Raw genomic sequence first — 56,609 nt, forward strand, 5'->3', positions numbered from 1 at the left:
TGCCCAAGCGCCAGGCCGAGGAAATCGCCATGCATTACCTGGAGCGCGTACGCATTCCGGAGCAGGCGAACAAGTACCCGGGCCAGCTCTCCGGCGGTCAGCAGCAGCGCGTGGCAATTGCCCGGGCGCTGTGCATGAAGCCGAAGATCATGCTGTTCGACGAGCCGACGTCGGCCCTCGACCCGGAAATGGTGAAAGAGGTTCTGGACACCATGATCGGCCTGGCCGAAGACGGCATGACCATGCTCTGCGTGACCCACGAAATGGGCTTCGCCCGTACCGTGGCCAATCGGGTGATCTTCATGGACAAGGGTGAAATCGTCGAACAGGCCGCGCCTAACGACTTCTTCGACAACCCGCAGAACGAGCGGACCAAGCTGTTCCTGAGCCAGATCCTGCACTGATCCAGGTACCGTCTTGAAAATGAACCCGGCCTGGCGCCGGGTTTATTTTTGCCTGGGATTTCACGACGTCGCGCCGCGTGCCTGGTGCGGATCGTTGTCGGCCGCGGGGGCTTGTTGTTCGCTGAGTGCCTGCACGTCGGCCATCAGCTGCGGATGACGATCGAGCAGGCGCATCAACATGAACAGCGGCTGGGGCGGGGCGACCTCGCCGCGTTCGTAGCGGGAGAAGGCGTTGTGCCCGCCGCCGGAGAGCAGCTTTACCGCATCCTTCTGCGAGAGGTGCAGCTTGCGGCGGATGCGTTTCATCTCGCTGGCCATGAACTGCCGGCAATCTTCCAGCAATTGGTCGCCGGCGCTGGCGTAGCGTTCGGCGCTGGCCGGGTCGAATTCGACTTCCCCACAGGCCTGGCACTCCCAGCCATCCAGGCCGTCGATTTGCCGCAGCAGGTGCTTGTAATCGATCAGCTCGCTGCGATTGTTGAACGGCTGCATGCCGGCCGGGGCACCGCAGCTGACGCATTGTCTTTGTTTCATGGGTGTTTCTCCTTGAAGGAGATCACTGGGGGACCGCCGCCGGGGCGGTAAGTGACGTTGATGTACAGCTCCACGGAGTCGATGTGCGTGTAATACACGTCCTGCCAGATTCGATGATCGAGATAGCTGGTCATCGACTTGTAGAGCATTTTTCCCTGCAGCCCGGCAATCACCTGCTGCATGTCCCGGCAGGTCAGGCCGAGGTGCCGGCCGCTGACCAGGGCGGTTCGGGTAAAGGCGGCTGCCCCCAGCCGGGCGACATCTGCCTTGATCACCGACAGGTCGTAATGAGGTGTGTGCTTTTCCATAAGACACCTGGAGTCGAGATGAAATTACCCTTAAAGGGTTTTTTAGCAATCGGATTTCCTTTCCGCTTGCTACATGCATGCATCGGCTTTGTTGTTCACCCACGCGAAGCTGACTAATATGCCAAAAAAATTCATCCGATGATTGGATGAAAAGGCGACTGCACATGACAGAAAATTCTCCTTTGATTAAACGTTCCCTGGTCGATCAGGCCCTGGAACAGCTGCGCCAGCGCATCAATGACGGTGTATGGAGCATCGGCCAGCGCCTGCCGACCGAGCCGGAGTTGGCGGTGGAGCTGGGCATCAGCCGCAATACCGTGCGCGAAGCCATGCGAGTCCTGGCGTTTTCCGGCCTGGTGGAGATTCGCCAGGGCGACGGTAGTTACCTGCGTGCGGTGGTCGATCCGCTGGACACCCTCAAGGCCCTGTCCCAGTGCTCCCTGGAGCAGGCGCGCGAAACCCGGCAGATCATCGAGACGGAGGCCATCGGCCTGGCGGCCCTGCGGCGTACCGACCAGGACCTGCTGGCGTTGCGCGAAGCCCTGGCTCTCAGTGGCAATCACTATCACGGCGATCTGGAGAGCTATATCGCCTGCGACCTGGTGTTTCACGGGCGCCTGGTGGACGCCGCGCATAATCCCACCCTTAGCGAGCTGTACCGCTATTTCTCCAGTGTGGTCGGCGCGCAACTGCGCCAGACCCTGAACATCCATCCCCGGCGCCAGGCGGTGTTCGATCTGCACATCGACCTGCTGGACGCCGTCGAGCAGCGCGACCCGGAGCGGGCCAAGGCCATTTCCCGGCAGCTGATCAATGAACCTTGAGACCGAGAGCACCATGTCCAGCCACCAGGCCAATAACCCACCACCTATTGCTGTCCCTCGACGCGAGGCCGAGCTCGAAGAGTTGTTGATCGACGCCGAAGCCGACGATGCCGAGGTCCAGCAGAGCCACCCGGCGCCGAGTCGCCCGTGGCTGTTGCTGCTGGGGCTGATCCTGGTGGCGCTGAACCTGCGCCCGGCGCTGTCGAGCATGGCACCGCTGCTCAGCGAGGTGTCGCACAGCCTCGGGCTGTCGGCGGCCCAGGCCGGCCTGCTGACCACCTTGCCGGTGCTGTGCCTGGGCCTGTTCGCCCCCCTGGCCCCGGTACTGGCGCGGCGCTTCGGCGCCGAGCGCGTGGTGCTTGGCATCCTGCTGACGCTGGCAGGCGGGATCATCCTGCGCAGTTCCCTGGGAGACGTCGGACTGTTCGCCGGCAGCATCCTCGGTGGCGCCAGCATCGGCGTGATCGGGGTGTTGCTGCCGGGCATCGTCAAGCGCGATTTCGCCAAACACGCGGGTACCATGACCGGCGTCTACACCATGGCCCTGTGCCTGGGCGCGGCGATGGCCGCGGGGGCGACCGTGCCCTTGAGCCAGCACTTCGATAACAGCTGGGCGCTGGGCCTCGGCTTCTGGGTGCTGCCGGCGCTGGTAGCGGCGCTGTTCTGGCTGCCCCAAATCGGCAAGCGGCAGGGCGCGCACCATGTGGCCTATCGGGTGCGCGGTTTGCTGCGCGACCCGCTGGCCTGGCAAGTGACGCTGTACATGGGCCTGCAATCCTCGTTGGCCTACATCGTATTCGGCTGGCTGCCGTCGATCCTTATCGGTCGCGGCCTGAGCCCGACCCAGGCGGGGCTGGTGCTGTCCGGCTCGGTGATCGTCCAGCTCGCCAGTTCGCTGGCCGCGCCCTGGCTGGCAACGCGGGGCAAGGATCAGCGCCTGGCGATCGTAGTCGTGATGCTGCTTACCCTCGGCGGCCTGTTCGGCTGCCTGTATGCCCCGCTCGATGGCCTGTGGGGCTGGGCGATCCTGCTGGGCGTGGGGCAGGGCGGTACTTTCAGCCTGGCGCTGACCCTGATCGTTTTGCGTTCGAAGGACGCCCATGTGGCGGCCAATCTGTCGAGCATGGCCCAGGGCTTTGGCTACACCCTGGCCTCCATGGGGCCGTTCGCGGTCGGCCTGGTGCACGACTGGACCGGTGGCTGGACGGCCCTGGGCTGGATTTTCGCGGTGATCGGCCTGGGGGCCATAGTCGCCGGCCTGGGGGCCGGGCGCTCGCTCTATGTGCAGGTCGAAAGCGAAAAAATCTGATCCGTCCCACTGTCGGTATTTGCGCGGCGAATGCCGATAGTGTTTCCCGGGTTTGCAGACTATCGTGCAGGCATCTTTCCCTGAGTCGGAGCCTGTTTCATGAGTGACGCCCACCGCGCCTTGATCACTGAGTTCTATAGCGCCTTCCAGCGCCTGGATGCCGAGGCCATGGCCGCCTGCTACACCGAGGATGTGCTGTTCAGTGATCCGGCGTTCGGCGAACTGCGCGGCCGCGATGCCGCTGACATGTGGCGCATGCTCACCACCCGGGCCAAGGATTTCTCCCTGGTCTTCGACAAGGTCCGCGCTGACCAGCGCAGCGGCGAAGCCCACTGGGTGGCGACTTACCTGTTCAGCCAGACTGGCAATACCGTGGTCAACGATATCCAGGCGCGTTTTGTGTTTCGTGACGGCAAGATCTGCGAGCACCACGATCATTTCAATATGTGGCGCTGGGCCCGCCAGGCCCTGGGGACCAAGGGCCTGATCCTCGGCTGGACCCCGCTGCTGAAAAACGCCGTACGCGCCCAGGCCCGCAAAGGCCTGAAAGCCTTCCAGGCCGGCCGCTGAATCTTCGCCTCTGGTAATATCGCGGCTTGTTATCCACACGCCGCGATCACCGTGACCCGCCCCAGCCCATCCCCCGCCAGCGATTCCGAGCCTGTCTCTGTGGTGAGCAAACCCTGGTTTGTCTACCTGGTGCGCGCCGCCAACGGCGCCCTGTATTGCGGCATCAGCGACGACCCGATCAAGCGTTTCGCCAAGCACCAGAGCGGCAAGGGCGCGCGCTTCTTCCTCTCCAGCCCGGCCGTCGCGCTGGTCTACACCGAAGCCTGCCGCGACAAGAGCGAAGCCCTGCGCCAGGAACGGCTGATCAAGAAACTGCGCAAAAGTGCCAAGGAGTGCCTGGTGGCCAGTTCGGGCCTGGCCATCTGATCCTGCCGGAGCCGGGTTCTCACCCCTGAAGCCAGCGCAGCAGGGCTTTCAGATTGTTCAATACCGGATTGTTGCTTTGCAGCGCCTGGCTCCAGTCGATGACGATAGCGGCCAGGAAAACCTGAAGAAAGGCCAGGCCGCCGACTATCCAGGAGTAGAAACGATTGAACTTGAGGTTCTCGAATTGCACCTGATCGTTGCTGAGGGACTTTCGTTGGGAGATGCGTTTTTTCAGTAACTCGATTTTCTCCACCAGCCTTTTCAGTTCGTCTTCTGCCTCGGTTCGAAAGCTCGGGCAATAGGACTGATCGCTGAACTGTGTCAGGGCCTCTATCTTTTCCTCGATACGTTCAATCCCTATGTTTGTTTCCAACAGGGTTTGCAGGCTCTCGGAAGTGTTCTGGCTTATGGTCGAGAGCACCGGATTCACGTCGTCCCTGCATTGGTTGTACTGATGCCAGAGTTCCTTGATCAACGACAGGTTGAGGTAGTAGGCCAAGCAGTCGTTTATGTCGTGAGGGTCATTGAGGTTATCGATGAAGAATGCATCCAGGTTCAATGAGCTCGATTCGAAGTTGTATAGGTAGCTGAAGTTGCCCGATTCGTTGTGGTAATAGTCGTAATGTCTGCCGGGGTAGCGGCTGATCAGGGAGTAATGGTTATAGTCACTGCTGGCGTAGAGGTTGATGTATGAGGCGCTCAGTTCGCTTTTGAGGCGTCCGGTGGTGATACGGGAGTGGGCTTGTGTACGGATACCCCAAAGTTTGAACAGCTTTTCCGCGACCTGGTGAGCGTCGCCGACAATCCTGTTGACGCCCTGAGTCAATAGTTCCTCTACGTAGTAACTGGAATGAACGATGCGAAAGTTCTTCGAGAAGGGATTTATCGTCTTGAAGGCATGGTAATCGTGGATATGGGAAGTATTCAGGTTGAACAGTTCTGTCTGCGAGCTGTCTTGCAGGGAGAAATCGAGCGCCAGGTAAGTGACACTGTTGGTCAACTCGATGGTGGTGATAGTGCAGGTCCTGAAGGCGTCGGTTTTTACCGATACCCGGCTTGGGTCATAAGGGTTGGTGTCATTGAATGGGATATGGCCAAGCCCCTTGACTGGAAAGATCGCCGCCTCAGTGTGCGGGGTCGAACTTTCAGGGCCGTCTTCGTGGTACGGAGGTTCTTTTCTATGAAACCATCCGCGAAGAGACATCAACTCGGTGGGCGTGATGGGGGTGATGATACTGACCGATCGCCATTGTCCCGGCCCTTCCAGAAGACTTGCCTGCTGATAGACAGCTGTACTTTCCTTTGGGTTATACAGCTGCGCCGAGTAAAAGAAGAAATGGTTCTTGAACTTATAGGTAAAGAGTTTCGGGAACTTGTAAACGCAAAAATATAAAAAACGGGTGTAATAGGCCCGTACGGGGTTCAGGTGCTTAATGGCCAAAGGCTGGATTCCCTATCATGCTCAGGCGGCTGGTCTGGTGAAGCGCGGTGCCCGATCAGTGTCGGTGATGGATGGTGATCGGACAGGGTATATAGGCTGCCCGGTCTTTGCACGCTAAGCTGGTTCTTCCTACTTATCCGGTGGACTCCAGCATGTCAGAGTTGATTCTGCATCATTACCCGACCTCGCCTTTCGCGGAAAAAGCCCGGCTGTTGCTAGGCTTCAAGGGCTTGTCCTGGCGCTCGGTGAAGATCTCGCCGGTGATGCCCAAACCCGATCTCACGGCCCTCACTGGTGGTTATCGCAAGACCCCGGTGTTGCAGGTCGGTGCCGATATCTATTGCGACACGGCGCTGATCGCCCGGCGGCTGGAGCAGGAAAAGGCCTCGCCGGCACTGTTTCCCGAAGGCCGGGAAATGGTCAGCGCGACCTTCGCGGCCTGGGCCGATTCGGTGGTGTTCCAGCATACGGTGAGCCTGGTGTTCCAGCCTGAGTCGGCGGCCGTGCGTTTCGGCCATTTGCCGCCGGAAGCGGTCAAGGCCTTCATGACCGACCGCGCCGGGCTGTTCAGCGGCGGCAGTTCCAGCCGCGTGCCGCTGGAGTTGGCCAAGCACCAATGGCCGACGCTGATGGCGCGCCTGGAGCAGCAGTTGCAACGTGAGGAGGGCGACTTCCTGTTCGGCGAGCCGTCGATTGCCGACTTCGCCATGGCCCACCCTCTGTGGTTCCTCAAGGGCACGCCGGTGACTGCGCCGCTGGTGGACGCCTATCCGGCGGTGTCGGCGTGGCTGGCCCGGGTACTGGGGTTCGGTCATGGTGCTTCGAGTGCCATGACTTCCGAAGAGGCACTTGAAGTGGCGCGCCGGGCTACACCGGCAGCCTTGCCGGATGAAGCCTTCATTGACCCGAACGGCTTCCAGGCTGGCCAGCAGGTGCGGATTGCGGCGACCGACTATGGCGTCGATCCGGTGGAGGGGGAGTTACTGTTTGCCGGGCGCGAGGAGTTGATCCTGCGCCGCGAAGACCCACGTGGCGGATTGGTGCATGTGCACTTCCCGCGTTTCGGGTTCCGTATCGAGGCGCTATAAGGCGGCAGGTCTATCGCAAGCAAGCTCGTTCCGACAGAGGTTGTTCGGCCCTTGTAGGAGCGAGCTTGCTCGCGATGCGTTTAGCGTTGCAACGCCGCCATGATCCCGTCGGGGTCATAGGTACGGATCAAGGTGCCATTGACGTCCAGGATCGGAATTCCGGCGCCGCCCAGCTCGGTATAGGCTTTGCGCGCCTCGGCATCCTTCTCGATATCGAACTCGCGAAAGGCAATGCCCTTCTGATCGAGAAAGCGCCGGGTGGCCTTGCAGTAGCCACACCAGTCGGTGGCGTAGAGCACCACCCGGGCATTGGCCCGGACCTGCTCGGAGGCGGCCTGCGAGGGGTTGAACAGGTGCTCGAGCTTGCCCCAGTTCTGGTACGCCACGACCACCAGCAGGATCAGCAGGAATTTCTTCAGCACGCCCTGCAGCATCAGTTGCGGCGCTTGAGCTGATCGGTCAGTTGGGTCGGTAGGCCCTTGATGATCAGGGTCCCGGCTTCTTCGTCATACTCGATCTTCGAGCCCAGCAGGTGCGCCTCGAAGCTGATGGACAGGCCTTCGGCGCGGCCGGTGAAGCGGCGGAACTGGTTGAGGGTGCGCTTGTCCGCCGGGATTTCCGGCGACAGGCCGTAGTCCTTGTTGCGGATGTGATCGTAGAACGCTTTGGGGCGGTCCTCGTCGATCAGCTCCGAGAGTTCTTCCAGGCCCACGGGTTCGCCGAGCTTGGCCTGGCTGCTGGCGTAGTCCACCAGGGCCTTGGTCTTTTCCCGGGCGGACTCTTCCGGCAGGTCTTCGCTTTCGACGAAGTCGCTGAACGCCTTGAGCAGGGTACGGGTCTCGCCCGGGCCATCGACGCCTTCCTGGCAGCCGATGAAGTCGCGGAAGTACTCCGAGACTTTCTTGCCGTTCTTGCCCTTGATGAACGAGATGTATTGTTTCGACTGTTTGTTGTTCTGCCATTCGGAGACGTTGATCCGCGCAGCCAGGTGCAGCTGGCCCAGGTCCAGGTGGCGCGACGGGGTCACGTCCAGCTCGTCGGTCACCGCCACGCCTTCGCTGTGGTGCAGCAGGGCGATGGCCAGGTAGTCGGTCATGCCTTGCTGGTAGTGGGCGAACAGCACGTGGCCGCCGACCGACAGATTGGATTCTTCCATCAGCTTTTGCAGGTGCTCGACCGCGACGCGGCTGAAGGCGGTGAAGTCCTGGCCGCCATCGAGGTATTCCTTCAGCCAGCCGCTGAAGGGGAATGCGCCGGACTCCGGGTGGAACAGACCCCAGGCTTTGCCCTGTTTGGCGTTATAGCTTTCGTTGAGATCGGCGAGCATGTTCTCGATGGCCGCGGATTCAGCCAGTTCGGAATCGCGGGCGTGCAGAACTGCGGGTGTGCCGTCGGGTTTTTTGTCGATCAGGTGGACGATGCAATGGCGGATCGGCATGGGCTTCTCGGCTGGTTGGCGGGAGAGGGCGTGACTCCCCGAAAAAGTGCCCAGTGTACCGCACCCGCTGGTTTTGGCGCTGTTTGAAGGGGGGGGAAGGCGGCCTGGGTCAAGCTTATGCATTTTTTTACGGATTTAGAGCAATAAAGCTGACCAAATGGCTAGGTAGAGGCGGATATTTCCCCGTCTCTGTGCTAGTTTTGCCCCGTCTTACGCGATGTCTCGGCGTTAAGCGTGCATTCAGCATTTGTCAGGTCGAACCAAACCCTGATTTCGGTATCTATAACCCCGATCTTTCGTGGTTGTGACCGGGGTGCCAGATCCACAAGATCTGGCTCGATGGCTGACACTGCACTCTGCAATCCAAATGAATTTGATAGGGAAGGAACACCACAATGGCTATTACTAAAGACCAACTGATCGCTGATATCGCTGAAGCTATCGACGCGCCGAAAACCACCGCGCGTAACGCTCTGGACCAACTGGCCCAGATCGTTGCTGATCAATTGGAAAATGGCGGCGAAATCACTCTGCCAGGTATCGGCAAACTGAAAGTGACCGAGCGTCCTGCCCGTACTGGCCGTAACCCATCGACTGGTGCTGCCATCGAAATCGCTGCCAAGAAAGTTATCAAGCTGGTTGTGGCTAAAGGCCTGACTGACTCGATCAACAAGTAAGACTGCAGTAAGACCGTGCCTCGGAACGCTTCCGGGCACGGTTTTCAGGCTCTAAGGCCGCAACGATTTACGCAAGGTAAATCGCCGTTTTGCCCCTCGTATCTATCCCATCCGAACCCAGCGCTCCTGGCGCCAGGCCTGTTGCTGTGCCTTGTCCTTGAAGGTCCAGGCGACGAAGCGGCTCTGTTTCTGTCCCTGTGACATCTCCACCACCTGGCTCTCCAGGGCTCCGGCCTTTTTCAGCGCGGCCTGAATCGCCGGCAGGTTCGAGGCTTTCGACACCAGGGTGCTGAACCACAACACCTGTTGCGCCACCTGGGCGCTTTCGCCGATCAGCTGGGTCACGAAGCGCGCTTCGCCACCTTCGCACCACAACTCCGCCGCCTGGCCGCCAAAGTTCAGCACCGGCAGCTTGCGCTTGGGATCGGCCTTGCCCAGCGCTCGCCATTTGCGCTGGCTGCCGCGCGTGGCTTCCTCCAGGGAGGCATGGAAGGGCGGGTTGCACAGGGTCAGGTCGAAGCGTTCGTCGCTTTCCAGCAGCCCCAGCAGGATCTGCTTGCGGTTGCTCTGCTGGCGCAGGCCGATGGCCTTGTTCAGGCCGTTGGCCTGGACGATCGCCTTGGCGGCGGCGAGAGCGGTGGTGTCGATGTCGGAACCGAGGAACTGCCAGCGGTAATCGCAGTGGCCGATCAGCGGGTAGATGCAGTTGGCGCCGACCCCGATGTCCAGCACCCGCACCGCCGCGCCGCGGGGAATTACGCCTTCGTTACGCTCGGCCAGCAGGTCGGCCAGGAAATGCACATAGTCGGCACGACCGGGGACCGGAGGGCAGAGGAAGTCGGCCGGAATATCCCAATGGGCGATGCCGTAGAACGCCTTGAGCAATGCCCGGTTGAACACCCGCACTGCCGCCGGGTTGGCGAAGTCGATGCTCTCCTTGCCATAGGGATTGATGATCACGAAAGCCCCCAGCTCCGGGGTGCTCTTGATCAACTGGGGAAAGTCATAGCGGCCTTGATGGCGATTGCGCGGGTGCAGGCTGGCCTTTTCCCGTGGCGCGACGGCCTTGGCCGGAGCTGCAGGTTGAGGCTTGGTGCGCGAAGCTTTGGGAGGGCGGGGGGCAGTCATGGGCGAAATCGGTTCGGGTATGGCTCAAAGTGGCGCGCATTGTCCCATATCTGCCCGGGCGACGTAGCCTCTGTAGGAGCTGCCGAGGATAACGCGGTGTGCCAGGAATAACGCTTCGCGGGCAAGCCTCGCTCCTACAGAGGCATAAGCTTTTCGGTCGGGCACAAAAAAGGGAGCCCTTTGCAGGGCTCCCTTTTTTACCGCTCGGGTCGCCGTTACAGGCTGGAAATCCGTGCGTGCTGCTCGGCCAGCTTGCCCAGGGCCTGTTCGGCCTCGGCCAGTTTGGCGCGTTCCTTGTCGATGACTTCGGCCGGGGCCTTGTCGACGAAGGCGGCGTTGGACAGCTTGCCGCCGACCCGCTGGACTTCGCCCTGCAGACGCTGGATTTCCTTGTCCAGGCGCGCCAGTTCGGCACCCTTGTCGATCAGCCCGGCCATCGGCACCAGCACTTCCATCTCGCCGACCAGGGCGGTGGCGGACAGCGGTGCTTCGTCGCCGGCCTTCAGCACGGTGATCGATTCGAGTTTGGCCAGCTTCTTCAGCAGGGTCTCGTTTTCGCTCAGGCGACGCTGGTCTTCGGCGTTGACGTTCTTCAGGAACAACGCCAGTGGCTTGCCCGGGCCGATGTTCATTTCGGCACGGATGTTACGGGTGCCGAGCATCAGGCCCTTGAGCCATTCGATGTCGTCTTCGGCGGCCTGGTCGATGCGTGCTTCATTGGCCACCGGCCAAGGCTGCAGCATGATGGTCTTGCCTTCGGCCCCGGCCAGCGGCGCCAGGCGCTGCCAGATTTCTTCGGTGATGAACGGCATGAACGGGTGGGCCAGGCGCAGCGCCACTTCCAGTACGCGCACCAGGGTGCGGCGGGTGCCGCGCTGGCGCTCGACCGGCGCGTTTTCGTCCCACAGTACCGGCTTGGACAATTCCAGGTACCAGTCGCAGTATTGGTTCCAGATGAACTCGTACAGCGCCTGGGCCGCCAGGTCGAAGCGGAACTGGTCCAGCTGGCGGGTCACTTCGGCTTCGGTGCGCTGCAACTGGGAGATGATCCAGCGGTCGGCCAGCGACAGCTCGTAGGCTTCGCCGTTCTGACCGCAGTCTTCGCCCTTGTCCAGCACGTAGCGCGCGGCGTTCCAGATCTTGTTGCAGAAGTTGCGATAGCCTTCGACGCGGCCCATGTCGAACTTGATGTCGCGGCCGGTGGACGCCAGCGAACAGAAGGTGAAGCGCAGGGCGTCGGTGCCGTAGCTGGCGATGCCGTCGGCGAACTCCTGGCGGGTCTGCTTCTCGATCTTCTTCGCCAGTTGCGGCTGCATCATGCCGGTGGTGCGTTTCTGCACCAGGGCTTCGAGCTCGATGCCGTCGATGATGTCCAGCGGGTCAAGGACGTTGCCCTTGGACTTGGACATCTTCTGGCCCTGGCCGTCGCGTACCAGGCCGTGTACGTACACGGTCTTGAACGGAACCTGCGGCGTGCCGTCTTCGTTCTTCACCAGGTGCATGGTGAGCATGATCATCCGGGCGACCCAGAAGAAAATGATGTCGAAACCGGTCACCAGCACGTCGGTCGGGTGGAAGGTCTTGAGGAACTCGGTCTGCTCCGGCCAGCCCAGGGTGGAGAAGGTCCACAGGCCCGAACTGAACCAGGTGTCGAGGACGTCGTTATCCTGTTGCAGTGCAACCTCAGGCCCGAGGTTGTGCTTGGCGCGCACCTCGGCTTCGTCGCGGCCTACATAGACCTTGCCCGACTCGTCGTACCAGGCCGGGATGCGGTGGCCCCACCACAGCTGGCGGCTGATGCACCAGTCCTGGATGTCGCGCATCCAGGAGAAGTACATGTTTTCGTATTGTTTTGGCACGAAGGCGATGCGGCCGTCTTCCACGGCGGCAATGGCCGGCTCGGCCAGCGGCTTGGTGGAGACGTACCACTGGTCGGTCAGCCACGGCTCGATGATGGTGCCGGAGCGGTCGCCTTTCGGCACTTTCAGGGCGTGGTCGTCGACGCTGACCAGCAGGCCGGCGGCGTCGAACGCAGCGACGATTTCCTTGCGCGCCTGGAAGCGGTTGAGGCCGGCGAACTCGGCCGGGATCTTGCCGTCGATGCTTTCGTTCAGCGTGCCGTCCAGGTTGAACACCTGGGCGGCTGGCAGTACTTCGGCGTTCTTGTCGAAGATGTTCAGCAGCGGCAGGTTGTGGCGCTTGCCGACTTCATAGTCGTTGAAATCGTGGGCCGGGGTGATCTTCACGCAGCCGGTGCCGAATTCAGGGTCGCAGTAATCGTCGCCGATGATCGGGATGCGACGACCCACCAGCGGCAGCTCGACGAACTTGCCGATCAGCGCCTTGTAGCGTTCATCGTTCGGGTTAACGGCCACGGCGGAGTCGCCGAGCATGGTTTCCGGACGGGTGGTGGCAACGATCAGGTAGTCCAGGCCTTCAGCGGTCTTGGCGCCGTCGGCCAGCGGGTAGCGCAGGTTCCACAGCGAGCCTTTCTCGTCGTGGTTTTCCACTTCGAGGTCGGAGATCGCGGTGTGCAGCTTGGTGTCCCAGTTGACCAGACGCTTGCCGCGGTAGATCAGGCCATCTTCGTGCAGGCGCACGAAGGCTTCCTTGACGGCTTCGGAAAGACCGTCGTCCATGGTGAAGCGCTCGCGGCTCCAGTCGACGGACGAGCCCAGGCGGCGGATCTGACGGCTGATATTGCCGCCGGACTGATCCTTCCACTCCCAGACTTTCTCGAGGAATTTTTCCCGACCCAGATCGTGACGATTCTGGCCCTGGGCTTCGATCTGACGCTCCACCAGCATCTGGGTGGCGATACCGGCGTGGTCGGTACCCGGCTGCCACAGGGTGTTGCGGCCCTGCATGCGGCGGAAGCGGATCAAGGCATCCATGATCGCGTTGTTGAAGCCATGGCCCATGTGCAGGCTGCCAGTGACGTTCGGTGGCGGAATCATGATGGTGTACGAGTCGCCCGCGCCTTGCGGGGCGAAGTAATTCTCTGACTCCCAGGTCTGGTACCAGGAAGTTTCAATGGCGTGCGGCTGGTAGGTCTTATCCATGCGCGGCGGGACCCTATTGGCATTTATTCAGGAAAAGCCGGGAAGTATAGCGGAGGGGGGCAGTTGCAAGCTACAAGCCGCAAGCTGCAAGAGGTGGGCGTCCTTCCTGGCTTTTACTTGCTGCTTATAGCTTGCCGCTTGAAGCTGCGGCGAGCAGCCGTTCCAGCCGCGCATCGAGGCGGCGCTTGATCTCGGTTTCGATGTGCGGGGCGAAGTCGTCGATCACGTCTTGCATGATCAGTTGCGCGGCGGCGCGCAGTTCGCTGTCCAGGTGCAGCAGGGCATCCTGGCTCTTGGGTGCTGGTGCTGGTGCGGGTTTTGGTGTCGGTGCCAGTGTAGGGGCTGGCGCGGCAACTACGGGGGCGGGTTGTGGTTCGACCACCGGAGCGGGAGCCGGTTGTGGTTCTGCCGGCGCCTGTTCGTGGGTTTCGACGGCAGGCTTGCCGCCGACCATGTCGAACAGCAGCGGAATCTGCACTTCGCCGTCGACGGTCTCGGTCAGCAGCGGAGGTTGCAGGTCGTCATCGCCGAGCAGTTGGCGGATGGACTCGAGGTCATCCAGCAGGTGCGCGGACTTTTGCAGCGGTTTGGGAGTGTCCATCGATGGCTCAGAGTCGCTGTAAACGGTGATCTTGCAGAGGATAGCCCTGTTCGCGGTAGAAACGGAAACTCTCGCGAGCGGCCTGGCGGATAGTCGGGTCTTCCACCACCACTTCGGCGATGCGGGCGAAACGCTGGGCAAATGCCGGGACTTTCAGGTCCAGGTTGACCAGCAGGTCATGGTGCTCGCCGGGGTCATCGCCCAGGCCGAGAACGATCAGGCCATCCGGTTCGCTTTCGGCGGGGCCGTGGGGCACGAAGGTTTCGCCCTTGAAGCGCCACAATCGGGCATCGAGCTCATCGCGCTGGGCCGCGTCGCTGCAATGCAGGTAGATGCGGTGCCCCATGCGCCAGGCTTTGTCGGTGAGCTTGCAGGCGAAATCCAGGCGCGCCGAAGGATCCGCGCTGGGAAGGATATAGAAGTCGACTTTGGTCATTGCGGTTCCTGAACCCGGGAGTGCGCCGTGTGTGGGCGCACCCCGAGGTCATAGGTTTCAGGCTTTGGCGCGGTCCAGCAGGTACTGGGTCAGCAGGGGAACCGGACGGCCAGTGGCGCCCTTGTCCTTGCCGCCGCTGGTCCAGGCGGTACCGGCGATATCCAGGTGCGCCCAGTTGTACTGCTTGGTGAAACGCGACAGGAAGCAGGCAGCGGTAATGGTGCCGGCTTTCGGCCCGCCGATGTTGGCGATGTCGGCGAACGGGCTGTCCAGCTGTTCCTGGTACTCGTCGAACAGAGGCAGTTGCCAGGCACGGTCGTCAGCCTGGACGCCGGCGCTCAGCAACTGGCCGATCAATTCGTCGTTGTTGCCCAGGAGGCCCGAGGTGTGGGAACCGAGGGCGACCACGCAGGCGCCGGTCAGGGTGGCGATATCGATCACCGCCTGCGGCTTGAAGCGCTCGGCGTAGGTCAGGGCATCGCACAGCACCAGGCGGCCTTCGGCGTCGGTGTTGAGGATTTCCACGGTCTGGCCGCTCATGGTGGTGACGATGTCGCCCGGACGCGAAGCGGTGCCGCTCGGCATGTTCTCGGCGCAGGCCAGGATGCACACCAGGTTGATCGGCAGCTTGAGCTCCAGTACGGCGCGCAGGGTGCCGAACACGCTGGCGGCGCCACCCATGTCGTACTTCATTTCATCCATGCCGGCGCCAGGCTTGAGGCTGATGCCGCCGGTGTCGAAGGTGATGCCCTTGCCGACCAGGGTGTACGGCTTCTCGGATTTCTTGCCGCCGTTGTATTGCATGACGATCAGGCGCGGCGGCTGGGCGCTGCCCTGGCCCACGGCATAGAACGAGCCCATGCCCAGTTCCTTGATCTTCTTCTCGTCGAGGACTTCGACTTTCAGGGCCTTGAATTCCTTGCCCAGGGCCTTGGCCTGTTCGCCGAGGAAGGTCGGGTGGCAGATATTCGGCGGCAGGTTGCCCAGGTTGCGGGTGAATGCCATGCCGTTGGCGATCGCCTTGGCGTGGGCCACGGCGCGCTCGACTTCGGCCTGCGCGGCCTTGATGGTCAGCAGGGTGATTTTCTTCAGGGCGCGCGGTTCGGCTTTCTGGCTCTTGAACTGGTCGAAGCTGTATTCGCCGTCCACCAGGGTTTCCGCCAGCAGGCGGGTCTTGCCGTAGCTGTCGCGGCCCTTGACCACCACTTCGTCCAGCGCCAGTACGGCATCGCTGCCACCCAGGCCTTTGAGGGTATTGAGGATGCCACTGACGATCTTGCGGAACGGGCGGTCGCCCAGTTCGGCGTCCTTGCCGGTGCCGACCAGCAGGACGCGTTCGGCCTTCAGGTTCGGCAGGGCGTGCAGCAGCAGGCTCTGGCCGATCTTGCCGTCCAGGTCGCCGCGCTTGAGTACCGCGCCGATGGCGCCGCCACTGAGCTCGTCGAGTTGTTTGGCAACGCTGCCGAGCTTGCGGCCTTCGCCGACGGCGACCACCAGGGTGGCGGTCTTCAACGTTTCCGGGCTAACGCTTTTTACAACCAGTTCCATGTCCGGGTCCCTGAATTAATGGTCAAAGAGCGCAGGGCCAATGCCGTGCGCCAGGCTTGTCATGTCTGTAGCTTTTATTAAGGAGAGGCGTCGGCAGCGGCCAACGACAGGGCCGCCAGTTTGAACCCGGGCGGTCGAGGCTGACAACCCTCCCATGAGTGAACTTCGCCGCTTTAGAGGCCGGCGTGAGCGTGCGCAGTGACAGGCGCATGCAATCACAGGATAATGCGCCATCTTTTTCGGCGGCTCGGCTTCACGGGCCGTGTTTGCTTGTTTGGCCGCCTTAGCCTGACAACCCTGGAGTGTCTGGTTTGATCGTCTTCCGTTATCTATCCCGCGAAGTGTTGCTGACCCTGAGCGCCGTGAGCGCTGTACTGCTGGTCATCATCATGAGCGGACGTTTCGTCAAATACCTCGCGCAAGCGGCCTCGGGCGCACTGGACCCGGGCTCGCTGTTCCTGATCATGGGGGTCCGCATGCCGGGCTTCCTGCAATTGATCCTGCCCCTGGGGCTGTTCCTCGGCATTCTGCTGGCCTATGGCCGGCTGTACCTCGAAAGCGAAATGACTGTGCTTTCGGCCACCGGCATGAGCCAGCAGCGCCTGCTGGGCATGACCATGATTCCGGCGACCCTGGTTGCCTTGATCGTGGCCTGGCTGAGCCTGAGCCTGGCGCCTCAGGGCGCCAACCAGTTCCAGCTGATCCTCAACAAGCAGGATGCTCTGACCGAATTCGATACCCTGGTGCCAGGCCGTTTCCAGGCCCTCAACGACGGCACGCGGGTGACCTACACCGAACAGTTGTCCGATGACCGGACCAACCTCGGCGGCGTGTTCATCTCGGAAAAGCGCCTGAGCCAGGACAAGAAGGACCAAGGCATCTCGGTGCTGGTGGCGGAGAAGGGGCACCAGGACATTCGTCCGGACGGCAACCGCTACCTGATCCTCGAAAATGGCTATCGCTACGACGGTAACCCGGGCCAGGCCGATTACCGGATCATCAAGTACGACACCTATGGCGTATTGCTGGCCAAGCCGGATGTCAGTGAAGAAGTTACCGACCGTGACGCCATGCCGACCCGCGATCTGATCGGCAACCCGGACCTGCGCGCCCATGCCGAGCTGCAATGGCGTATTTCCCTGCCGCTTCTGGTGTTTGTCGTGACCTTGATGGCGGTGCCGCTGTCCCGGGTCAACCCGCGCCAGGGCCGCTTCCTCAAACTGTTGCCGGCGATTCTTCTTTATATGGCTTACCTGACCATCCTGATCGCGGCCCGTGGCTCGCTGGAAAAAGGCAAGCTGCCGCAGGCGCTGGGCCTGTGGTGGGTACACGGACTGTTTCTATTGATTGGCCTCGGGTTGCTGTACTGGGAACCCTTGCGCCTGAAACTGGCGAGCCGCCGCAGCATGAAGGAGGTGGCTCGTGGTTAAACTCGATCGCTACATCGGTAGCAGTGTCCTGCTGGCCATCCTGGCGGTACTGGGGATCATTCTCGGCCTGGCGTCGCTGTTCGCCTTCATCGACGAGATGGGCAGCGTCAGTGACAACTACACCGTGATGGATGTGTTGAGTTTCGTGGTCATGACGGCGCCTCGCCGGCTCTACGAAATGCTGCCGATGGCGGCCCTGATCGGCTGCCTGATTGGCCTGGGCAGCCTGGCCAGCAACAGTGAGCTGACCATCATGCGGGCCGCTGGGGTGTCCATCGGGCGGATCGTCTGGGCGGTGATGAAGCCGATGCTGTTCCTGATGGTGGCGGGTGTGCTGATCGGCGAGTACGTCGCTCCTGCCACGGAAAGCCAGGCGCAGGCCAGTCGTGCGCTGGCCCAGGGTTCGGGCGATGCGCAAAGTTCCAAGCGCGGCCTGTGGCACCGCCAGGGTGAGGAGTTCATCCACATCAACGCCGTGCAACCCAACGGCCTGCTGTATGGCGTGACCCGTTATCACTTCGACGATCAGCGGCACATGCTGTCCTCGAGCTTCGCTCGCCAGGCCCGTTTCGAAGAAAACTACTGGCAACTGAGCGACGTCACCACCACCTATTTCCGCGAGGGCAGCACCGAAGTCATCAACGTCCCGCAGGAACGTTGGGACGTGGCCTTGAGCCCGCAATTGCTGAGTACTGTGGTGATGGCGCCGGAGTCGCTGTCGATCAGCGGTCTGTGGGGGTATATCCATTACCTGGCCGACCAGGGCCTGAACAACGGTCGCTACTGGCTGGCGTTCTGGGTCAAGGTGCTGCAACCGCTGGTCACCGCGGCCCTGGTATTGATGGCGATCTCGTTCATTTTCGGTCCGTTGCGTTCCGTGACGCTCGGCCAGCGGGTGTTCACCGGCGTGCTGGTGGGGTTCACCTTCCGCATCGCCCAGGACCTGCTGGGGCCGTCGAGCCTGGTATTCGGTTTCTCGCCGCTGTTCGCGGTGCTGGTTCCCGCCGGGATCTGTGCCCTGGCCGGGGTCTGGCTGTTGCGCCGGGCCGGCTGACCGGCGCCAATGCCGCCAGTCTTACGCAAAACGCCCCTGTCGAAAGACCGGGGCGTTTTGCGTTTGCGCGCCCCTGACAGGCGAACGTGACGCTTGCGTCGTCTATCAGGTACAATTCCCGGCTATTTTTCGGCGGGCTATGCCTGCAGCCTTTTTGAGTGTTGATCCGTGAGTGATTTGAGTCATATCCGCAATTTCTCCATCATCGCCCACATTGACCATGGCAAGTCGACTCTGGCCGATCGCTTCATCCAGATGTGCGGCGGCCTGGCCGAACGTGAAATGGAAGCCCAGGTCCTGGACTCCATGGACCTTGAGCGGGAACGCGGGATCACCATCAAGGCCCACAGCGTTACCCTCTATTACAAAGCCCGCGACGGCATCACCTACCAGCTGAACTTCATCGACACCCCTGGCCACGTGGACTTCACCTATGAAGTCAGCCGGTCGCTGGCCGCCTGTGAAGGCGCCTTGCTGGTGGTCGACGCCGGCCAGGGCGTGGAAGCGCAGTCGGTCGCCAACTGCTACACCGCCATCGAGCAGGGCCTGGAGGTCATGCCGGTGCTGAACAAGATCGACCTGCCACAGGCCGATCCGGACCGGGTCAAGGAAGAGATCGAGAAGATCATCGGTATCGATGCCACCGACGCCGTGACCTGCAGCGCCAAGACCGGCCTGGGTGTCGACGAGGTGCTGGAGCGCCTGGTCACCACGATTCCCGCGCCGACCGGCAACATCGAGGACCCGCTGCAAGCGTTGATCATCGACTCCTGGTTCGACAACTACCTGGGCGTCGTGTCCCTGGTTCGCGTGCGCCATGGCCGCGTGAAGAAGGGCGACAAGATCCTGGTGAAATCCACCGGCAAGATCCACCTGGTGGACAGCGTCGGTGTGTTCAACCCGAAACACACCGCCACCACCGACCTGAAGGCTGGTGAAGTAGGCTTCATCATCGCCGGTATCAAGGACATTCACGGTGCGCCGGTAGGTGACACCCTGACCCTGAGCTCGACCCCCGACGTCGAAGTGCTGCCTGGCTTCAAGCGCATTCAGCCGCAGGTCTACGCCGGCCTGTTCCCGGTCAGCTCCGACGACTTCGAAGACTTCCGCGAAGCCCTGCAAAAGCTCACGCTGAACGACTCGTCGCTGCAATACACCCCGGAAAGCTCCGACGCACTGGGCTTTGGCTTCCGTTGCGGCTTCCTCGGCATGCTGCACATGGAAATCATCCAGGAGCGCCTGGAGCGCGAATACGACCTGGACCTGATCACCACGGCGCCGACGGTGATTTTCGAACTGCAACTGAAGAATGGTGAGACGATCTACGTCGATAACCCATCGAAGTTGCCGGATCTATCGTCCATCGAAGACATGCGCGAGCCGATCGTGCGGGCCAATATCCTGGTGCCGCAAGAGCACTTGGGTAACGTCATTACCCTGTGTATCGAGAAGCGCGGCATACAGCACGACATGCTGTTCCTCGGCAGCCAGGTCCAGGTGACCTACGACCTGCCGATGAACGAAGTGGTCCTGGACTTCTTCGACCGCCTCAAATCCACCAGTCGTGGCTATGCTTCGCTGGATTATCATTTCGATCGCTACCAATCGGCTAATCTGGTCAAGCTGGATGTGCTGATCAACGGTGAGAAAGTCGACGCCCTGGCATTGATCGTGCACCGTGACAACGCGCACTACAAAGGGCGTGCGTTGACCGAAAAGATGAAGGAACTGATTCCTCGGCAGATGTTCGACGTGGCAATCCAGGCCGCCATTGGTGGGCAGATTGTGGCGCGGACAACCGTCAAGGCGCTCAGAAAGAACGTGCTGGCCAAATGCTACGGTGGTGACGTTAGCCGTAAGCGCAAGCTGTTGGAAAAGCAGAAGGCCGGTAAGAAACGCATGAAGCAAGTGGGTAACGTGGAGATTCCACAAGAAGCCTTCCTTGCTGTGCTCAGGTTGGATAGTTAGGTCCTATGTCGCTAAATTTCCCGCTGTTGCTGGTCATCGCCGTCGCCGTCTGCGGTCTGTTGGCGTTGCTCGATCTGGTCTTTCTGGCGCCGCGTCGGCGTGCCGCCATTACCAACTATCAGGGCAGCGTCAGCCAGCCGGATGGACTGGTCATCGAGAAACTGAACAAGGAGCCGATGCTGGTCGAGTACGGTAAATCGTTCTTTCCGGTGCTGTTCATCGTGCTGGTGCTGCGTTCGTTCCTGGTGGAACCGTTTCAGATTCCTTCGGGATCGATGAAACCGACCCTGGATGTGGGCGACTTCATCCTGGTGAACAAGTTTTCTTACGGGATCCGCCTGCCGGTGATCGACAAGAAAATCATCGAGGTCGGTGATCCGCAGCGCGGCGATGTGATGGTGTTCCGCTACCCGAGCGATCCGAACGTCAACTACATCAAGCGTGTGGTCGGCCTGCCGGGCGACGAAGTGCGCTACACCAGCGACAAGCGCCTGCTGGTCAACGGCCAGTCGGTCGCCGAGCAACTGGTCGGCTCCGAGCCGGGTACCCTGGGCAGCGCGGAGCTCTACAAGGAAAAACTCGGCGCCGCCGAGCACCTGATCCGCAAGGAAATGAGCCGCTACCGGGCCACCCCGGATCGTCAATGGACCGTGCCTGCCGGGCACTACTTCATGATGGGCGACAACCGCGACAACTCGAACGACAGCCGCTACTGGGATGACCCAAGCATTCCCAAGGACCTGCTGGGCATGGTTCCCGACAAGAATATCGTCGGCAAGGCCTTCGCAGTCTGGATGAGCTGGCCCGAACCGAAACTCAGCCACCTGCCGAATTTCTCGCGGGTTGGCCTGATCAAGTAATCAAACACGGCGCTGTTGAACACAGCGCCGAATGCTTTTCTGGATCTTGTAGAACACCGGCCCGCCAGGCTCGGCAGCCTCCCAGGCGTCACCAGAAGCAGCAGTCAACGATATTCAGGATGTGGATTTGAACACAGCGTTAATTGCCACAGGCACCTCGTGCCTTGTCTCCAAGGTGGTGAAATTCAACCACGAACTCAGCGTGGGTAAACCGTGAGCGTTTCTTTGAGCCGTCTCGAGCGTCAGCTCGGTTACACCTTCAAGGACCAGGAACTGATGGTCCTGGCCCTCACTCACCGCAGTTTTGCCGGGCGCAACAACGAACGCCTGGAGTTCCTCGGTGATGCCATTCTCAACTTCGTCGCCGGCGAAGCGCTGTTCGAGCGTTTTCCCCAGGCTCGCGAAGGCCAGCTGTCGCGTCTGCGCGCGCGCCTGGTGAAGGGTGAAACCCTGGCCGTACTGGCCCGTGGTTTCGATCTGGGTGAATACCTGCGCCTGGGCTCCGGTGAGTTGAAAAGCGGCGGCTTTCGTCGTGAGTCGATCCTCGCCGATGCCCTGGAAGCGCTGATTGGTGCGATCTACCTGGATGCCGGCATGGAGGTCGCGCGTGAGCGCGTGCTGTCCTGGCTGACGTCCGAGTTCGACAGCCTGACGCTGGTCGACACCAACAAGGACCCCAAGACCCGCCTGCAGGAATTCCTGCAGTCGCGTGCCTGTGAACTGCCCCGCTACGAAGTGGTGGATATCCAGGGTGAGCCCCATTGCCGGACGTTCTTCGTCGAATGTGAAATCACCCTACTGAACGAAAAAAGCCGAGGTCAGGGTGTAAGCCGTCGCATTGCCGAACAGGTAGCGGCCGCCGCAGCACTGATTGCCCTGGGCGTGGAGAATGGCCATGACTGATACAACCGCAACACGCTGTGGCTATGTCGCCATCGTCGGCCGTCCGAACGTGGGCAAGTCCACGCTGCTGAACCATATCCTGGGGCAGAAGCTGGCCATTACCTCGCGAAAGCCGCAGACCACTCGGCACAACATGCTCGGCATCAAGACCGAAGGCGCCATCCAGGCGATCTACGTCGACACCCCGGGCATGCACAAGAGCAACGAGAAGGCGCTGAACCGCTACATGAACAAGACCGCCTCGGCGGCCTTGAAAGACGTCGACGTGGTGATCTTCGTCGTTGACCGCACCAAGTGGACCGACGAAGACCAGCTGGTGCTGGAGCGTGTGCAGTACGTGCAGGGCCCGGTGATCCTGGCGATCAACAAGACCGACCGTATCGAGGACAAGGCCGAGCTGATGCCGCACCTGACCTGGTTGCAGGAGCAGTTGCCGAATGCCGAGATCGTCCCGGTATCGGCCCAGCAAGGCCACAACCTGGAAGCCCTGGAAGGCCTGATCGCCAAGCACCTGCCGGAAAACGATCACTTCTTCCCGGAAGACCAGATCACCGACCGCAGCAGCCGTTTCCTCGCCGCCGAACTGGTGCGCGAGAAGATCATGCGCCAGCTGGGTGCCGAGCTGCCGTACCAGATCACCGTGGAAATCGAAGAGTTCAAGCAGCAGGGCAAGACCCTGCACATTCATGCCTTGATCCTCGTCGAACGCGACGGCCAGAAGAAAATCATCATTGGCGACAAGGGTGAGCGCATCAAGCGCATCGGCATGGAAGCGCGCAAGGACATGGAGCTGCTGTTCGACTCCAAGGTCATGCTCAACCTGTGGGTCAAGGTCAAAGGCGGTTGGTCCGACGACGAGCGTGCCCTGCGTTCGCTGGGCTACGGCGACCTGTAATCCTGCCCCGTCGCCGGCGCCTCGTTCCTGCAACGTGCAGGGGGCGAGCCGCTGGCGATAAAGGTTCAACGAACCTCCCCGTGGACCTGTCACTTTCTCAAGCCTTGAGATCCCCTCGACACCTATGTCCAGTAACGCTCCCATCGGCCAGCCCGCTTATGTCCTGCACAGTCGCGCCTATCGCGAGAGCAGTGCATTGGTGGACTTCCTCACGCCCCAGGGGCGGCTGCGCGCGGTGTTGCGTGGCGCGCGGGGCAGGGCCGGGACCCTGGCGCGGCCGTTCGTGCCGCTGGAAGTCGAATTTCGTGGGCGCGGCGAGCTGAAAAACGTCGGGCGCATGGAAAGCGCGGGAACCTCCACCTGGCTCAACGGCGAGGCACTGTTCAGCGGCCTCTACCTCAATGAGCTGCTGATCCGCCTGCTGCCCGCCGAAGACCCGCATCCGGCGATCTTCGAGCACTATGCGGCAACCTTGCTGGCTTTGGCCGAGGGCAGGGCCCTCGAACCCTTGCTGCGTGCGTTCGAATGGCGCCTGCTGGACGACCTGGGCTATGGCTTCGCCCTGGACATGGATATCCACGGCGCGCCGATTGAGGCACAGGGCATGTACCGCCTGCAGGTGGATGCCGGTCTGGAGCAGGTTCACCTGTTGCAACCAGGTCTGTTCAACGGCACCGAGCTGCTGGCCATGGCGCAAGCCGACTGGAGCGCCCCTGGCGCGCTGGCGGCGGCCAAGCGCCTGATGCGCCAGGCACTGGCGGTGCACCTGGGCGGTCGGCCCTTGGTCAGTCGCGAATTGTTTCGCAAGCCCTAGTCGTCCCATTACGCCAATACGCTCGAATCCTGCCTGGCTTGCTCGTGCGACCGAAAGCCGGCAGTTATTTTCGCCAGCGGACACTATATGCTGTGCACCGAATCTCTAACTCCTCAGGAGCGCTTCCGTGACCACCAGCAATCGCATTCTTCTTGGCGTGAACATCGACCACGTAGCCACCCTGCGTCAGGCCCGGGGCACCCGTTACCCTGACCCGGTCAAGGCGGCGCTGGACGCGGAAGAGGCGGGGGCCGACGGCATCACCGTGCACCTGCGCGAGGACCGCCGGCATATCCAGGAGCGCGACGTGCTGCTGCTCAAGGACGTGCTGCAAACCCGCATGAACTTCGAGATGGGCGTCACCGAGGAAATGATGGCGTTCGCCGAGCGCATCCGTCCGGCGCACATCTGCCTGGTTCCGGAAACCCGCCAGGAGCTGACCACCGAGGGCGGCCTGGATGTCGCCGGGCAGGAAGCGCGGATCAAGGCGGCGGTAGAGCGGCTGTCGAAGATCGGCGCCGAAGTGTCGCTGTTCATCGACGCCGATGAGCGGCAGATCGCTGCCTCTCGTCGCGTGGGCGCGCCCGCCATCGAGCTGCACACCGGGCGTTATGCCGATGCCGAAACGCCGAGCGAGGTGGCTGAGGAACTGCGGCGCGTGGCCGACGGCGTGGCTTTCGGCCTGGGCCAGGGCCTGATCGTCAATGCCGGCCACGGCCTGCATTACCACAATGTCGAGGCGGTCGCGGCGATCAAGGGCATCAACGAGTTGAACATTGGCCATGCGCTGGTGGCCCATGCGCTGTTCGTCGGTTTCAAAGGTGCAGTGGCGGAGATGAAGGCGCTGATCCTGGCGGCGGCCAAGGCCTGACGGAAACTCTGTAGCCGCTGCCGCAGGCTGCGATCGACCGGAACGGTCGTAGCGATTTTACGGTTGTCCAGGCCCTGTGGGCCTATCGCAGCCTTCGGTAGCGGTTACGACAGAGGGTTTAAAGCGGCGGGGTTTCCTGGGTCGGCTTGGTCTTGTCCACGCCCGGCACGTGCAGGTTGCCCTCGGCCACCTGGTCGCCTTCCAGCTGCGGCTGCGTGACCCAGGTCAGGATGTCGTAGTAGCGACGGATGTTGGCGACGAAATGCACCGGCTCGCCGCCCCGGGCGTAGCCATAGCGGGTCTTGCTGTACCACTGCTTCTGCGAGAGACGCGGCAGCATCTTCTTCACGTCCAGCCACTTGTTCGGGTTCAGCCCTTCCTTTTGCGCCAGCTTGCGGGCGTCGTCCAGATGGCCGCTGCCGACGTTATAGGCGGCGAGGGCGAACCAGGTGCGGTCCGGCTCTTCGATCTTGTCGTCCAGCTGATCCTTCATGTACGCCAGGTACTTGGCGCCGCCCTGGATGCTTTGCTTGGCGTCCAGGCGGTTGGACACGCCCATGGCCTGGGCGGTGTTCTGGGTCAGCATCATCAGGCCGCGCACGCCGGTCTTGGAGGTGACGCTCGGTTGCCACAAGGATTCCTGGTAGCCGATGGCCGCCAGCAGGCGCCAGTCGACCTTTTCTTCCTTGGCCGAGGCCTTGAAGTGCTTCTCGTATTTGGGCAGGCGCTGCTGCAGGTGCTGGGCAAAGGTGTAAGCGCCGACATAACCCAGGACGTCCACATGCCCGTAATAACGATCCTTCAGGCGCTGCAGGGTGCCGTTCTTCTGCACCTTGTCGAGGAAGGCGTTGATTTCGTTGAGCAGGCTGTTGTCTTCGCCGGCGGCCACGGCCCAGCTCTGGTTGCTGGCATCGCCAAGGTCGAAGGCCACGCGGATATTGGCGAAATACACCTGGTTCATCGCCACTTCGTTGGAATCCACCAGGGTCAGGTCGATCTGCCCCTCGTCGACCATGCGCAGCAGGTCGACCACTTCGACCTCGTCGGACTCTTCGTATTGAATGCCGGGGTATTTCAGCTTGAGTGCGGCCAGTTGCTCGGCGTGGGTGCTGCCCTTGAGCACCATGATCTTCTTGCCGACCAGGTCGCCCGCATCGGTAGGGCGGGACTGGCCGTTGCGGTAGATGATCTGCGGGGTGACTTCCAGATAGGTGTGGGAAAACCGGACTTGCTGCTTGCGTTTCTCGCTGCTGACCAGACCGGCAGCAGCCAGCACCGGGCCGTTAGGTTTACCCAGCTGGTCGAAGAGGTCGTCGAGGTTGTCCGCGGTTTCGATCTTCAGCGTCACCCCCAGGTCGTCGGCGAAACGTTTCACCAGCTCGTATTCGAAGCCGGTTTCACCGTTGCGATCCTGAAAGTAGGTGGCCGGGCTGTTACGGGTGACCACCCGCAGCACGCCATCCTCCTTTACTCGCTCGAGCGTGCTGGGTTTCTCAACGCAGGCACTGAGCATCAGGAAGAGTCCGGTTGCGATGAGCCATCGGGCACAGCGCGGACGTAAAGCCATAGGGGAAAACATCTGCGCAGTATACGCAAAGGACAACAACCGCCATATCTCGACAGCGAAGGGCTTGTCTGCTAGAGGTTCCAGCCCCCGGCCAGAGCCCTAGGGAATGGGCCTTCGGGGCCCGTGGAGAGGGGTGAAATAACCCTGCTGAATGGTCCTGACGAGCCTTTGTCACAGGGTGCTACGCGCAGGCCGACGTCTGGCCGCGCTCGGGCGTGCCGTTTCGGGTGCCGTCGCGGGCGGTTTAGGCTAGAATGCACGGCCTCAAAGCACACCCCCTTCCCGAGGCTGTCCCGAAGATGTTGATCCTGCGCGGCGCTCCTGCCCTTTCTGCCTTTCGCCACAGCAAACTCCTTGAGCAACTGAGCCAGAAGGTTCCAGCTGTCAGTGGCCTGTATGCTGAATTCGCTCACTTCGCCGAAGTTACCGGCGTCCTGACCGGCGACGAACAGCAGGTGCTTGCGCGCCTTCTGAAGTACGGCCCAAGCGTACCGGTGCAAGAACCTACCGGTCGTCTGTTCCTGGTGCTGCCGCGTTTCGGCACCATCTCGCCATGGTCGAGCAAGGCCAGCGATATCGCCCGCAACTGTGGCCTGAGCAAGATCCAGCGCCTGGAGCGCGGCATTGCCTTCTATGTGGCCGGTGAATTCAGCGACGCGCAAGCGCAGTTGATCGCCGACACTCTGCACGACCGCATGACCCAGATCGTGCTGGGCAACCTGGAGCAGGCTGCCGGCCTGTTCAGCCATGCCACGCCGAAGCCGCTGACCGCCATCGATATCCTCGGTGGTGGCCGCGCCGCGCTGGAACAGGCCAACACCGAACTGGGCCTGGCCCTGGCCGAAGACGAAATCGATTACCTGGTCAACGCCTTCCAGGGCCTCAAGCGCAACCCGCATGACATCGAACTGATGATGTTCGCCCAGGCCAACTCCGAGCACTGCCGTCACAAGATCTTCAACGCCAGTTGGGACATCGACGGCCAGAGCCAGGAAAAAAGCCTGTTCGGCATGATCAAGAACACCTATCAGATGCACAACGAAGGTGTGCTGTCGGCTTACAAGGACAACGCCTCGGTGATCGTCGGCAATGTCGCCGGCCGTTTCTTCCCGAACCCTGAAACCCGCCAGTACGGCGCGGTGCAGGAGCCGGTGCACATCCTGATGAAGGTCGAGACTCACAACCACCCGACCGCCATCGCCCCGTTCCCGGGCGCATCCACCGGTTCCGGTGGCGAGATCCGCGATGAAGGTGCAACCGGGCGTGGCGCCAAGCCAAAGGCCGGCCTGACCGGTTTCACCGTATCCAACCTGCAGATCCCGGGCTTCGAACAGCCGTGGGAAGTGCCGTACGGCAAGCCTGAGCGCATTGTCACCGCGCTGGACATCATGATCGAAGGCCCGCTGGGCGGCGCCGCGTTCAACAACGAATTCGGTCGTCCGGCCCTGACCGGCTACTTCCGTACCTTCGAACAGTCGATCGCCACCCCGCACGGTGATGAAGTGCGTGGTTACCACAAGCCGATCATGCTGGCCGGCGGCATGGGCAACATTCGCGAAGAGCACGTCAAGAAAGGCGAGATCGTCGTCGGCTCCAAGCTGATCGTCCTCGGCGGCCCGGCGATGCTCATCGGCCTGGGTGGCGGCGCCGCTTCCTCCATGGCCACCGGCACCAGCTCGGCGGATCTGGACTTCGCTTCCGTTCAGCGTGAAAACCCGGAAATGGAGCGCCGTTGCCAGGAAGTCATCGACCGTTGCTGGCAGCTGGGCGACAAGAACCCGATCAGCTTCATCCACGACGTCGGCGCGGGCGGTCTGTCCAACGCCTTCCCGGAACTGGTCAACGACGGCGACCGCGGTGGCCGTTTCGAACTGCGCAACATTCCAAACGACGAGCCGGGCATGGCCCCGCACGAAATCTGGAGCAACGAATCCCAGGAACGCTACGTTCTGGCCGTCGGCCCGGCCGACTTCGAGCGCTTCCAGGCCATCTGCGAACGTGAGCGTTGCCCGTTTGCCGTCGTCGGTGAAGCCACCGCCGAACCGCATCTGACGGTCACGGACAGCCACTTCGGCAACAGCCCGGTGGACATGCCACTGGAAGTGCTGCTGGGCAAGGCGCCGCGCATGCACCGTTCGGTGGTTCGTGAAGCCGAGCTGGGCGACGATTTCGACCCGTCGAACCTCGACATCGGCGAAAGCATCGAGCGCGTCCTGCATCACCCGGCCGTCGCGAGCAAAAGCTTCCTGATCACCATCGGCGACCGCACCATCACCGGCCTGGTGGCCCGTGACCAAATGGTCGGCCCATGGCAGGTTCCGGTGGCCGACGTGGCCGTCACCGCTACCAGTTTCGACGTCTACACCGGTGAAGCCATGGCCATGGGCGAGCGTACTCCGCTGGCGCTGCTGGACGCCCCGGCGTCGGGCCGCATGGCCATCGGCGAAACCCTGACCAACATTGCCGCGTCGCGCATCAACAAGATCTCCGACATCAAGCTGTCGGCGAACTGGATGTCCGCCGCCGGCCACCCGGGCGAAGACGCACGGCTGTACGACACAGTGAAAGCGGTCGGCATGGAACTGTGCCCTGAGCTGGGCATCACCATTCCAGTGGGCAAGGACTCGATGTCCATGGCCACGCGCTGGAACGACAACGGTGAAGAAAAAACCGTGACCTCGCCGATGTCGCTGATCGTGACCGGTTTCGCGCCTGTGGCGGACATCCGCCAGACCCTGACCCCGCAACTGCGCATGGACAAGGGCACCACCGATCTGGTCCTGATCGACCTCGGTCGTGGCCAGAACCGCATGGGCGCCTCGATCCTCGCCCAGGTGCACGGCAAGCTCGGCAAGCAGGCCCCGGACGTCGATGACGCCGAAGACCTGAAAGCCTTCTTCGCGGTGATCCAGGGCCTCAACGCCGACGGTCACCTGCTGGCTTACCACGACCGTTCCGACGGTGGCCTGCTGACCAGCGTGGTGGAAATGGCCTTCGCCGGTCACTGCGGCCTGAACCTGAACCTCGACGCCCTGGCCGAGAGCTCGGCCGAGATCGCCGCCATCCTGTTCAACGAAGAACTGGGTGCGGTGATCCAGGTGCGCCAGGACGCAACCCCGGATGTGCTGGCGCAGTTCAGCGCCGCCGGCCTGGGCGACTGCGTGGCGGTGATCGGCCAGCCGGTCAACAACGGCCATATCAACATCACCTTCAACGGCGAGAATATCTTCGCCGGCGAGCGTCGCCTGTTGCAGCGCCAGTGGGCTGAAACCAGCTACCAGATCCAGCGCCTGCGGGACAACGCCGACTGCGCCGAGCAGGAATTCGACGTCCTGCTGGAAGAAGACAACCCGGGCCTGAGCGTCAAGCTGAGCTTCGACGTCAACCAGGACATCGCCGCGCCTTACATCAAGAAAGGTGTGCGTCCCCAGGTTGCCGTGCTGCGCGAGCAGGGCGTCAACGGCCAGGTGGAAATGGCCGCGGCGTTCGACCGTGCCGGCTTCAACGCGATCGATGTGCACATGAGCGACATCCTCGCCGGTCGCGTCGACCTGAACGACTTCAAGGGCATGGTCGCCTGCGGCGGCTTCTCCTACGGCGACGTACTCGGCGCCGGCGAAGGCTGGGCCAAGTCGGCACTGTTCAACAGCCGTGCCCGCGACGCCTTCCAGGGCTTCTTCGAGCGCAGCGACACCTTCACCCTCGGCGTGTGCAACGGTTGCCAGATGATGTCCAACCTGCACGAGCTGATCCCGGGCAGCGAGTTCTGGCCGCACTTCGTGCGCAACCGGTCCGAGCAGTTCGAGGCCCGTGTGGCGATGGTCCAGGTCCAGGAGTCGAACTCGATCTTCCTGCAGGGCATGGCCGGTTCGCGTATGCCGATCGCCATCGCCCACGGCGAAGGCCATGCGGAATTCGAAAGCGCAGAAGCGCTGCTTGAAGCCGACCTGTCCGGTTGCGTGGCCCTGCGTTTCGTCGACAACCACGGCAAGGTCACCGAAAGCTACCCGGCCAACCCGAACGGCTCGCCGCGCGGGATTACCGGCCTGACCAGCCGCGACGGCCGCGTCACCATCATGATGCCGCACCCTGAGCGGGTATTCCGCGCCGTGCAGAACTCCTGGCGTCCGGAAGAGTGGAACGAAGATGCGGCGTGGATGCGCATGTTCCGTAACGCTCGCGTGTGGGTGAACTAAGGCCCGTGTACAAGCTCAGCTTTTTCGTCCCGCCCAGCCACGTGGAAGTGGTCAAGAACGCCGTATTCGCCGCCGGTGGCGGACGGATCGGCGCTTACGACCAGTGTGCGTGGCAGGTGCTGGGCCAGGGCCAGTTTCGCCCGTTGGACGGCAGCCAGCCGTTTCTCGGGCAGACCGGCCTGGTCGAGCAGGTGCAGGAATGGAAAGTCGAGCTGGTGGTGGCCGACGAGTTGATCCGCAGCGTGGTGATGGCCCTCAAGCAGAGCCATCCCTACGAGACACCGGCTTATGAAGTCTGGCGTCTGGAAGACTTCTAAGGCCCCGCCCATGAAAAAGCCCGCTGAACCGGTAACGGTCAGCGGGCTTTTTTGTGCCTGCTCTCCGGCAGGAGAGGGTCAGACCTTGGCGCTGACCTCGCTGCGGTTGATCAGGCTATCCAGGGCTTGGCTCAGGCTCGCGGCCTTTTCCCCGATCAGCAGGTGCCAGACACCATCGTCGAGCTGGCTGGAACCCTGGCAGCCGAGGTTCTTCAGCTGGCATTCCGACAGCGCCTTGTTGTCGCCCAGTTGCACCCGCAGGCGGGTCATGGCCACGCAGTCCAGTTGCAGCACATTGTCGCTGCCACCGAAGGCGTCCAGCCATTTCACGGCTTCCTGGGGCGCAATGCTCACCGCTGGCGGTGTTTCGAAGGCCGCGGCGGCAGGGCCAGGCTGTTCCAGTGGCTTGCCGCCGCTGGGCATGGCCAGGCGGATTTCATCGGCGATGCTGTCGGCCAGCGGGCCGACCACCACCTGCAGGCTGCCGCCCTTGCCGGGACGCACCACGGCCATGGCGCCCAGGGCCTTGAGGTCGTTGTCCGATGCCTTGCTGCGGTCGGCCAGTTCCAGGCGCAGGCGGGTGGTGCAGGCGCCGACGGTTATCAGGTTGTCCGCGCCGCCCAGGGCCTGGATATAGGCACCGGCGCGCTGATTGTTGGTCATGGCGGCTTTTTCGCTGCCTGGAGTGTCTTCGCGGCCCGGGGTTTTCAGGTTGAAGCGTTTGATGCAGAAGTCGAACACCAGGTAGTAGATCACCGCGTACAGCAGGCCCACCGGGAACACCAGCCAGCCGTTGGTGGAGCGACCCCAGCCGAGGGCCATGTCGATGGCGCCGCCGGAAAAGGTGAAGCCCAGGTGGATGTTCAACAGGTTGGTCAGGGCCATGGACAGGCCGGTCAGCAGGGCATGCACCAGGTACAGCATGGGGGCGAGGAACATGAAGGCGAATTCGATCGGCTCGGTGACGCCGGTGAGGAACGAGGTCAGGGCCATCGACAGGAAAATCCCGCCCATCACCTTGCGCCGCTCCGGCAGCGCATTGCGGTACATGGCCAGGCACGCTGCCGGCAGGCCGAACAGCATCATCGGGAACATGCCGGTCATGAACTGGCCGCCCTTGGGGTCGCCGGCGAAGTAGCGGGTCAGGTCGCCGGTGACCACGGCGCCGGTGGCCGGGTCGGTGAAACTGCCGAAAATGAACCACGCCATGTTGTTCAGGATGTGATGCAGGCCGGTGATGATCAGCAGGCGGTTGAACACACCGAACACGAAGGCGCCGAGGCTGCCGCTTTCCATCAGCAACTGGCCGAAGCTGTTGATGCCGTGCTGGATCGGCGGCCAGATCAGGCCGAACACCACCCCCAGGCCGACGGCGCTGAAACCGGTGACGATCGGCACGAAGCGCCGCCCGCCAAAGAACGCCAGGTATTCCGGCAGCTTGATGTCCTTGAAGCGGTTGTACAGGGCACCGGCCAGCAGGCCGCTGATGATCCCGGCGAGCATGCCCATGTTGATGCTGGCATCGAGCACCTTGAGGGTCGCCACCATCACCAGGTAGCCGATGGCCCCGGCCAGGCCGGCGGTGCCGTTGTTGTCCTTGGCGAAGCCCACGGCGATGCCAATGGCGAAGATCAGCGCCAGGTTGGCGAAGATGGTCTGGCCGGCATCGTGGATGATCGCGATGTTCAGCAGGTCGGTGTCGCCCAGGCGCAGCAGCAGGCCGGCGATCGGCAGGATCGCGATCGGCAGCATCAGGGCACGGCCCAGGCGCTGCAGGCCTTCGATGAATAATTGGTACATGGCGTGTCTCCCGGTGTTCTTGTTATTCAGCTCAGGGGCCAGTGTTGGTGGCAGGCATGACGCACCGCCGAGGCACTGCTCAGGTTCAGCAGCTCATGGCTGAGGCGTCGGCATTGCGCAGCGTCCAGTTGGCGGACCCGCTCCTTGATTTCGCCCACTTGCGGTGGGCTCACCGACAGCTCGCTGACCCCCAGGCCGATCAGCACCGGCGTCGCCAGCGGGTCGGAGGCCAGTGCACCGCACACGCCGACCCAGCGCCCATACCTGGCCGCGCCGGTGCAGGTCTGGGCGATCAGCCGCAGCAGCGCCGGGTGCAACGCATCGACCCGCGCGGCCAGGCCGGCATGGTCACGGTCCATGGCCAGGGTGTATTGCGACAGATCGTTGGTGCCGATGGAGAGGAAGTCGGCGTATTCGGCCAGTTGCTCGGCGAGCAGGGCGGCGGCCGGGACTTCGATCATCACCCCCAGCTCCGGGCGCTGGCTGATCCCCAGCTCGGCGCACAGGCAATCGATGCGTTCGCGGATATGCAGCAGTTCGTCGAGCTCGCTGACCATCGGCAGCAGGATGCGGCAGCGTTGCAGCGGGCTGACCTGCAGCAGGGCCCGCAGTTGCTGGTCGAGCAGTTCCGGGCGGGCCTGTGCCAGGCGAATGCCGCGCAGGCCCAGCACCGGGTTGGCTTCCACCGGCAGCGGCAGGTAGTCCAGTTGCTTGTCGCCGCCGACGTCTATGGTGCGGATGATCACCGACTTGTCGCCCATGGCGTCGAGCACGGCCTGATAAGCCAGACGCTGCTCCTGTTCGTCGGGGGCGGTATGCCGGTCGACAAACAGAAACTCGGTACGCAGCAGGCCGACGCCATCGGCACCGTTGGCATGGGCGGCCTGGGCTTCCTGGCTGGAGGCGACATTGGCGGCGACCTCGATCGCCTGGCCGTCGAGGGTCCTGGCCGGCAGCTGGGCCTGTTGCTGTTGTTGCTCGCGCCGCTGCTGGCGGAGCAGATGGCTCTGCCGGACCTGTTCGATACGCGCGCTGTCCGGCGTCAGTTCCAGGCGACCGTGGTCGGCATTCAGTACCACTTGCTGGCCTTGCGGCACATCGAGAAGCTCCGAGCCCAGGGCCACCAGGCAGGGCAGGCCCTTGCCGCGTGCCAGGATCGCCACGTGGGAGGTGGCGCCGCCGGCCGCCATGCACAGGCCGGCAGCGCCTTGCTCGCTCAGTTGCAGCAGGTCGGACGGGGTCAGTTCGTGGGCCGCGACTATGGCGCCGGCCGGCAACTGGTAATGCCAGGCCTCGCCGAGCAGGGCGCGCAGGACCCGCTGTTGCAGGTCGCGCAGGTCGTTGGCGCGTTCGGCGAGCAGGGCATTGCCCAGTTGCAGCAGGATCTCGCACTGTTCGCCGATGGCGTCGCTCCAGGCGTGGGTGGCGGCGCGTCCCTGGCCGATGCTCTGGCGGGCGGCGTCCAGCAGCGCCGGGTCTTCGAGCAGGGCCAGATGGGCGGCGAAGATCGCTTCTTCCTGGTTGTCCTTGCGTTGCCGGGCGTGCTCCAGGGTGCCGCGAATGTCGCTGCGAACCTTGTCCAGCGCCAGGTCCAGCGCCTGCAGTTGCTCCTGTGGCGGGTGATCGCCGCTGTCTTCGGGCAGGGTCATGGCGGTCAGGTGAAACAGCGGCCCGCAGACCAGCCCGGGGGCGGCGCAGACGCCCTGGATCACCCCGGCTTCGGCGGGGCGCTGGGGCGCGACGGCCTTCACCGCTGGCGCCGCGGCATGGGCGTCTTCGGCCAGCGGGGTGGCGAGGGCGTCCAGCAGCGCCAGCAGGGCGGCCTTGCAGTCCTTGCCCTGGCAACTGACCCGCACCTCGTCCTGCTCGCCGACCCCCAGCCCCATCAGGCTGACCAGGCTGTCGCAGGACGCCGACTTGCCGTTGAAATGCAGGTGCGCCTTGCTGCTGAAGCCCTGGGCGGTCTGGCGGATCAGCGCGGCCGGCCGGGCATGCAGGCCGCCACGATGATTGACCCGGGTCTGGCCTTCCACCTCGTCGGTCGAGGTGTCACCCGCTTCCGCCTGAGCCGTGTTGGCCGCGCGTGGAACGATGTGCAGCAGCGGTTCGCCGACTTTCACCGATTTCAGGGTGATGGGCAGGGTCTGGAAGTGTTCGCCGTTGGTCAGGATCATCAGGCTGATCAGGCTTTTGCTGTTGCGCGCGACCTGGTCGAGATCGAAGCGCAGCAGGGCCTGGCCGCTGCTGACCCGGGCGCCTTCCTGCACCAGCATGGAGAAACCCTCGCCTTGCAGCTGGACCGTGTCCAGGCCCAGGTGCAGCAGCAGTTCCGCGCCATTGTCGGCGCGCAGGGTCACCGCGTGGCCGGTGCGGGCGGCATGCACCACCACGCCGGCGCAGGGGGCGTGCAGGGTGTTGTTCAGCGGGTCAATGGCGATCCCGTCGCCCATGGCGCCGCTGGAAAACACCAGGTCGGGCACTCTGGCGAGGGTGAGCACCGGGCCGCTCAAGGGGGCGCCGAGCGTCAGGTCTTTATTGTTGTTGTGCATGGCGCAGTACTCATCCGTTGAAGGAAAGGCTCAGTGGGTGCGGGTCACTTTGCTCAGGTGCCGTGGCTGATCCGGGTCCATGCCCCGGGCCTCGGCAAGGCTTGCGGCCATGCCGTAGAAACTCTGGATCGCCAGGATCGGATCGAGGGCCGGGTGTTCGGCCCGGCCCAGGGTCAGGTCGCGTTCGACGATGTCGTCCGGCGCCGCCAGCAGCACCCGGGCGCCACGCTGGCGCATGTCGGCGGCAAGGCTGATCAGGCCGGCCTGCTCCGCTCCCCGTGGGGCGAACACCAGCAGCGGGTAGTTGTCGCCGATCAGCGCCATCGGGCCGTGGCGAACTTCCGCGCTGCTGAAGGCTTCGGCCTGGATCGCCGAGGTTTCCTTGAGTTTCAGCGCCGCTTCCTGGGCGATGGCGAAACCGGCGCCACGGCCGATCACCATCAACCGTTGGCTATCGCGCAAGGCCTCGACGGCCGGGCTCCAGTCCTGGGTCGCGGCTTCGCGCAGCCCCTGGGGCAGGGCGAGGCCGGCTTCCAGCAACTGCGCGTCCAGTTTCCAGTGGGCGATCAGGCGGGCGCTGGCGCTGAGGGTAGCGATAAAGCTCTTGGTCGCGGCCACGCTGCGTTCGGCGCCGGCGTGCAGCGGCAGGCAGAACTCGCTGGCGGCTTCCAGCGGGGTGTCCTGGGCGTTGACCATGGCCACGCTCAAGGCCCCGCGTTTGCGCAGCAGGCGCATGCTGTTGACCAGGTCGGGGCTCTGCCCGGACTGGGAAAAGGCGAATGCCGCCTGGCCGCTGACCCGCAGCGGCGCCTGTTGCATGGTCACCACCGACATCGGCAGGGATGCGACCGGGAAGCCCAGCTGCTGCATGGTCAGGTAGGCGAAATAGCTGGCGGCATGGTCGGAGCTGCCGCGAGCGACGGTCATCACCACTTGTGGCGGCTGGCGGTTCAGGCGCCCGGCCACCTCGATCAGTTGCGGGTCCAGGTGCTGCAACTGGCCTTCGACGGCCGCGGCGGCGGACAGCGCCTCTTCAAGCATTTTTGAAGTCAATGTCTTCTCCTTCGACCATCACGGCGGTCAGTGTGAGTGAGCGGTCCAGGCACACGCAGTCGGCCCAGCTGCCGACCTGCAAGCGCCCGCGTTCGGCCAGGCCGAGATAATCGGCGGGAAACTGTGACAAGCGTTGCGAAGCCTCGGCCAGGGGCAGGCCGATCTTCACCAGGTTGCGCAAGGCCTGGTCCATGGTCAGGGTGCTGCCGGCCAGGGTGCCGTCCGGCAGGCGCACGCCACCCAGGCATTTGGTCACGGTGTGGCTGCCGAGCTTGTATTCGCCGTCCGGCATGCCGGCTGCCGCGGTGGAGTCGGTGACGCAGTACAGGCAGGGGATCGAGCGCAAGGCCACGCGCATGGCGCCGGGGTGCACGTGCAGCAGGTCGGGGATCAGTTCCGCGTACTGGGCGTGGGCCAGGGCGGCGCCGACTATGCCGGGCTCGCGGTGATGCAGTGGGCTCATGGCGTTGTACAGGTGGGTGAAGCTGGTGGCCCCGGCGTCGAGTGCGGCCACGCCTTCCTCATAGCTGCCCAGGGTGTGGCCGATCTGCATGCGGATACCGCGGGCGCTGAGGGCGCGGATCAAGGCGTCATGGCCGGCGATTTCCGGGGCGATGGTGATCACCCGGATCGGCGCCAGGCGCAGGTATGCCTCGACTTCGGCCATCAGTGCGGTGTGGGCGAAATTGGGCTGGGCACCGAGCTTGCCCGGGTTGATGTACGGGCCTTCCAGGTGCACACCGAGTACCCGGGCGCTGCCGCTGGGGCGCTGTTCGCAGTATTCGCCCATGGCGCCCAGGACCCGGGTGATCTCCTCGGTCGGCGCGGTCATGGTGGTGGCCAGCAGCGAGGTGGTGCCAAAACGCACGTGGGTGCGGGTGATGGTCTCGAACGCCGGGGCGCCTTCCATGATGTCCTTGCCGCCGCCGCCGTGCACATGCAGGTCGATGAAGCCCGGCAGCAGGTAGGGCAGGTCGTTGTCCGCCGGGTCGCAGGGGCTGCCTTCGATGCCGGTGACCTTGCCGTCCCGGTGGTTCAGGCGGCCGCGAATCCAGCCTTGTGGGGTGAGGATGTTGTGTTCGGACATGGGCAGCTCTCTGGGACGGATTCTTGGCGACTCGGCGGCCAGGCTCAGCGACGCAGCTCGGCGACGAAGTCGTAATAGTCGTTGCGGCAATAGGTGTCGGTGACTTCGATCGGGGTGTTGTCCTCGAGGTAGCCGACACGGGTCATCAGCAGCATCGCGGTGCCGGGGGCGATGCCCACCAGGGCGGCGAACTCGGCGCTGGCGTTGATCGCCTGGATGTGCTGCAGGGCACGGACCACCGGGCGGCCGATGCCATCGAGGTAGGCGTAGAGCGAGTCGCCCACGGCATCCGGCTGAGCAATGATCGTGGCCGGCAGGGTGCTCATTTCGATCGCCATCACCGTGTCGTCGGCTTTGCGCAGGCGCTTGAGGCGCGCCACCTTGTCGTTCGGCGACAGGCCGAGGCGGATCAGTTCTTCGTGGGTCGGCGTGGTGATTTCCCGCTCCAGCCATTGGGAGCCGGGCACGAAGCCCTTGAGGCGGAGCATTTCGCTGAAGCCCGACAGCCGCGACAGCGGTTGTTCCAGGCGCGGGGTAATGAAGGTGCCGGAGCCCTGGCTGCGGCGGATCAGGCCTTGTTCGAACAGCACTTCCAGGGCCTTGCGCGCGGTGACGCGGGAGATATTGAGCATCTCGCTCAGGTTGCGTTCCGAGGGCAAGGCCTGTTCGGCTTTCCACTGTCCGGCATGGATCGCGGCTTCAAGGTTGCGCGCCAGTTGCAGGTACAGCGGGGTCGGCTGGGTATCGTCAGGGCGCAGGGCCAGGATGTGGTTCATCTGTCGAGATTCCGATGCGTTATTGGTTTGTTGTCGCCCGGTAATGTGGCAAAAACTAATACCACTTAAATACCATGTCAACGCCAGTAGTGTGACGATGATGCACGAAAACAGGCGCTTTATGGGCGTTGGCGGGGATGGTTTGGGAAAGTGGTATTAGGGCGGTCTGGCCGCGAATGCGAAAATCGCAGGGGCGGCGGTTTTTCGAACGGGAATTGGTATTCACCTTTCGAAGCCGGCGCGGCCTGCGATTTTTTTTGTAACGGAGGTGTTTTAGCGGCGTTTCAGCGAGGAATCAGGGGCGGATTTCGATCATCGTGCCGTCCGGGACCAGGCCCCAGACTTCGCGCATGTCGACGTTGCGCATGGCGATGCAGCCGTCGGTCCAGTCCAGGGTATGGAAGTACTGCTCGGGGTAGTCTTCGCTGTCCGGAGTGCCGTGGATCATGATCATGCCGCCGGGCTCCACGCCCTCGCGGCGCGAGCGGGCGGAATCGCTGATGTTCGGGTAGGAGATATGCATGGCCAGGTTGAAGCGGTCGCTGGTCTTGCGCCAGTCCAGCCAGTAGAAGCCTTCCGGAGTGCGCTTGTCGCCTTCCATGAGCTTTGGCCCCTTGGGTCGTTTACCCAGGGAAATGCGGTAGGTCTTGATGGGTTTGCCGTCGTTGATCAGTTGCAACTGATGGGCCGACTTGAGGACCAGGACTTTTTCGATGACCTTGCCGTTCAGGGTATCCGTCGCGGAGGCGTGGGAGACCGCGATAACCGAGTAGCAGAAAAGAGCGAGCAACCAGCGCATGAAACGATATCCCTAAGAGTACACAGGTGCCGCGTACGTTTTGTTGTTTAAGTGAGGGCAGGCTGAGCCAGGGGCGGAATGGACTCGGAACGCACGGGGTAGTCCTCGTTCCGCCGGTCAGCGAAGAAACATTCTAAGGTACGCCCGACCGTGCGAAAAGCCAGCTCGGACCAGGGAATGTCGGCTTCTTCGAAAAGCCGAACTTCCAGGCTCTCTGCGCCAGCGGCGAAATCCAGGTCCGCCAGCTCGGCGCGGAAGAAGACATGCACCTGGCTGATGTGCGGGACGTCGATCAGGGTATAGATGCTCAGGTTGCGGACCCGGGCGCAGGCCTCCTCGAACGTCTCGCGAATCGCCGCCTGTTCGACGGTCTCGCCGTTCTCCATGAAACCGGCCGGCAGCGTCCAGTAGCCACGACGCGGCTCGATCGCGCGTCGGCACAGCAGCACCTGGGTACCCCAGGTAGGCAGGCAGCCGGCGACTATGTTCGGGTTCTGGTAATGGATGGTCTGGCAGTTGTCGCAGACAAAACGCAGGCGTGAATCGCCTTCGGGAATGCGCTGGGTGACCGGGTGACCGCACTGGCTGCAGAATTTCATGCTGGGTATCCGAAAAGGCTGCGCCTATCTTGGCGTGCACGGGGCTTTGTCGGCAAGTTGTCGTTACGCGACATGGCGTGGATCGGGGCTTGGGCGGTCGGTTTGTTTGGTGCATGATGCAAGGTAGTCGACAGATCGAGAAGACTCATGCTGGACGAGCTACTGCACCGGGTAAGCAACCATACGCCGCGACCGCTGGAGACGGATCGACGTTTCCCCGAGGCCGCCGTGCTGGTGCCCATTACCCGCAGTGACGAGCCCGAGCTGGTGCTGACCCTGCGCGCCAAAGGATTGTCCACCCACGGCGGCGAAGTGGCGTTCCCCGGCGGCCGCCGCGACCCGGAAGACCCCGACCTGGTTTTTACCGCCCTGCGCGAAGCCGAAGAGGAAATCGGCCTGCCCCCGGGGCTGGTGGAAGTGATCGGCCCCCTGAGCCCGCTGATTTCCCTGCACGGGATCAAGGTCACGCCCTATGTCGGGGTGATTCCCGATTACGTCGAATACCTGGCCAATGACGCCGAGATCGCCGCGGTGTTCAGCGTGCCGTTGGAGTTTTTCCGCCAGGACCCGCGCGAGCACACCCACCGCATCGATTATCAGGGCCGCAGCTGGTACGTACCGAGCTACCGCTTCGGCGAGTACAAGATCTGGGGCCTGACGGCGATCATGATCGTCGAGCTGATCAACCTGCTGTATGACGCCCAGATCAGCCTGCACCAGCCGCCCAAAAGCTTTATCAATATTTGAAGCCATCGCTCGTATGGCCTGAACCCCACTGTGTATATGAACCTGCCTGGCCTTGAGGACAACAATATGAAATACCGCCTGGGCGACGCCCGTGTCGAAACCCACCCGCAAAGCTGGGTCGCACCCAATGCCACGCTGGTGGGCAAGGTCAAGCTGGAGGAGGGGGCCAACGTCTGGTTCAACGCGGTGCTGCGTGGCGACAACGAGCTGATCCTGATCGGCAGGAACAGCAACGTGCAGGATGGCACGGTGATGCATACCGACATGGGCTTTCCGCTGACCATCGGCACCGGCGTGACCATTGGCCACAACGCCATGCTGCATGGCTGCACCGTCGGCGACTACAGCCTGATCGGCATCAATGCGGTGATTCTCAACGGCGCGAAGATCGGCAAGAACTGCATCATCGGCGCCAACTCGCTGATCGGTGAAGGCAAAGAGATCCCCGACGGTTCGCTGGTGATGGGCTCGCCGGGCAAGGTGGTCCGTGAACTGACCGAGCAGCAGAAGAAGATGCTCGAAGCCAGCGCCGCGCACTATGTGCATAATTCCCAGCGTTACGCCCGCGATCTGGCCGAGCAAGAACAATGACCGAACCCGAAAAACCCGTCCGTTCGCCCTGCGTGAGCATTTGCGCGCTGGACGATGACGATATCTGCACCGGTTGCCAGCGCACGGTGAGCGAGATCACCCGTTGGAGCCGCATGGACAACGCCGAGCGCCGTGAGGTGCTGGCGCTGTGTCATGAGCGCGCCAAGTCCAGCGGGGTGCTGTGGATGATCGGCACCCAGTCCGGCTAGACGGCTATCTCGGGCCAGCCCCCGTCTGGCCCATCCCATCCGCCTGAAGTACCCTGTGCGCCTTACTGACAGGTACTTTTCGCCCCATGCTCTTCCTGATCGCCTATATCGGCAGTGTCGTACTGATCAACTACGCTTTTTCTACCGCTCCGCACCTGGACATCATCTGGTCGGCCTGGGGCGGGCTGGTGTTCGTCCTGCGGGACATGGTGCAAACCCGCTTCGGTCATGGCGCGCTCGTCGCCATGCTGGTGGCGCTGGTACTGTCCTACGTGACCTCCGAGCCGGCCATTGCCCTGGCCAGCGCCACGGCGTTCGCGGTCTCCGAGTGCATCGACTGGCTGGTGTTCAGTATCACCAAGCGCCCACTGCACGACCGCCTGTGGATAAGTTCGGCGTTGAGCATTCCCCTGGACACCTTTATCTTTTTCGGCCTGATCGATGCGTTGACCCCGGGCGTGATCCTCACCGCGCTGGGGTCGAAGTTCGCCGGCGTGACCGTGGTCTGGCTGGCCATGGCCTGGCGTTTGCGCAAGGCGGCGTGCGCCAGCTGAGGCCAAAGCGCGCGGTTCATGTAAAATGCCGCGCTTTCTTCCCCATGGGCCGCCCGCCTGGTGCGCGACCCTCGATGATCCGCTCCTTTTTGAGGACTTTCAGATGACCCGTATCGGAACTCCATTGTCGCCAACCGCGACCCGCGTTTTGCTGTGTGGCTGTGGTGAGTTGGGCAAGGAAGTGGTGATCGAGCTGCAACGCCTGGGCGTTGAGGTGATTGCCGTGGATCGCTACGCCAATGCGCCGGCGATGCAGGTCGCCCATCGCAGCCATGTGATCAACATGCTCGACGGTGCCGCGCTGCGTGCAGTGATCGAGGCGGAGAAGCCGCACTTCATCGTGCCGGAGATCGAAGCCATCGCCACCGCCACCCTGGTGGAGCTGGAGTCCGAAGGGTTCACCGTGATCCCGACCGCCCGGGCCGCCCAGTTGACCATGAACCGTGAAGGCATCCGTCGCCTGGCCGCCGAAGAACTGGACCTGCCGACCTCGCCTTACCACTTCGCCGACACCTTCGAAGACTACCGCAAGGCGGTGGACGACCTGGGCTTCCCTTGCGTGGTCAAGCCGGTGATGAGTTCCTCGGGCAAGGGCCAGAGCCTGCTGCGCAGCGTCGACGACGTGCAGAAAGCCTGGGACTACGCCCAGGAAGGCGGGCGTGCCGGCAAGGGCCGGGTGATCATCGAAGGTTTCATCGATTTCGATTACGAAATCACTCTGCTGACCGTGCGCCACGTTGGCGGCACCACCTTCTGCGCGCCGGTCGGCCACCGTCAGGAGAAGGGCGATTATCAGGAGTCCTGGCAGCCCCAGGCCATGAGCCCGAAAGCCCTGGCCGAGTCCGAGCGCGTGGCCAAGGCCGTGACCGAGGCCCTGGGTGGCCGTGGCCTGTTCGGCGTCGAGCTGTTCATCAAGGGCGACCAGGTCTGGTTCAGCGAAGTGTCGCCGCGTCCCCATGACACCGGCCTGGTGACCCTGATTTCCCAGGACCTGTCGCAGTTCGCCCTGCATGCGCGGGCGATTCTCGGCCTGCCGATCCCGTTGATCCGTCAGTTCGGCCCGTCGGCTTCGGCGGTGATCCTGGTGGAAGGCCAGTCGACCCAGACCGCTTTCGCCAACCTGGGCGCGGCCCTGAGCGAGCCGGATACGGCCCTGCGCCTGTTCGGCAAGCCCGAAGTCAACGGCCAGCGCCGCATGGGCGTGGCCCTGGCGCGCGACGAGTCGATCGAGGCCGCGCGGGCCAAGGCGACCCGCGCTTCCCAGGCGGTCGTTGTAGAGCTGTAAAAAACATCGCGGGCAAGTCGGATCGCCGCCCGCTCGCTCCTACAAGGGTTGCGCTGAACCTGTAGGAGCGAGCTTGCTCGCGAAGCACTCTTTTCAGGCGACCTGGTTCAGGTCGTTATTGCGCGTTTCCTTCAGGCACAGCACAGCGATCAGGCTGAGTACCGCTGCCGCCGACACATAGCCGCCAACCCAACTCAATCCCCCCATCGCCACCAGCTTCTGGGCGAAGAACGGTGCCGCCGAGGCGCCGACAATGCCGCCCAGGTTATAGGCCGCCGATGCGCCGGTATAACGCACGTGGGTCGGGAACAGCTCGGGCAGCAGGGCGCCCATCGGGGCGAAGGTCACGCCCATCAGGAACAGCTCGATGCACAGGAACAGCGCCACGCCCCAGGTCGAGCCCTGGGTCAGCAGCGGTTCCATGGTGAAGCCGGAGAGAATCGCCAGCAGGCCGCCGATGATCAGCACCGGCTTGCGTCCATAGCGGTCGCTGGCCCAGGCCGACAGCGGCGTGGCCGCGGCCATGAACAGCACCGCGAAGCACAGCAGGCCGAGGAAGGTTTCGCGGCTGTAGCCGAGGGTCGCGACGCCGTAGCTCAACGAGAACACCGTCGAGATGTAAAACAGCGCATAGCACACCACCATTGCCGCGGCGCCCAGCAGCACTGGCAGCCAGTACTGGCTGAACAGCTCGACCAGCGGCATCTTGACCCGTTCCTGGCGGGCGATGGCGTTGGCGAAGACCGGGGTTTCATGTAGTTTCAGGCGCACATACAGGCCGACCAGCACCAGCGCGGCGCTGAGCAGGAACGGAATCCGCCAGCCCCAGGAGCGGAACTGTTCGTCGCTCAGGCTCATGGCCAGGGTCAGGAACAGACCGTTGGCCGCGAGAAAACCGATTGATGGTCCCAACTGCGGGAACATGCCGAACCAGGCGCGTTTGCCTTTGGGCGCATTTTCCGTGGCGAGCAGCGCGGCGCCGCCCCATTCGCCGCCCAGCCCCAGGCCCTGGCCGAAGCGCAGCAGGCACAGCAGGATCGGGGCCCAGGCGCCAATGCTGTCATAGCCGGGCAGCACGCCGATCAGCGTGGTGCACACACCCATCAGCAGCAGCGATGCCACCAGGGTCGACTTACGGCCGATCCGGTCGCCGAAGTGGCCGAACAGCGCCGAGCCCAGGGGGCGGGCGAGAAAAGCGATACCGAAGGTCAGGAAGGCCGAGAGCATCTGGGCGGTGCCGGACGTCTGCGGAAAGAATACCGGGCCGATCACCAGCGCGGCGGCGGTGGCATACACGTAGAAGTCGTAGAACTCGATGGCGGTGCCGATAAAGCTGGCGGTGGCCACGCGGCTGGCGGAGTTGGTCGGCTGGGCAGGCACGGAGGCGCTGTAAGTGGTGCTGGTCGTCATGCGGTTATCCCTGACAGTCATGTGCTCCATGGGAGCGAATTATTATGGTCGAACACCCAGGGATGTGGGTTTGGCGCGGGCGCGGCTCGGGGTGGGAGCGAAGCCTGCCAGAAGCGGGCGGAGCAGGGCAGAAGCCGCTGGGTGCGGGTAGCACGCGGGTGCTGCGGGGCTTGGGTAAGCGGATCGATTATAGGAAGGCCCCTAACGATCAAACAAGCGGGACTTGCCGTAGCCCTGTAGCCGCTGGCGCAGCCTGCGTTCGACGGCGTAGCCGGCGTAAGCGGTGCATCAGGCGGAATACGGATACAGGGTTTGCGACCGCGTTGCGGTCGATCGCAGCCTCGCGGGCTCGGCAGCGGCTACAGGGTCACGATTACAGGGCGGGAGCGGTGAGCGGCTTGGTGTGCCAGATCAGCACGCGACTGACCCGGTTGTCCTCGGTTTCGAGGATTTCCAGGCGGTAGCGGCCGATCTTCAGGCAAACGGCGCTGTCGGGGATAGTCTCCAACGCTTCGGTGACCAGGCCGTTGAGGGTTTTCGGGCCGTCGCAGGGCAGGTGCCAGCCCAGGCTCTTGTTCAACTCGCGAATCGAGGCCGCGCCTTCGATCACGAAACGTCCGTCGGCCTGGGGATGGATATGCGGGTTGTCGAGGCTGTGCTCGCTTTCGAATTCGCCGACGATTTCTTCGAGGATGTCTTCCAGGGTGACGATGCCCAGCACTTCGCCGTACTCGTCCACCACCATGCCCAGGCGGCGCTGCTGCTTGTGGAAGTTCAGCAGTTGCAACTGCAGCGGGGTGCTTTCCGGCACGAAGTAAGGTTCGTGGCAGGCCGCCAGCAGCGCCTCCTGGGTCAGGCTGGCATCCGGCAGCAGGTGACGGATCTGGCGGGTGTTGAGGACCGCCTCGACCTGGTTGATATCGCTGTGGAACACCGGCAGGCGGGTGCGCTTGGACAGGCGCAGCTGTTCGATGATGTCGGCGATGGGGTCGTCGAGGTTGATCCCGTCGATCTCGCTGCGCGGCACCAGGATGTCATTGACGGTGATGTTGTCCAAGGCATGGATGCCCGACACCGGGTGCGGCCGGCCGTTGGCATGTTCTTCGGCGTCGTCCGGGTCGACAGCCTGCTCGTCTTCGCTCTGCTTGACGGCGCCGGCCTTGCGGGTGAAGGGGCGCAGCAACAGCTGGCTGATGCTGTGGAGCAGCCAGGCCGCCGGGTAGATGATCTTCAGCGGCACGCCCAGCAGGGTATTGCCCAGGCTGAGGATCGCATCCGGATAACGGGTGGCCAGGGTGCGCGGGAGGTAGTCGGCGAGTACCAGCAACACGCTGGTGGCGATCAGGCAGGCCAGCCAGGGGCCGTTTTCCGCCCACTGCAGGAGCGCCAGCAAGGTACTGATGATGACCGCCAGCACCCGGCACAGGGTGTTGCAGAGAATCAGGCTGTCGCGCGGGAAGCTCAGGCGCGCCAGCGGTTTGTCGCCGGAGCGCGAAGCGGTGCGCAGGGTCAGCAGGTGTTGCTGGGCGGCTTCGATGGCGGTGAACAGCCCCGACCACAGCACCAGCAAGGCCAGGACCACGAGCATTGGCTCTATGGGCAGGTTGTCCATTATCGCCGCTCGTCAGATATGCAGGATGTATTCACGGACCAGCTTGCTGCCGAAGTACGCCAGCATCAGCAGGCAGAAGCCGGCCAGGGTCCAGCGAATCGCCTTGTGTCCGCGCCAGCCGAGGCGGTTGCGGCCCCACAGCAGCACGCTGAACACCACCCAGGCCAGGCAGGCCAGCAGGGTCTTGTGCACCAGGTGCTGGGCGAACAGGTTCTCGACGAACAGCCAGCCGGAGATCAGCGACAGCGAAAGCAGGGTCCAGCCGGCCCAGAGGAAGCCGAACAGCAGGCTTTCCATGGTCTGCAGCGGCGGAAAGTTCTTGATCAGCCCGGACGGGTGCTTGTGCTTGAGCTGGTGGTCCTGCACCAGCAGCAACAGGGCCTGGAACACGGCGATGGTGAACATGCCGTAGGCGAGGATCGACAGCAGGATATGGGCGAGGATGCCTGGCTCTTCGTCGATCACCGGCACCGTGCCGGTGGGCACGAACTGCGCCAGCAGCACGGTCAGCGCCCCCAGCGGAAACAGCAGGACCAGCAGGTTCTCCACCGGAATGCGCGAACAGGCCAGCAGGGTCAGGGCAATCACCGCGGCGGCGATCAGGCTGGCGGCGCTGAAGAAGTCTAGGCCCAGGCCCACGGGCGTCATCAGGTGGGTCAGGAGGCTGGCGCTGTGGGCGAGCAGGGCAAGGATGCCGAGCGAGACCAGCAGGCGCTTGTTCGTCTTGGCGGCTTGAGCCAGACGAGTGCCTTGATAGAGGGTCGCAGCGGCATAGAGGCAGGCGGCGGCGAGGGTGGTTAGCAAGCTGGGTGACAAGGGGAGCATAAATCCTGTTAGGCAAGCCCGAAAGTCGTTGAGTTTGGCATAGAACCGCCATCACACGAAAGACCGTGCAACCAGACGGCGGCTGTGCGTCGCACGCAGTCTTCGCTATAATCCGCGACCTGCCCACGGAGCACCTCTTTATATAGGGGCCCCGAGCCGCCATTACCTCGGTCTACTTAGGGCCTGAAAGGATCGCGCATGTTTGAAAACCTAACCGACCGTCTCTCGCAGACGCTGCGCCATGTCACCGGCAAGGCCAAGCTGACCGAGGACAACATTAAAGACACCCTGCGCGAAGTGCGCATGGCGTTGCTCGAAGCCGACGTCGCCCTGCCGGTGGTCAAGGACTTCGTCAACTCGGTGAAGGAACGTGCGGTCGGCACTGAAGTGTCGCGCAGCCTGACCCCGGGCCAGGCATTCGTGAAGATCGTCCAGGCCGAACTCGAAAGCCTGATGGGCGCGGCCAACGAAGATTTGAACCTGAGCGCCGTGCCGCCTGCCGTCGTGCTGATGGCCGGTTTGCAGGGCGCCGGTAAGACCACCACCGCCGGCAAGCTCGCGCGCTTCCTTAAAGAGCGCAAGAAGAAGAGCGTGATGGTGGTATCCGCCGACGTTTACCGTCCGGCGGCGATCAAGCAGCTCGAAACCCTGGCCAACGACATTGGCGTGACCTTCTTCCCGTCCGACCTGAGCCAGAAGCCGGTCGCGATTGCCGAAGCGGCTATTAAAGAAGCCAAGCTCAAGTTCATTGACGTGGTCATCGTAGACACCGCCGGTCGTCTGCACATCGACGCCGACATGATGGACGAGATCCAGGCGTTGCACGCGGCGGTCAAGCCGGTGGAAACCCTGTTCGTGGTCGACGCCATGACCGGCCAGGACGCTGCCAACACGGCCAAGGCCTTTGGCGACGCACTGCCGCTGACCGGCGTGATCCTGACCAAGGTCGACGGCGATGCCCGTGGCGGTGCCGCGCTGTCGGTGCGTGCGATCACCGGCAAGCCGATCAAGTTCATCGGTATGGGCGAGAAGAGCGAAGCGCTCGAACCGTTCCACCCTGAGCGTATCGCTTCGCGCATCCTCGGCATGGGCGACGTGCTCAGCCTGATCGAGCAGGCCGAACAGACCCTCGACAAGGAAAAAGCCGACAAGCTGGCGAAAAAGCTGAAAAAAGGCAAAGGCTTCGACCTCGAAGACTTCCGCGACCAGCTGCAACAGATGAAGAACATGGGCGGCCTCGGTGGCCTGATGGACAAGTTGCCGAATATCGGTGGCGTGAACCTGGCGCAAATGGGCAATGCCCAGGGCGCGGCCGAGAAGCAGTTCAAGCAGATGGAAGCCATCATCAACTCCATGACCCCGGCCGAGCGCCGCGACCCCGAGCTGATCAGCGGTTCGCGCAAGCGTCGGATCGCCATGGGCTCCGGCACCCAGGTGCAGGACATCGGTCGCTTGATCAAGCAGCACAAGCAGATGCAGAAGATGATGAAGAAATTCTCCGCCAAGGGCGGAATGGCGAAAATGATGCGCGGCATGGGCGGAATGTTGCCCGGCGGCGGCATGCCGAAGATCTGAAGAATCCGCGCCGGCAGCCATGCCGGCGTTTCCCGCGGGGACGCGGGACCTCCAGCAAACCCGCGTTTGGCGGGAGCTGACTCGCCGTTGTTGCCAACGGCCCTATAGCAAATCTGGATGGCAGCCGGTAGGCGCCGGAAAAAGTCATTTGCAAAAGTCCGGATATTCCTTAGAATATGCGGCCTTTCGGGCACCCATGCCCGCTGTGCATTTAGATTTGCAGCACCGACTACAGGAACGATGTTCACATGCTAACAATCCGTCTTGCCCTTGGCGGCTCCAAAAAGCGCCCGTTTTACCACTTGACCGTGACCGACAGCCGCAACCCACGCGACGGTTCGCACAAAGAACAAGTTGGCTTCTTCAACCCGATCGCTCGTGGTCAAGAAGTCCGCCTGTCCGTGAACCAAGAGCGCGTAGCCTACTGGCTGAGCGTTGGTGCACAACCGTCTGAGCGCGTTGCTCAGCTGTTGAAGGAATCGGCTAAGGCTGCAGCCTGAACCCTATGAACGCGACGCCTGCTCCTGCTGATGATTTGATCGTTATCGGCAAAATCTACTCTGTTCACGGCGTTCGCGGCGAAGTGAAGGTTTATTCCTTTACTGATCCGATTAAAAACCTGTTGGATTACAAAACCTGGACGCTCAAGCGCGAAGGTAGCGTGAAACAGGTTGAGCTGGTCAGCGGACGTGGGAATGAAAAATTCCTGGTCGCAAAGCTCAAGGGTCTCGATGATCGTGAAGAAGCGCGTCTTCTGGCCGGTTATGAGATCTGCGTGCCGCGCAACCTGTTCCCTGAACTGACCGACGGCGAGTACTACTGGTACCAGCTGCAAGGTCTCAAGGTCATCGACACTCACGGACAACTGTTCGGGAAGATCGATCACCTGCTGGAGACCGGCTCGAACGATGTAATGGTGGTCAAGCCTTGCGCTGGCAGCCTGGATGATCGCGAACGCCTGTTGCCCTATACCGAGCAATGCGTGTTGGCCGTCGACCTGGCAGCGGGCGAGATGAAGGTGGATTGGGACGCGGACTTCTGAACGTGGCTAGCCTGCGCGTAGAAGTGATCAGTTTGTTTCCCGAGATGTTTTCCGCCATCAGCGACTACGGCATAACCAGCCGCGCGGTGAAACAGGGGCTCTTGCAGCTGACCTGTTGGAATCCGCGAGACTACACCACGGATCGACATCACACTGTGGACGATCGCCCATTTGGCGGTGGCCCGGGCATGGTGATGAAGATCAAGCCCCTGGAAGATGCTCTGGTTCAGGCCAGGCAGGCAGCCGGGGAGGGCGCGAAGGTGATTTACCTGTCGCCCCAAGGCCGCAAACTGACTCAGTCGGCGGTACGCGAGTTGGCGAATGAGGATGCATTGATCCTGATTGCCGGTCGTTATGAAGGCATTGACGAGCGTTTTATTGAAGCTCATGTCGATGAAGAGTGGTCGATTGGCGACTATGTACTCTCCGGTGGCGAGCTGCCGGCGATGGTCCTGATTGATGCGGTTACGCGACTGCTGCCCGGAGCTTTAGGGCATGCGGATTCCGCGGAGGAGGATTCCTTCACGGATGGTCTGCTGGATTGCCCGCACTATACCCGACCGGAGGTGTATGCGGATCAGCGTGTTCCCGACGTGTTGCTAAGTGGCAACCACGCACACATCCGGCGTTGGCGTTTACAGCAGTCCCTTGGTCGGACCTATGAACGACGCGCCGATCTTCTGGAAAGCCGCTCGCTTTCTGGAGAAGAGAAGAAGCTGCTCGAGGAATACATCCGCGAGCGGGACGATAGTTAACAACGTATCGATGGTAGATCCGACGATTTACCTTAGGAGCACAGCATGACCAACAAAATCATCCTTGCACTCGAAGCAGAGCAGATGACCAAAGAGATCCCAGCCTTTGCCCCGGGCGACACCATTGTCGTTCAGGTGAAAGTGAAGGAAGGCGATCGTTCCCGTCTGCAAGCGTTCGAAGGCGTTGTAATCGCCAAGCGTAACCGCGGCGTGAACAGTGCATTCACCGTTCGTAAAATCTCCAACGGTGTTGGCGTAGAGCGTACTTTCCAGACCTACAGCCCGCAAATCGACAGCATGGCTGTCAAGCGTCGCGGTGACGTACGTAAAGCCAAGCTGTACTACCTGCGCGACCTGTCGGGTAAAGCAGCTCGCATCAAGGAAAAACTGGTTTAAGTCCAGCTTCCGATGCAGAAAAAAGCAGCCTACGGGCTGCTTTTTTGTTGCCCGTCATTTATCCCCGAATTGTGTTTCAGGCAGTAGAACCATGAGCCCCCGCGAGCAAGAAATCCAACGCCGGACCGAGCTGTCGGTGACCCGCGTGACCAAGGCGGTATTCCCGTCGACCACCAACCACCACAACACCCTGTTCGGCGGCACGGCGCTGGCCTGGATGGACGAAGTGTCGTTCATCGCCGCGACCCGTTTCTGCCGGCTGCCGCTGGTGACCGTGTCCACCGACCGTATCGACTTCAATCACCCGATTGCCGCCGGATCCATCGTCGAGCTGGTGGGACGGGTGGTGAAGGTCGGCAATACCAGCCTCAAGGTCGAGGTTGAGGTGTTCGTCGAGAGCATGAGCTGCGATGGGCGAGAGAAGGCCATCCACGGCCTGTTCAGCTTTGTCGCCATCGATGACGACAAGCGCCCGGTACCGGTGCTGCCGGGGTTTGTCGACTGATCGCGAGCAAGCCTCGCTCTTGCGGGATTTCACCGTTCTGTAGGAGCGAGGCTTGCCCGCGATGGGCTATCAGGCCGCCGTATCCTTCTGAATCAACGCCACCAGGGTCCAGCCCGCGGAGGGCTTGAGGGCGCTGCCTGGCGTCAGCACATGCACCCAGCCGCTGTTGTCGCGAGCGAACAGCAGGGTCGCCCGCTCACCATGCAGCGCCTGGTAATCCTCCCAGCCAAAACCTTCGGTCAGGTTGGTGCTGTACAGCTCCGCACCCTGTCCCAGCAGACTGGCCAGTTTGCTGTAGGACAGCGTCTCGTTACCCAGCAGGTGCCCGCGATGTTCATGGCTGGCCCGGTGCTTGTCGGTGCGCCGGCTTTCCTGGCTGTTGGCCAGGCCGAACAGGCGCTGATGGCCGAAGTCGTGGCGAAAACGCATGGAGGCCAGGGTGTTCAATTCGCCGGAGGGCGACAGCGCCAGCAGATGGCCAAGCCCCACCAGGTCCAGATGGGCATCGGCGTGTTGCGATGCCGGGTTGCCGAAGTAGGTCGGCAGGCCGTCCATGCGCGCGGCCCGGATGTTCTCCCAGCTCGAATCGGTCAGCAGCACGCGGCTGCCCAGTTGTTGCAGAGCCTTGCCGATGGCTCGCGCCGGGGCGTTCGCACCGACGATCAGGAAGCCGCTCGGTGCCGGTTCCGCGACCTTCAGCAGACGTGCCAGCGGCCGCGCGGTGGCACTTTGCAGCACCACGGTGCCGATGATCACGGCAAAGGTCAGCGGCACCAGCAGCAGCGCCCCTTCATGACCAGCCTGGTCCAGGCGAATGGCGAAGATCGCCGAGACCGCCGCGGCAACGATGCCTCGGGGCGCGATCCAGGCCAGCAGGGCCCGCTCGCGCCAGCTCAGGTTCGAACCAGCGGTGGACAGCAGCACGTTCAAGGGCCGGGCGATGAACTGGATCACCAGCAGCAGAATCAACACCAGCGGCCCCAGGGCGATCAGGGCGTTGAGGTCCAGGCGCGCCGCCAGCAGGATGAACAGCCCGGAAATCAGCAGCACGCTGAGGTTTTCCTTGAAATGCAGGATGTGCCGGACGTCGACGTCCTTCATGTTGGCCATCCACATGCCCATCAGGGTCACGGCCAGCAGGCCGGACTCATGCATCACCTGGTTGGCGCCGATGAAGATGCCCAGCACCGCCGCCAGCGTGGCCAGGTTGTGCAGGTATTCCGGCAGCCACTGGCGGCGCATGATGGTCCCCAGCACCCAGCCGCCGACGATGCCGAACAGGCTGCCGCAGAGGATTACCCCGCCGAAGGTCATCAGGCTGTGCTGCAGGCCCTGGCCCTCGGCGCTGGCGATGATGAAGCTGTAGACCACCACCGCCAGCAGGGCACCGATCGGGTCGATGACGATGCCTTCCCAGCGCAGGATGTTGGCGATTGACGCCTTGGGCCGCACCACCCGCAGCATGGGCACGATCACGGTGGGCCCGGTGACCAGGGTCAGGGTGCCGAACAGCAGCGCCAGCAGCCAGTCGAAGCCCAGCAGCCAGTGGGTGGCCAGGGTGATCACCGCCCAGGTCGAAAGGGCGCCGATGGTCACCAGCCGGTGCACCACCTTGCCGATCTCGCGCCACTCCGACAGGTGCAGGGTCAGGCTGCCTTCAAACAGGATCAAGGCCACCGCCAGCGACACCAGTGGCATCAGCAGCGGTCCGAACAGTTCCTGCGGGTCGAGCCAGCCCAGGACCGGGCCGGCGAGAATGCCGCTCAACAGCAGGAACAGAATGGCCGGCAGTTTCAGGCGCCAGGCCAGCCATTGGCAGCCCACTGCCGCCACGCCTATGCCGCCAAAGGCCAACAGAATCTGTTGTTCGTTCATTGAAGCTCCCTGTTCCTTGAAATAGCGGGCTATGAAAGACTAGCGACCCTCTGCACAGTTCACTATTTATTTGCGCCCGGCCTCAAGGCCGCGCCTTTCGAGTATTTATGCCTGCCATCGACCATCCCCTGATAGACCGTTTCCTCGATGCGCTATGGCTGGAAAAGGGTCTTTCGGACAACACCCGCGAGGCTTATCGCAGTGACCTGGCGTTGTTCAACGGCTGGCTACAGGAAAAGGGACTGGAGCTGGTAAATGCCGGTCGCGAGCTGATTCTCGACCACCTCGCCTGGCGGGTGGAGCAGGCCTACAAGCCACGCTCGACCGCGCGTTTTCTCTCCGGGGTGCGCGGCTTCTATCGTTACCTGCTGCGGGAAAAGCTGATTGCCGTGGATCCCACGCTGCAAGTTGACATGCCGCAGTTGGGGCGGCCGTTGCCCAAGTCTTTGTCGGAGGCCGATGTCGAGGCCCTGCTGGCCGCTCCCGACCTCAGCGAGGCCATCGGCCAGCGCGATCGCGCCATGCTTGAAGTCCTGTATGCCTGCGGCCTGCGGGTCACCGAGCTGATCAGCCTGACCCTGGAGCAGGTCAACCTGCGCCAGGGTGTGTTGCGGGTGATGGGCAAGGGCAGCAAGGAGCGCCTGGTGCCGATGGGCGAGGAAGCGATTGTCTGGGTCGAGCGCTACATGCGCGATGCCCGTGGCGAGCTGCTCGGCGGGCGGCCCAGCGATGTGCTGTTCCCCAGCCAGCGCGGCGAGCAGATGACCCGGCAGACCTTCTGGCACCGGATCAAGCATCAGGCCAAGGTCGCCGGGATCGGCAAGTCGCTGTCGCCGCACACCTTGCGACATGCCTTCGCCACCCATCTGCTCAACCACGGTGCCGACCTGCGGGTAGTGCAGATGCTGCTTGGCCACAGCGACCTGTCGACCACCCAGATCTACACCCATGTCGCCCGGGCCCGTTTGCAGGAGCTGCATGCCAAGCACCATCCTCGCGGTTGAGTGAGGTGTCGGTCGCCGCGAACACCGGCTGCGGCGACCCGGGAGCGGTTCTGCGCTGATCGGCAAATGACCGGCTTGGCTCAGCGGGAGCCCGCCAGGCGGGCCTTATGTGGTAGGCTTTGCCGGTTTACAAAGTGGGCCGTTATGACCCGGTGTTCCAGTACGGGCGTTCTGACCGTCCCATTTGTCCGCCTTCAGGAGTTCCCAATGCGCGTGACCCAGATAATCGCCGCCGCAGCCATTGCGTTGGCCAGTACCTTTGTTATGGCCGATGACGCCGCCGAAAAAGCGATTCGTAAAAGCCTCCAGGGCCTGCAGCTCGAAGTCCCGGTAGAAAGCATCAGCGCCAGCCCGCTGCCCGGTGTCTATGAAGTCAAGCTCAAGGGCAGCCGCGTGCTGTACGCCAGCGCCGACGGCCAGTTCGTGATGCAGGGCTACCTGTTCCAGCTCAAGGACGGCAAGCCGGTCAACCTGACCGAAAAGACCGAGCGCCTGGGCGTGGCCAAGCTGATCAACGCCATTCCGGTCGCTGAAACCGTGGTCTACCCGGCCATCGGCGAAACCAAGACCCACATCACCGTCTTCACCGACACCACCTGCCCGTACTGCCACAAGCTGCACGCCGAAGTGCCCGAGCTGAACAAGATGGGCGTGGAAGTGCGTTACGTTGCCTTCCCGCGCCAGGGCCTGGGTTCGCCGGGCGACGAGCAATTGCAGGCGGTCTGGTGCTCGGCCGACAAGAAAGCGGCCATGGACAAGATGGTCGATGGCAAGGAAATCAAGGCCGCCAAGTGCGCCAACCCGGTTTCCAAGCAATTCGCCCTGGGCCAGTCGATCGGGGTGAACGGCACGCCGGCCATCGTTTTGGCCGACGGCCAAGTGATTCCGGGCTACCAGCCTGCGCCACAAGTCGCCAAACTGGCGCTGGGCGCGAAATAATCCTGCGTCGTCGAGCCTTTGACGATCATGGCGCGGCGGTTGTGGCCGACGCGTCATTAATAGAGAGCCGTGTGGTTTGCGGCTGTTTTCCACGGCCGACCTAGTGTCGGCCGTTTCATGGGGAGTTCAGAGTGAATCCGGTCAAAGTGGGCATCTGTGGGCTGGGTACCGTCGGTGGCGGTACCTTCAATGTACTTCAGCGTAACGCCGAGGAAATTGCTCGTCGTGCCGGGCGTGGAATCGAAGTGGCACAAATTGCCATGCGCACGCCAAAGCCTCAGTTCCAAACGACCGGTATTGCGATTACCAACGATGTGTTCGAAGTGGCCACGAACCCTGAGATCGACATCGTCATAGAGCTGATGGGCGGCTATACCGTTGCCCGCGAGCTGGTACTCAAGGCCATCGAGCATGGTAAACATGTGGTCACCGCCAACAAGGCGCTTATCGCCGTACACGGTAACGAAATTTTCGCCAAGGCCCGTGAGAAGGGTGTGATCGTAGCGTTCGAGGCCGCCGTGGCGGGTGGTATTCCAGTCATCAAGGCGATCCGCGAAGGCCTGTCGGCCAACCGTATCAACTGGGTGGCCGGGATCATCAACGGCACTGGCAACTTCATCCTCACCGAAATGCGCGAGAAGGGTCGCACCTTCGAAGACGTGCTGGTCGAGGCCCAGGCCCTGGGTTACGCCGAAGCCGACCCGACCTTCGACGTCGAAGGCATCGACGCCGCGCACAAGCTGACCATCCTGGCGTCCATCGCCTTTGGTATCCCGCTGCAGTTCGACAAGGCCTACACCGAAGGCATCACCAAGCTGACCACCGCCGACGTGAACTACGCCGAGGCCCTGGGCTATCGCATCAAGCACCTGGGCGTGGCCCGCCGCACCGATGCCGGTATCGAGCTGCGCGTGCACCCGACGCTGATCCCGGCCGATCGCCTGATCGCCAACGTCAATGGCGTGTTCAACGCGGTGATGGTCAACGGCGACGCCGTCGGCTCCACCCTGTACTACGGCGCCGGTGCCGGCATGGAGCCGACCGCTTCGTCGGTGATCGCCGACCTGGTGGACGTGGTTCGCGCCATGACCAGCGACCCGGAGAACCGTGTGCCGCACCTGGCCTTCCAGCCGGACTCGCTGTCGGCGCACCCGATCCTGCCGATCGAGGCCTGCGAAAGCGCCTACTACCTGCGGATCCAGGCCAAGGATCACCCGGGCGTACTGGCCCAGGTGGCGAGCATCCTGTCCGAGCGCGGCATCAACATCGAGTCGATCATGCAGAAAGAGGTCGAAGAACACGACGGCCTGGTGCCGATGATCCTGCTGACCCACCGGGTGGTGGAACAGCGCATCAACGATGCGATCACCGCGCTGGAAGCCCTGCAGGGCGTGGTCGGTCCGGTCGTACGGATCCGCGTCGAGCACCTGAACTAATCCGCTTCGTTGCGGGAGCCCCGGCGGCTCCCGCTTGAGAACTCTTTTTAGAGGAGCCAGTCATGCGTTATATCAGCACCCGCGGCCAGGCACCGGCCCTGAATTTCGAAGACGTCCTGCTGGCCGGCCTGGCGAGCGATGGCGGCCTGTACGTACCGGAAAACCTGCCACGTTTCACCCAGGAGGAAATCGCTTCCTGGGCCGGCCTGCCGTATCACGAGCTGGCGTTCCGGGTGATGCGCCCGTTCGTCACCGGCAGCATCCCGGATGCCGACTTCAAGAAAATCCTTGAGGAAACCTACGGTGCGTTTTCCCATAACGCCATCGCCCCACTGCGCCAGCTCAACGGCAACGAGTGGGTTCTGGAGCTGTTCCACGGCCCGACCCTGGCGTTCAAGGACTTCGCCCTGCAACTGCTGGGTCGCCTGCTGGACTATGTGCTGGAGAAGCGCGGCGAACGCGTGGTGATCATCGGCGCCACTTCCGGCGATACCGGTTCGGCCGCCATCGAAGGCTGCAAGCGCTGCGACAACGTCGATATCTTCATCCTGCACCCGCACAACCGTGTGTCCGAAGT

At 62.8% G+C, this 56,609-nt stretch carries 54 protein-coding genes (2 of these 54 running past the window's edge); 32 read left to right on the forward strand and 22 right to left on the reverse strand.

Translation table 11 applies throughout. The features are described 5' to 3' along the window. Positions 1-404: the 3' portion of an amino acid ABC transporter ATP-binding protein gene (locus AC07PQ_RS10065; RefSeq protein ID WP_493185437.1), read on the forward strand. The gene continues 361 nt to the left of window position 1, outside the view; 404 of the gene's 765 nt are visible here — the last part of the coding sequence; its start codon lies beyond the left edge, outside the window; it ends in the stop codon at positions 402-404. Between the two features lie 60 nt (positions 405-464). On the opposite strand, the gene AC07PQ_RS10070 is transcribed toward AC07PQ_RS10065, so the two are convergent. Next, a complete protein-coding gene (locus AC07PQ_RS10070) occupies positions 465-938 on the reverse strand; it encodes a type II toxin-antitoxin system MqsA family antitoxin (protein WP_007932118.1) in 474 nt (157 codons plus the stop codon). Continuing rightward, positions 935-1,246, reverse strand: a complete 312-nt coding sequence (locus AC07PQ_RS10075) for a type II toxin-antitoxin system MqsR family toxin (protein WP_007932120.1) — start codon at positions 1,244-1,246, stop codon at positions 935-937. The genes AC07PQ_RS10070 and AC07PQ_RS10075 overlap by 4 nt, the downstream gene beginning before the upstream one ends. Positions 1,247-1,410: 164 nt before the next feature. Between AC07PQ_RS10075 and AC07PQ_RS10080 the strand changes: the two genes are divergently transcribed. The 4 genes from AC07PQ_RS10080 (at position 1,411) to AC07PQ_RS10095 (ending at position 4,315) form a co-directional block, all read left to right on the forward strand. Next, positions 1,411-2,070: a FadR/GntR family transcriptional regulator gene (locus AC07PQ_RS10080; protein ID WP_493185438.1), complete on the forward strand. Its 660-nt coding sequence runs from the start codon at positions 1,411-1,413 to the stop codon at positions 2,068-2,070. Next, positions 2,060-3,379 carry a CynX/NimT family MFS transporter gene (locus AC07PQ_RS10085; protein WP_493185439.1) on the forward strand — a complete coding sequence of 440 codons (1,320 nt, stop codon included), beginning with the start codon at positions 2,060-2,062 and terminating at the stop codon, positions 3,377-3,379. Before AC07PQ_RS10080 ends, AC07PQ_RS10085 begins: the two co-directional genes overlap by 11 nt. Positions 3,380-3,478: 99 nt before the next feature. Beyond that, positions 3,479-3,949 carry a nuclear transport factor 2 family protein gene (locus AC07PQ_RS10090; protein ID WP_053259729.1) on the forward strand — a complete coding sequence of 157 codons (471 nt, stop codon included), beginning with the start codon at positions 3,479-3,481 and terminating at the stop codon, positions 3,947-3,949. 51 nt (positions 3,950-4,000) lie between these two features. Beyond that, positions 4,001-4,315: a GIY-YIG nuclease family protein gene (locus AC07PQ_RS10095; RefSeq protein ID WP_493185440.1), complete on the forward strand. Its 315-nt coding sequence runs from the start codon at positions 4,001-4,003 to the stop codon at positions 4,313-4,315. Positions 4,316-4,334: 19 nt separating this feature from the next. Here the strand turns inward: AC07PQ_RS10095 and AC07PQ_RS10100 are convergent, their stop codons facing one another. Continuing rightward, positions 4,335-5,756, reverse strand: a complete 1,422-nt coding sequence (locus AC07PQ_RS10100; protein WP_493185441.1) for a hypothetical protein — start codon at positions 5,754-5,756, stop codon at positions 4,335-4,337. Positions 5,757-5,908: 152 nt separating this feature from the next. Here AC07PQ_RS10100 and AC07PQ_RS10105 point away from each other — a divergent pair, with 152 nt between their 5' ends. Next, a complete protein-coding gene (locus tag AC07PQ_RS10105) occupies positions 5,909-6,844 on the forward strand; it encodes a glutathione S-transferase family protein (RefSeq protein ID WP_493185442.1) in 936 nt (311 codons plus the stop codon). An 80-nt stretch (positions 6,845-6,924) separates the two neighbouring features. Here the strand turns inward: AC07PQ_RS10105 and AC07PQ_RS10110 are convergent, their stop codons facing one another. Both AC07PQ_RS10110 and yejK read right to left on the reverse strand, forming a co-directional pair. Further along, positions 6,925-7,278 carry a glutaredoxin family protein gene (locus tag AC07PQ_RS10110; protein WP_009042296.1) on the reverse strand — a complete coding sequence of 118 codons (354 nt, stop codon included), beginning with the start codon at positions 7,276-7,278 and terminating at the stop codon, positions 6,925-6,927. Further along, positions 7,278-8,282, reverse strand: a complete 1,005-nt coding sequence (gene yejK, locus AC07PQ_RS10115) for a nucleoid-associated protein YejK (RefSeq protein ID WP_007932136.1) — start codon at positions 8,280-8,282, stop codon at positions 7,278-7,280. Before yejK ends, AC07PQ_RS10110 begins: the two co-directional genes overlap by 1 nt. A gap of 395 nt (positions 8,283-8,677) precedes the next feature. Here yejK and AC07PQ_RS10120 point away from each other — a divergent pair, with 395 nt between their 5' ends. Next, positions 8,678-8,959 carry an HU family DNA-binding protein gene (locus AC07PQ_RS10120; protein WP_007932138.1) on the forward strand — a complete coding sequence of 94 codons (282 nt, stop codon included), beginning with the start codon at positions 8,678-8,680 and terminating at the stop codon, positions 8,957-8,959. 102 nt (positions 8,960-9,061) lie between these two features. On the opposite strand, the gene rlmF is transcribed toward AC07PQ_RS10120, so the two are convergent. The 5 genes from rlmF to AC07PQ_RS10145 form a co-directional block, all read right to left on the reverse strand. Next, positions 9,062-10,087, reverse strand: a complete 1,026-nt coding sequence (gene rlmF / locus AC07PQ_RS10125; protein ID WP_007932141.1) for a 23S rRNA (adenine(1618)-N(6))-methyltransferase RlmF — start codon at positions 10,085-10,087, stop codon at positions 9,062-9,064. A 215-nt stretch (positions 10,088-10,302) separates the two neighbouring features. Next, on the reverse strand, positions 10,303-13,149 hold the full coding sequence (locus tag AC07PQ_RS10130) for a valine--tRNA ligase (RefSeq protein ID WP_493185443.1): 2,847 nt from the start codon (positions 13,147-13,149) through the stop codon (positions 10,303-10,305). Between the two features lie 124 nt (positions 13,150-13,273). Then, positions 13,274-13,750, reverse strand: coding sequence for a DNA polymerase III subunit chi (locus tag AC07PQ_RS10135; protein WP_493185444.1), 477 nt, complete (start codon positions 13,748-13,750; stop codon positions 13,274-13,276). Between the two features lie 7 nt (positions 13,751-13,757). Continuing rightward, on the reverse strand, positions 13,758-14,186 hold the full coding sequence (locus tag AC07PQ_RS10140) for a DNA polymerase III subunit chi (protein ID WP_007932146.1): 429 nt from the start codon (positions 14,184-14,186) through the stop codon (positions 13,758-13,760). Positions 14,187-14,243: 57 nt separating this feature from the next. Continuing rightward, the gene (locus tag AC07PQ_RS10145; RefSeq protein ID WP_007932148.1) at positions 14,244-15,734 is read right to left on the reverse strand and encodes a leucyl aminopeptidase; all 1,491 of its coding nucleotides are present in this window, start codon (positions 15,732-15,734) and stop codon (positions 14,244-14,246) included. Between the two features lie 311 nt (positions 15,735-16,045). Between AC07PQ_RS10145 and lptF the strand changes: the two genes are divergently transcribed. From lptF to pdxJ, 8 genes are all read left to right on the forward strand, one after another. Beyond that, the gene (gene lptF / locus AC07PQ_RS10150) at positions 16,046-17,164 is read left to right on the forward strand and encodes an LPS export ABC transporter permease LptF (protein WP_493185445.1); all 1,119 of its coding nucleotides are present in this window, start codon (positions 16,046-16,048) and stop codon (positions 17,162-17,164) included. Beyond that, positions 17,157-18,218 (forward strand): LPS export ABC transporter permease LptG, encoded by a 1,062-nt coding sequence (lptG, locus tag AC07PQ_RS10155; RefSeq protein ID WP_493185446.1) that lies wholly within the window; start codon positions 17,157-17,159, stop codon positions 18,216-18,218. Before lptF ends, lptG begins: the two co-directional genes overlap by 8 nt. 168 nt (positions 18,219-18,386) lie before the next feature. After that, positions 18,387-20,186: a translation elongation factor 4 gene (gene lepA, locus AC07PQ_RS10160; RefSeq protein WP_007932152.1), complete on the forward strand. Its 1,800-nt coding sequence runs from the start codon at positions 18,387-18,389 to the stop codon at positions 20,184-20,186. A 5-nt stretch (positions 20,187-20,191) separates the two neighbouring features. After that, on the forward strand, positions 20,192-21,046 hold the full coding sequence (lepB, locus tag AC07PQ_RS10165; RefSeq protein WP_007932153.1) for a signal peptidase I: 855 nt from the start codon (positions 20,192-20,194) through the stop codon (positions 21,044-21,046). A gap of 213 nt (positions 21,047-21,259) precedes the next feature. After that, positions 21,260-21,949, forward strand: coding sequence for a ribonuclease III (gene rnc, locus AC07PQ_RS10170; RefSeq protein WP_009042306.1), 690 nt, complete (start codon positions 21,260-21,262; stop codon positions 21,947-21,949). Continuing rightward, positions 21,942-22,844: a GTPase Era gene (gene era, locus AC07PQ_RS10175; RefSeq protein WP_007932155.1), complete on the forward strand. Its 903-nt coding sequence runs from the start codon at positions 21,942-21,944 to the stop codon at positions 22,842-22,844. The genes rnc and era overlap by 8 nt, the downstream gene beginning before the upstream one ends. 124 nt (positions 22,845-22,968) lie before the next feature. After that, a complete protein-coding gene (gene recO / locus AC07PQ_RS10180; RefSeq protein WP_493185447.1) occupies positions 22,969-23,658 on the forward strand; it encodes a DNA repair protein RecO in 690 nt (229 codons plus the stop codon). A gap of 127 nt (positions 23,659-23,785) precedes the next feature. Then, positions 23,786-24,529, forward strand: coding sequence for a pyridoxine 5'-phosphate synthase (gene pdxJ, locus AC07PQ_RS10185; protein ID WP_007932164.1), 744 nt, complete (start codon positions 23,786-23,788; stop codon positions 24,527-24,529). A 118-nt stretch (positions 24,530-24,647) separates the two neighbouring features. Here pdxJ and mltF read toward each other — a convergent pair whose 3' ends face one another. Continuing rightward, the gene (gene mltF, locus AC07PQ_RS10190; RefSeq protein ID WP_053259738.1) at positions 24,648-26,108 is read right to left on the reverse strand and encodes a membrane-bound lytic murein transglycosylase MltF; all 1,461 of its coding nucleotides are present in this window, start codon (positions 26,106-26,108) and stop codon (positions 24,648-24,650) included. A 287-nt stretch (positions 26,109-26,395) separates the two neighbouring features. Between mltF and purL the strand changes: the two genes are divergently transcribed. After that, complete coding sequence (gene purL / locus AC07PQ_RS10195; RefSeq protein ID WP_457275694.1) at positions 26,396-30,292, forward strand: phosphoribosylformylglycinamidine synthase; 3,897 nt, start codon at positions 26,396-26,398, stop codon at positions 30,290-30,292. A gap of 5 nt (positions 30,293-30,297) precedes the next feature. Next, positions 30,298-30,609, forward strand: a complete 312-nt coding sequence (locus AC07PQ_RS10200) for a YqfO family protein (RefSeq protein WP_124319272.1) — start codon at positions 30,298-30,300, stop codon at positions 30,607-30,609. Positions 30,610-30,687: 78 nt separating this feature from the next. On the opposite strand, the gene nagE is transcribed toward AC07PQ_RS10200, so the two are convergent. From nagE to AC07PQ_RS10235, 7 genes are all read right to left on the reverse strand, one after another. Then, complete coding sequence (nagE, locus tag AC07PQ_RS10205) at positions 30,688-32,409, reverse strand: N-acetylglucosamine-specific PTS transporter subunit IIBC (RefSeq protein ID WP_493185448.1); 1,722 nt, start codon at positions 32,407-32,409, stop codon at positions 30,688-30,690. Positions 32,410-32,435: 26 nt separating this feature from the next. Then, positions 32,436-34,958, reverse strand: coding sequence for a phosphoenolpyruvate--protein phosphotransferase (ptsP, locus tag AC07PQ_RS10210; protein ID WP_493185449.1), 2,523 nt, complete (start codon positions 34,956-34,958; stop codon positions 32,436-32,438). Between the two features lie 30 nt (positions 34,959-34,988). After that, positions 34,989-36,011, reverse strand: coding sequence for an SIS domain-containing protein (locus tag AC07PQ_RS10215; RefSeq protein ID WP_493185450.1), 1,023 nt, complete (start codon positions 36,009-36,011; stop codon positions 34,989-34,991). Then, positions 35,992-37,098 (reverse strand): N-acetylglucosamine-6-phosphate deacetylase, encoded by a 1,107-nt coding sequence (nagA, locus tag AC07PQ_RS10220; protein WP_087091336.1) that lies wholly within the window; start codon positions 37,096-37,098, stop codon positions 35,992-35,994. The genes AC07PQ_RS10215 and nagA overlap by 20 nt, the downstream gene beginning before the upstream one ends. Before the next feature lie 44 nt (positions 37,099-37,142). Then, entirely contained in the window at positions 37,143-37,874 is a 732-nt protein-coding gene (locus AC07PQ_RS10225; protein WP_009042314.1) for a GntR family transcriptional regulator, read from the reverse strand. Positions 37,875-38,169: 295 nt separating this feature from the next. Next, on the reverse strand, positions 38,170-38,673 hold the full coding sequence (locus AC07PQ_RS10230; RefSeq protein WP_007927719.1) for a L,D-transpeptidase family protein: 504 nt from the start codon (positions 38,671-38,673) through the stop codon (positions 38,170-38,172). Between the two features lie 47 nt (positions 38,674-38,720). Further along, complete coding sequence (locus tag AC07PQ_RS10235; RefSeq protein WP_007927716.1) at positions 38,721-39,272, reverse strand: NUDIX hydrolase; 552 nt, start codon at positions 39,270-39,272, stop codon at positions 38,721-38,723. 147 nt (positions 39,273-39,419) lie between these two features. Here AC07PQ_RS10235 and AC07PQ_RS10240 point away from each other — a divergent pair, with 147 nt between their 5' ends. From AC07PQ_RS10240 to purT, 5 genes are all read left to right on the forward strand, one after another. Beyond that, the gene (locus tag AC07PQ_RS10240) at positions 39,420-40,019 is read left to right on the forward strand and encodes a CoA pyrophosphatase (protein WP_007927715.1); all 600 of its coding nucleotides are present in this window, start codon (positions 39,420-39,422) and stop codon (positions 40,017-40,019) included. A 66-nt stretch (positions 40,020-40,085) separates the two neighbouring features. After that, entirely contained in the window at positions 40,086-40,610 is a 525-nt protein-coding gene (locus AC07PQ_RS10245; RefSeq protein WP_007927713.1) for a gamma carbonic anhydrase family protein, read from the forward strand. Further along, positions 40,607-40,819, forward strand: a complete 213-nt coding sequence (locus AC07PQ_RS10250; RefSeq protein ID WP_007927703.1) for a DUF1289 domain-containing protein — start codon at positions 40,607-40,609, stop codon at positions 40,817-40,819. Before AC07PQ_RS10245 ends, AC07PQ_RS10250 begins: the two co-directional genes overlap by 4 nt. Before the next feature lie 86 nt (positions 40,820-40,905). Further along, entirely contained in the window at positions 40,906-41,373 is a 468-nt protein-coding gene (locus tag AC07PQ_RS10255; RefSeq protein WP_007927702.1) for a VUT family protein, read from the forward strand. 103 nt (positions 41,374-41,476) lie between these two features. After that, positions 41,477-42,658 (forward strand): formate-dependent phosphoribosylglycinamide formyltransferase, encoded by a 1,182-nt coding sequence (gene purT, locus AC07PQ_RS10260; RefSeq protein WP_007927694.1) that lies wholly within the window; start codon positions 41,477-41,479, stop codon positions 42,656-42,658. A 93-nt stretch (positions 42,659-42,751) separates the two neighbouring features. Here the strand turns inward: purT and AC07PQ_RS10265 are convergent, their stop codons facing one another. From AC07PQ_RS10265 to AC07PQ_RS10275, 3 genes are all read right to left on the reverse strand, one after another. Beyond that, on the reverse strand, positions 42,752-44,068 hold the full coding sequence (locus AC07PQ_RS10265; protein ID WP_101336921.1) for an MFS transporter: 1,317 nt from the start codon (positions 44,066-44,068) through the stop codon (positions 42,752-42,754). Positions 44,069-44,441: 373 nt separating this feature from the next. Then, positions 44,442-45,680, reverse strand: a complete 1,239-nt coding sequence (locus AC07PQ_RS10270; protein WP_007927684.1) for a transporter associated domain-containing protein — start codon at positions 45,678-45,680, stop codon at positions 44,442-44,444. A gap of 12 nt (positions 45,681-45,692) precedes the next feature. Next, on the reverse strand, positions 45,693-46,505 hold the full coding sequence (locus tag AC07PQ_RS10275) for a cytochrome C assembly family protein (RefSeq protein ID WP_007927682.1): 813 nt from the start codon (positions 46,503-46,505) through the stop codon (positions 45,693-45,695). 198 nt (positions 46,506-46,703) lie between these two features. Between AC07PQ_RS10275 and ffh the strand changes: the two genes are divergently transcribed. The 6 genes from ffh to AC07PQ_RS10305 all read left to right on the forward strand — a co-directional run bounded on the left by ffh (position 46,704) and on the right by AC07PQ_RS10305 (position 50,778). Next, on the forward strand, positions 46,704-48,080 hold the full coding sequence (gene ffh, locus AC07PQ_RS10280) for a signal recognition particle protein (RefSeq protein WP_007927681.1): 1,377 nt from the start codon (positions 46,704-46,706) through the stop codon (positions 48,078-48,080). A 248-nt stretch (positions 48,081-48,328) separates the two neighbouring features. After that, positions 48,329-48,580: a 30S ribosomal protein S16 gene (gene rpsP / locus AC07PQ_RS10285; RefSeq protein ID WP_007927680.1), complete on the forward strand. Its 252-nt coding sequence runs from the start codon at positions 48,329-48,331 to the stop codon at positions 48,578-48,580. A 5-nt stretch (positions 48,581-48,585) separates the two neighbouring features. Beyond that, the gene (gene rimM / locus AC07PQ_RS10290; protein WP_007927679.1) at positions 48,586-49,122 is read left to right on the forward strand and encodes a ribosome maturation factor RimM; all 537 of its coding nucleotides are present in this window, start codon (positions 48,586-48,588) and stop codon (positions 49,120-49,122) included. 2 nt (positions 49,123-49,124) lie between these two features. After that, positions 49,125-49,877 (forward strand): tRNA (guanosine(37)-N1)-methyltransferase TrmD, encoded by a 753-nt coding sequence (gene trmD / locus AC07PQ_RS10295; protein WP_007927678.1) that lies wholly within the window; start codon positions 49,125-49,127, stop codon positions 49,875-49,877. 45 nt (positions 49,878-49,922) lie between these two features. Further along, positions 49,923-50,273: a 50S ribosomal protein L19 gene (gene rplS, locus AC07PQ_RS10300; RefSeq protein ID WP_007927677.1), complete on the forward strand. Its 351-nt coding sequence runs from the start codon at positions 49,923-49,925 to the stop codon at positions 50,271-50,273. Between the two features lie 91 nt (positions 50,274-50,364). After that, entirely contained in the window at positions 50,365-50,778 is a 414-nt protein-coding gene (locus tag AC07PQ_RS10305; protein ID WP_007927676.1) for an acyl-CoA thioesterase, read from the forward strand. Between the two features lie 69 nt (positions 50,779-50,847). Here AC07PQ_RS10305 and AC07PQ_RS10310 read toward each other — a convergent pair whose 3' ends face one another. Next, positions 50,848-52,653, reverse strand: a complete 1,806-nt coding sequence (locus AC07PQ_RS10310) for a cation:proton antiporter (protein ID WP_101336923.1) — start codon at positions 52,651-52,653, stop codon at positions 50,848-50,850. 107 nt (positions 52,654-52,760) lie between these two features. Between AC07PQ_RS10310 and xerD the strand changes: the two genes are divergently transcribed. The 4 genes from xerD to thrC all read left to right on the forward strand — a co-directional run. Further along, complete coding sequence (gene xerD / locus AC07PQ_RS10315; protein WP_007927674.1) at positions 52,761-53,657, forward strand: site-specific tyrosine recombinase XerD; 897 nt, start codon at positions 52,761-52,763, stop codon at positions 53,655-53,657. Positions 53,658-53,864: 207 nt separating this feature from the next. After that, complete coding sequence (locus tag AC07PQ_RS10320) at positions 53,865-54,596, forward strand: thioredoxin fold domain-containing protein (RefSeq protein WP_007927673.1); 732 nt, start codon at positions 53,865-53,867, stop codon at positions 54,594-54,596. A 131-nt stretch (positions 54,597-54,727) separates the two neighbouring features. Next, positions 54,728-56,032: a homoserine dehydrogenase gene (locus AC07PQ_RS10325; protein ID WP_007927672.1), complete on the forward strand. Its 1,305-nt coding sequence runs from the start codon at positions 54,728-54,730 to the stop codon at positions 56,030-56,032. A gap of 62 nt (positions 56,033-56,094) precedes the next feature. Beyond that, positions 56,095-56,609 carry the beginning of a threonine synthase gene (gene thrC / locus AC07PQ_RS10330; protein ID WP_053259750.1) on the forward strand. It continues 895 nt past the right edge of the window, so only the first 515 of its 1,410 coding nucleotides appear in the window; the start codon lies at positions 56,095-56,097; its stop codon lies off the right edge, out of view.

This window comes from Pseudomonas sp. GW821-FHT09E12 (assembly GCF_059416085.1).

Excerpts from the sequence above, each read along its gene's own strand:
- AC07PQ_RS10070 (WP_007932118.1), bottom strand. The coding sequence starts at position 938 with ATGAAACAAAGACAATGCGTCAGCTGCGGTGCCCCGGCCGGCATGCAG.
- AC07PQ_RS10075 (WP_007932120.1), bottom strand. The coding sequence starts at position 1,246 with ATGGAAAAGCACACACCTCATTACGACCTGTCGGTGATCAAGGCAGAT.
- AC07PQ_RS10080 (WP_493185438.1), top strand. The coding sequence starts at position 1,411 with ATGACAGAAAATTCTCCTTTGATTAAACGTTCCCTGGTCGATCAGGCC.
- AC07PQ_RS10085 (WP_493185439.1), top strand. The coding sequence starts at position 2,060 with ATGAACCTTGAGACCGAGAGCACCATGTCCAGCCACCAGGCCAATAAC.
- AC07PQ_RS10090 (WP_053259729.1), top strand. The coding sequence starts at position 3,479 with ATGAGTGACGCCCACCGCGCCTTGATCACTGAGTTCTATAGCGCCTTC.
- AC07PQ_RS10105 (WP_493185442.1), top strand. The coding sequence starts at position 5,909 with ATGTCAGAGTTGATTCTGCATCATTACCCGACCTCGCCTTTCGCGGAA.
- AC07PQ_RS10110 (WP_009042296.1), bottom strand. The coding sequence starts at position 7,278 with ATGCTGCAGGGCGTGCTGAAGAAATTCCTGCTGATCCTGCTGGTGGTC.
- yejK (WP_007932136.1), bottom strand. The coding sequence starts at position 8,282 with ATGCCGATCCGCCATTGCATCGTCCACCTGATCGACAAAAAACCCGAC.
- AC07PQ_RS10120 (WP_007932138.1), top strand. The coding sequence starts at position 8,678 with ATGGCTATTACTAAAGACCAACTGATCGCTGATATCGCTGAAGCTATC.
- rlmF (WP_007932141.1), bottom strand. The coding sequence starts at position 10,087 with ATGACTGCCCCCCGCCCTCCCAAAGCTTCGCGCACCAAGCCTCAACCT.
- AC07PQ_RS10130 (WP_493185443.1), bottom strand. The coding sequence starts at position 13,149 with ATGGATAAGACCTACCAGCCGCACGCCATTGAAACTTCCTGGTACCAG.
- AC07PQ_RS10135 (WP_493185444.1), bottom strand. The coding sequence starts at position 13,750 with ATGGACACTCCCAAACCGCTGCAAAAGTCCGCGCACCTGCTGGATGAC.
- AC07PQ_RS10140 (WP_007932146.1), bottom strand. The coding sequence starts at position 14,186 with ATGACCAAAGTCGACTTCTATATCCTTCCCAGCGCGGATCCTTCGGCG.
- AC07PQ_RS10145 (WP_007932148.1), bottom strand. The coding sequence starts at position 15,734 with ATGGAACTGGTTGTAAAAAGCGTTAGCCCGGAAACGTTGAAGACCGCC.
- lepB (WP_007932153.1), top strand. The coding sequence starts at position 20,192 with ATGTCGCTAAATTTCCCGCTGTTGCTGGTCATCGCCGTCGCCGTCTGC.
- era (WP_007932155.1), top strand. The coding sequence starts at position 21,942 with ATGACTGATACAACCGCAACACGCTGTGGCTATGTCGCCATCGTCGGC.
- recO (WP_493185447.1), top strand. The coding sequence starts at position 22,969 with ATGTCCAGTAACGCTCCCATCGGCCAGCCCGCTTATGTCCTGCACAGT.
- mltF (WP_053259738.1), bottom strand. The coding sequence starts at position 26,108 with ATGTTTTCCCCTATGGCTTTACGTCCGCGCTGTGCCCGATGGCTCATC.
- purL (WP_457275694.1), top strand. The coding sequence starts at position 26,396 with ATGTTGATCCTGCGCGGCGCTCCTGCCCTTTCTGCCTTTCGCCACAGC.
- nagE (WP_493185448.1), bottom strand. The coding sequence starts at position 32,409 with ATGTACCAATTATTCATCGAAGGCCTGCAGCGCCTGGGCCGTGCCCTG.
- ptsP (WP_493185449.1), bottom strand. The coding sequence starts at position 34,958 with ATGCACAACAACAATAAAGACCTGACGCTCGGCGCCCCCTTGAGCGGC.
- nagA (WP_087091336.1), bottom strand. The coding sequence starts at position 37,098 with ATGTCCGAACACAACATCCTCACCCCACAAGGCTGGATTCGCGGCCGC.
- AC07PQ_RS10225 (WP_009042314.1), bottom strand. The coding sequence starts at position 37,874 with ATGAACCACATCCTGGCCCTGCGCCCTGACGATACCCAGCCGACCCCG.
- AC07PQ_RS10230 (WP_007927719.1), bottom strand. The coding sequence starts at position 38,673 with ATGCGCTGGTTGCTCGCTCTTTTCTGCTACTCGGTTATCGCGGTCTCC.
- AC07PQ_RS10235 (WP_007927716.1), bottom strand. The coding sequence starts at position 39,272 with ATGAAATTCTGCAGCCAGTGCGGTCACCCGGTCACCCAGCGCATTCCC.
- AC07PQ_RS10240 (WP_007927715.1), top strand. The coding sequence starts at position 39,420 with ATGCTGGACGAGCTACTGCACCGGGTAAGCAACCATACGCCGCGACCG.
- AC07PQ_RS10245 (WP_007927713.1), top strand. The coding sequence starts at position 40,086 with ATGAAATACCGCCTGGGCGACGCCCGTGTCGAAACCCACCCGCAAAGC.
- AC07PQ_RS10250 (WP_007927703.1), top strand. The coding sequence starts at position 40,607 with ATGACCGAACCCGAAAAACCCGTCCGTTCGCCCTGCGTGAGCATTTGC.
- AC07PQ_RS10255 (WP_007927702.1), top strand. The coding sequence starts at position 40,906 with ATGCTCTTCCTGATCGCCTATATCGGCAGTGTCGTACTGATCAACTAC.
- purT (WP_007927694.1), top strand. The coding sequence starts at position 41,477 with ATGACCCGTATCGGAACTCCATTGTCGCCAACCGCGACCCGCGTTTTG.
- AC07PQ_RS10265 (WP_101336921.1), bottom strand. The coding sequence starts at position 44,068 with ATGACGACCAGCACCACTTACAGCGCCTCCGTGCCTGCCCAGCCGACC.
- AC07PQ_RS10270 (WP_007927684.1), bottom strand. The coding sequence starts at position 45,680 with ATGGACAACCTGCCCATAGAGCCAATGCTCGTGGTCCTGGCCTTGCTG.
- AC07PQ_RS10275 (WP_007927682.1), bottom strand. The coding sequence starts at position 46,505 with ATGCTCCCCTTGTCACCCAGCTTGCTAACCACCCTCGCCGCCGCCTGC.
- ffh (WP_007927681.1), top strand. The coding sequence starts at position 46,704 with ATGTTTGAAAACCTAACCGACCGTCTCTCGCAGACGCTGCGCCATGTC.
- rpsP (WP_007927680.1), top strand. The coding sequence starts at position 48,329 with ATGCTAACAATCCGTCTTGCCCTTGGCGGCTCCAAAAAGCGCCCGTTT.
- rimM (WP_007927679.1), top strand. The coding sequence starts at position 48,586 with ATGAACGCGACGCCTGCTCCTGCTGATGATTTGATCGTTATCGGCAAA.
- rplS (WP_007927677.1), top strand. The coding sequence starts at position 49,923 with ATGACCAACAAAATCATCCTTGCACTCGAAGCAGAGCAGATGACCAAA.
- AC07PQ_RS10305 (WP_007927676.1), top strand. The coding sequence starts at position 50,365 with ATGAGCCCCCGCGAGCAAGAAATCCAACGCCGGACCGAGCTGTCGGTG.
- AC07PQ_RS10310 (WP_101336923.1), bottom strand. The coding sequence starts at position 52,653 with ATGAACGAACAACAGATTCTGTTGGCCTTTGGCGGCATAGGCGTGGCG.
- xerD (WP_007927674.1), top strand. The coding sequence starts at position 52,761 with ATGCCTGCCATCGACCATCCCCTGATAGACCGTTTCCTCGATGCGCTA.
- AC07PQ_RS10320 (WP_007927673.1), top strand. The coding sequence starts at position 53,865 with ATGCGCGTGACCCAGATAATCGCCGCCGCAGCCATTGCGTTGGCCAGT.